Annotated in this window: 39 protein-coding genes and 1 pseudogene; 21 read left to right on the top strand and 19 right to left on the bottom strand. The window is 34.2% G+C overall.

Going from position 1 to position 43,769, the window contains the following annotated elements:
* Positions 1-282 precede the first annotated feature (282 nt).
* The 7 genes from ACFSY7_RS06970 to dndC all read right to left on the bottom strand — a co-directional run bounded on the left by ACFSY7_RS06970 (position 283) and on the right by dndC (position 8,008).
* Positions 283-654 (bottom strand): hypothetical protein, encoded by a 372-nt coding sequence (locus tag ACFSY7_RS06970; protein WP_380147343.1) that lies wholly within the window; start codon positions 652-654, stop codon positions 283-285.
* Positions 654-2,669 carry a DNA sulfur modification protein DndD gene (gene dndD / locus ACFSY7_RS06965; RefSeq protein ID WP_380147342.1) on the bottom strand — a complete coding sequence of 672 codons (2,016 nt, stop codon included), beginning with the start codon at positions 2,667-2,669 and terminating at the stop codon, positions 654-656. Before dndD (ACFSY7_RS06965) ends, ACFSY7_RS06970 begins: the two co-directional genes overlap by 1 nt.
* A gap of 1 nt (position 2,670) precedes the next feature.
* Complete coding sequence (locus ACFSY7_RS06960) at positions 2,671-2,862, bottom strand: hypothetical protein (protein ID WP_380147341.1); 192 nt, start codon at positions 2,860-2,862, stop codon at positions 2,671-2,673.
* Positions 2,863-2,926: 64 nt separating this feature from the next.
* A complete protein-coding gene (locus tag ACFSY7_RS06955; protein ID WP_380147340.1) occupies positions 2,927-4,045 on the bottom strand; it encodes a cysteine desulfurase family protein in 1,119 nt (372 codons plus the stop codon).
* A gap of 16 nt (positions 4,046-4,061) precedes the next feature.
* Positions 4,062-4,427 carry a DndE family protein gene (locus ACFSY7_RS06950; RefSeq protein WP_380147338.1) on the bottom strand — a complete coding sequence of 122 codons (366 nt, stop codon included), beginning with the start codon at positions 4,425-4,427 and terminating at the stop codon, positions 4,062-4,064.
* Between the two features lie 14 nt (positions 4,428-4,441).
* A complete protein-coding gene (gene dndD, locus ACFSY7_RS06945) occupies positions 4,442-6,400 on the bottom strand; it encodes a DNA sulfur modification protein DndD (RefSeq protein WP_380147337.1) in 1,959 nt (652 codons plus the stop codon).
* Between the two features lie 18 nt (positions 6,401-6,418).
* Entirely contained in the window at positions 6,419-8,008 is a 1,590-nt protein-coding gene (gene dndC / locus ACFSY7_RS06940; RefSeq protein WP_380147336.1) for a DNA phosphorothioation system sulfurtransferase DndC, read from the bottom strand.
* A 304-nt stretch (positions 8,009-8,312) separates the two neighbouring features.
* Between dndC and dptF the strand changes: the two genes are divergently transcribed.
* The 3 genes from dptF to dptH are packed head-to-tail and all read left to right on the top strand — an operon-like array spanning position 8,313 to position 17,473.
* Positions 8,313-10,685, top strand: coding sequence for a DNA phosphorothioation-dependent restriction protein DptF (gene dptF, locus ACFSY7_RS06935; RefSeq protein WP_380147335.1), 2,373 nt, complete (start codon positions 8,313-8,315; stop codon positions 10,683-10,685).
* Positions 10,678-12,108, top strand: a complete 1,431-nt coding sequence (dptG, locus tag ACFSY7_RS06930; RefSeq protein WP_380147334.1) for a DNA phosphorothioation-dependent restriction protein DptG — start codon at positions 10,678-10,680, stop codon at positions 12,106-12,108. The genes dptF and dptG overlap by 8 nt, the downstream gene beginning before the upstream one ends.
* A complete protein-coding gene (gene dptH / locus ACFSY7_RS06925) occupies positions 12,089-17,473 on the top strand; it encodes a DNA phosphorothioation-dependent restriction protein DptH (RefSeq protein ID WP_380147333.1) in 5,385 nt (1,794 codons plus the stop codon). The genes dptG and dptH overlap by 20 nt, the downstream gene beginning before the upstream one ends.
* A gap of 68 nt (positions 17,474-17,541) precedes the next feature.
* On the opposite strand, the gene ACFSY7_RS06920 is transcribed toward dptH, so the two are convergent.
* Entirely contained in the window at positions 17,542-17,868 is a 327-nt protein-coding gene (locus ACFSY7_RS06920) for a nucleoside triphosphate pyrophosphohydrolase (protein WP_139994486.1), read from the bottom strand.
* A 165-nt stretch (positions 17,869-18,033) separates the two neighbouring features.
* A complete protein-coding gene (locus ACFSY7_RS06915) occupies positions 18,034-18,429 on the bottom strand; it encodes a helix-turn-helix domain-containing protein (RefSeq protein ID WP_380147332.1) in 396 nt (131 codons plus the stop codon).
* 195 nt (positions 18,430-18,624) lie between these two features.
* On the opposite strand from ACFSY7_RS06915, the gene ACFSY7_RS06910 reads away from it, so the two are divergent.
* Together ACFSY7_RS06910 and ACFSY7_RS06905 are read left to right on the top strand one after the other, a co-directional pair.
* Entirely contained in the window at positions 18,625-19,263 is a 639-nt protein-coding gene (locus ACFSY7_RS06910; protein ID WP_380147331.1) for a helix-turn-helix domain-containing protein, read from the top strand.
* 13 nt (positions 19,264-19,276) lie between these two features.
* Positions 19,277-20,119 carry a DnaA ATPase domain-containing protein gene (locus ACFSY7_RS06905; protein ID WP_380147330.1) on the top strand — a complete coding sequence of 281 codons (843 nt, stop codon included), beginning with the start codon at positions 19,277-19,279 and terminating at the stop codon, positions 20,117-20,119.
* A gap of 42 nt (positions 20,120-20,161) precedes the next feature.
* On the opposite strand, the gene ACFSY7_RS06900 is transcribed toward ACFSY7_RS06905, so the two are convergent.
* On the bottom strand, positions 20,162-20,512 hold the full coding sequence (locus tag ACFSY7_RS06900) for a hypothetical protein (protein ID WP_380147328.1): 351 nt from the start codon (positions 20,510-20,512) through the stop codon (positions 20,162-20,164).
* A gap of 842 nt (positions 20,513-21,354) precedes the next feature.
* Here ACFSY7_RS06900 and ACFSY7_RS06895 point away from each other — a divergent pair.
* From ACFSY7_RS06895 to ACFSY7_RS06860, 8 genes are all read left to right on the top strand, one after another.
* Positions 21,355-22,440 (top strand): hypothetical protein, encoded by a 1,086-nt coding sequence (locus ACFSY7_RS06895; RefSeq protein WP_380147327.1) that lies wholly within the window; start codon positions 21,355-21,357, stop codon positions 22,438-22,440.
* A 245-nt stretch (positions 22,441-22,685) separates the two neighbouring features.
* Positions 22,686-23,294: an RsiV family protein gene (locus tag ACFSY7_RS06890; RefSeq protein ID WP_126989054.1), complete on the top strand. Its 609-nt coding sequence runs from the start codon at positions 22,686-22,688 to the stop codon at positions 23,292-23,294.
* Positions 23,295-23,800: 506 nt separating this feature from the next.
* Positions 23,801-23,980, top strand: a complete 180-nt coding sequence (locus tag ACFSY7_RS06885) for a hypothetical protein (RefSeq protein ID WP_380147326.1) — start codon at positions 23,801-23,803, stop codon at positions 23,978-23,980.
* Positions 23,981-24,120: 140 nt separating this feature from the next.
* Positions 24,121-24,771, top strand: a complete 651-nt coding sequence (locus ACFSY7_RS06880; protein ID WP_380147325.1) for a DUF3298 and DUF4163 domain-containing protein — start codon at positions 24,121-24,123, stop codon at positions 24,769-24,771.
* Between the two features lie 147 nt (positions 24,772-24,918).
* Positions 24,919-25,572: a DUF3298 and DUF4163 domain-containing protein gene (locus tag ACFSY7_RS06875; RefSeq protein WP_380147324.1), complete on the top strand. Its 654-nt coding sequence runs from the start codon at positions 24,919-24,921 to the stop codon at positions 25,570-25,572.
* A 76-nt stretch (positions 25,573-25,648) separates the two neighbouring features.
* Entirely contained in the window at positions 25,649-27,079 is a 1,431-nt protein-coding gene (locus ACFSY7_RS06870; protein WP_380147323.1) for a transglutaminase domain-containing protein, read from the top strand.
* A 108-nt stretch (positions 27,080-27,187) separates the two neighbouring features.
* Positions 27,188-28,807: a DUF2075 domain-containing protein gene (locus ACFSY7_RS06865; RefSeq protein ID WP_380147322.1), complete on the top strand. Its 1,620-nt coding sequence runs from the start codon at positions 27,188-27,190 to the stop codon at positions 28,805-28,807.
* Positions 28,804-29,139, top strand: a complete 336-nt coding sequence (locus ACFSY7_RS06860) for a nucleotide pyrophosphohydrolase (protein ID WP_380147321.1) — start codon at positions 28,804-28,806, stop codon at positions 29,137-29,139. Before ACFSY7_RS06865 ends, ACFSY7_RS06860 begins: the two co-directional genes overlap by 4 nt.
* 47 nt (positions 29,140-29,186) lie before the next feature.
* Here ACFSY7_RS06860 and ACFSY7_RS06855 read toward each other — a convergent pair whose 3' ends face one another.
* A complete protein-coding gene (locus tag ACFSY7_RS06855; protein WP_380147320.1) occupies positions 29,187-30,251 on the bottom strand; it encodes a M24 family metallopeptidase in 1,065 nt (354 codons plus the stop codon).
* Positions 30,252-30,346: 95 nt separating this feature from the next.
* Entirely contained in the window at positions 30,347-30,868 is a 522-nt protein-coding gene (locus tag ACFSY7_RS06850; protein ID WP_380147319.1) for a GNAT family N-acetyltransferase, read from the bottom strand.
* Between the two features lie 112 nt (positions 30,869-30,980).
* Between ACFSY7_RS06850 and ACFSY7_RS06845 the strand changes: the two genes are divergently transcribed.
* Positions 30,981-31,109: a hypothetical protein gene (locus tag ACFSY7_RS06845; protein WP_255411542.1), complete on the top strand. Its 129-nt coding sequence runs from the start codon at positions 30,981-30,983 to the stop codon at positions 31,107-31,109.
* A gap of 243 nt (positions 31,110-31,352) precedes the next feature.
* Here the strand turns inward: ACFSY7_RS06845 and ACFSY7_RS06840 are convergent, their stop codons facing one another.
* From ACFSY7_RS06840 to ACFSY7_RS06825, 4 genes are all read right to left on the bottom strand, one after another.
* The gene (locus ACFSY7_RS06840; RefSeq protein ID WP_380147318.1) at positions 31,353-33,038 is read right to left on the bottom strand and encodes a methyl-accepting chemotaxis protein; all 1,686 of its coding nucleotides are present in this window, start codon (positions 33,036-33,038) and stop codon (positions 31,353-31,355) included.
* A gap of 12 nt (positions 33,039-33,050) precedes the next feature.
* Positions 33,051-33,587 (bottom strand): glutathione peroxidase, encoded by a 537-nt coding sequence (locus ACFSY7_RS06835; RefSeq protein WP_380147344.1) that lies wholly within the window; start codon positions 33,585-33,587, stop codon positions 33,051-33,053.
* A 172-nt stretch (positions 33,588-33,759) separates the two neighbouring features.
* Positions 33,760-34,827, bottom strand: coding sequence for a copper resistance D family protein (locus ACFSY7_RS06830; RefSeq protein WP_380147317.1), 1,068 nt, complete (start codon positions 34,825-34,827; stop codon positions 33,760-33,762).
* A complete protein-coding gene (locus tag ACFSY7_RS06825; RefSeq protein WP_380147316.1) occupies positions 34,827-35,378 on the bottom strand; it encodes a copper resistance CopC family protein in 552 nt (183 codons plus the stop codon). The genes ACFSY7_RS06830 and ACFSY7_RS06825 overlap by 1 nt, the downstream gene beginning before the upstream one ends.
* Before the next feature lie 203 nt (positions 35,379-35,581).
* Between ACFSY7_RS06825 and ACFSY7_RS06820 the strand changes: the two genes are divergently transcribed.
* From ACFSY7_RS06820 to sfnG, 5 genes are all read left to right on the top strand, one after another.
* Complete coding sequence (locus ACFSY7_RS06820) at positions 35,582-36,160, top strand: TetR family transcriptional regulator (RefSeq protein WP_380147315.1); 579 nt, start codon at positions 35,582-35,584, stop codon at positions 36,158-36,160.
* Between the two features lie 69 nt (positions 36,161-36,229).
* Positions 36,230-36,559 (top strand): DMT family transporter, encoded by a 330-nt coding sequence (locus tag ACFSY7_RS06815; protein ID WP_139994444.1) that lies wholly within the window; start codon positions 36,230-36,232, stop codon positions 36,557-36,559.
* 1 nt (position 36,560) lies between these two features.
* Positions 36,561-36,875, top strand: a complete 315-nt coding sequence (locus ACFSY7_RS06810) for a DMT family transporter (protein WP_380147314.1) — start codon at positions 36,561-36,563, stop codon at positions 36,873-36,875.
* A 537-nt stretch (positions 36,876-37,412) separates the two neighbouring features.
* Positions 37,413-37,631 (top strand): hypothetical protein, encoded by a 219-nt coding sequence (locus tag ACFSY7_RS06805; RefSeq protein ID WP_380147313.1) that lies wholly within the window; start codon positions 37,413-37,415, stop codon positions 37,629-37,631.
* Positions 37,632-37,716: 85 nt separating this feature from the next.
* Positions 37,717-38,865 carry a dimethylsulfone monooxygenase SfnG gene (gene sfnG / locus ACFSY7_RS06800; protein ID WP_380147312.1) on the top strand — a complete coding sequence of 383 codons (1,149 nt, stop codon included), beginning with the start codon at positions 37,717-37,719 and terminating at the stop codon, positions 38,863-38,865.
* Positions 38,866-38,936: 71 nt separating this feature from the next.
* Here the strand turns inward: sfnG and ACFSY7_RS06795 are convergent, their stop codons facing one another.
* Positions 38,937-39,083, bottom strand: coding sequence for a hypothetical protein (locus ACFSY7_RS06795; protein ID WP_380147311.1), 147 nt, complete (start codon positions 39,081-39,083; stop codon positions 38,937-38,939).
* A 598-nt stretch (positions 39,084-39,681) separates the two neighbouring features.
* Between ACFSY7_RS06795 and ACFSY7_RS06790 the strand changes: the two genes are divergently transcribed.
* Positions 39,682-40,362 (top strand): hypothetical protein, encoded by a 681-nt coding sequence (locus tag ACFSY7_RS06790; RefSeq protein ID WP_380147310.1) that lies wholly within the window; start codon positions 39,682-39,684, stop codon positions 40,360-40,362.
* Positions 40,363-40,403: 41 nt separating this feature from the next.
* Here the strand turns inward: ACFSY7_RS06790 and ACFSY7_RS06785 are convergent, their stop codons facing one another.
* Positions 40,404-40,820, bottom strand: coding sequence for a hypothetical protein (locus ACFSY7_RS06785; RefSeq protein ID WP_380147308.1), 417 nt, complete (start codon positions 40,818-40,820; stop codon positions 40,404-40,406).
* An 899-nt stretch (positions 40,821-41,719) separates the two neighbouring features.
* Here ACFSY7_RS06785 and ACFSY7_RS06780 point away from each other — a divergent pair.
* Positions 41,720-42,355 carry a peptidylprolyl isomerase gene (locus tag ACFSY7_RS06780; protein WP_380147306.1) on the top strand — a complete coding sequence of 212 codons (636 nt, stop codon included), beginning with the start codon at positions 41,720-41,722 and terminating at the stop codon, positions 42,353-42,355.
* Between the two features lie 12 nt (positions 42,356-42,367).
* Here ACFSY7_RS06780 and ACFSY7_RS06775 read toward each other — a convergent pair.
* Positions 42,368-43,654, bottom strand: a pseudogene (locus ACFSY7_RS06775) (YfhO family protein); the annotation flags it as partial.
* Positions 43,655-43,769 lie beyond the last annotated feature (115 nt).

The following is a 43,769-nucleotide window of genomic DNA, read 5'->3' as shown; positions in this document are numbered from 1 at the left end:
CCGTCATCTCCACACTTCCAATCTATATTGTCTAATATAGATTATCCGTTATTAGTGGGGAATTTTTAAACGGTATTATCGAGGATTTTAACAGCGATTATGACAGATGGATTAAGTATAGCTTTAGGATGGGGAGAGTGGAAGCTTTTGGGAATGGAAATAGAAGTTGTAAGGGTAAGAGAGACAATGTGCTTTGTTTCGAATGAGGTGTAGTGAATTTGTTTTCAATATTATATTTTAGGTAATTAAAAACCCACTTCTTAGCATGGAAGTGGGTTTTCGTTATTTTAATAATGCTAAACGTAAATCTTCAATAGAAGATTTATTAGTCATTAATTCCTTCAATTTACGGCAACCTAATTCAATATAGTTTCCCATATATTTAGAAACTTCTTCTTCAGAAAGACTACGTTGTTGTTCATTAATAATTAAATGTTTATATAAAAGGTACTCTGAACCATCAATAATGCTTTCTCCAAATTCCCATTTAGTACTCAAATCAAATGATTGTATTTCGGTTGGACCATTTGCTATTGAAAGGCCTTTTGATAAAGAGAATTCAACCATTTGAGGTCTTGAAAAATTTAAAAGTACCATTAGTTCATCAATAATTTTTCGAGACTCCCCAGATAAAATAATTTTTTTATTCCCCATTATGATTTTCCTTCCATGTTAAAGTAACCATCACGGATTACAGTGTATTTTTTATCTTCATCATAATCTAATGTGTATTGGCTATAAGTAAATTGAGAAATTTCTTTTAAATAACTAGCATCTACTTCAGTATCTGTAGATAAGATAATTACTTGTGAGCTTAAATCACGATAGTAATTTTCAATTAAATTTTTACGGTGTTTACTATCTAAACGACCTAATGGCGTATCAATAACAATTGGTAAATTTAAATAAGAGACACGAGTCAATGCCCAAATCAATGCTGAAGAAATCATTTGTTGTTCACCGGCTGAGCGAGAATCTATATCAATTTCTTGGTTTTTACTATTGTACAGGCGAATAGATGCAGTTGCTAAATCAAATTCAATTTTACTAAACTCGTCAGTTTTACGAATAAGCTTTCTGAGCATCGAATCAAATTCTTGTTTTACAGAAGTAGCTTTATAAGCCAATAGTTGACGCACATGTTGAGATAAGGCTGTATATGTTTTTTCAACATTCTCTAATTCTTGTGACAAGTTAGAACCATTCGTAGACTTAGCAGCTAATGAATTAAACTGTTTTCTAGCTCTTAATAACTTATCTTGTAATGCGTTTACTTTAACCCGTAAAGGACTAATTATATTTTTTAAAGCGAGTTGTTTTTGATTTAAAAGATCAATACGGGTATTTTCTGAATCTATATTAAGCATCTCAGGAGCATCTGATTGTTTTTGGATAGTTTGAGCAAGTTCTTGTTCAAAGCCATGTAGTTGCTTGATTTTACCTTCTAATGTACTTAGCGCAGCTCCTTGTAAAGAAGTTAAGTATCTTTCATCTTTACCAGATAAATCATGAATGAATTTAGCAGGTGCTTCATCTGTTAGTGAAATATTAAATTGTTTAGCATACCATTTTGTTCCTTTTTCTTGTATTTGTTGTAATTGATCAGATGTAAGTGGCGGATCAATATCTTCTTTAATAGCGATATTTAAAAAATCATTAAATGGTTTTAAAGCTTTTTCATTCATAATTAGATTTTCTTTAGATTTTTTCTCGTTTAAAATAGAGATTTTTAATTTCTCCATTTTGTTCGTTAGTAAGATGGTATTATGTTGGCTTTTAAATAGCTCATTAATATCTTTACTAGTCATTTCAATTGAAGTTTCTAAGCGTCCAATTTTTTTGCCAATTGTTTCTCTAGAATGATTATTTTGAGAAATAATAGCCATTCGGTCTTTTTTTAGTTGTTGTAAAGCTTTTTCATTTTTGTTTGCTTCAAATTGTTTACTTTCTAATAACATTTTTTCTCGTTTAACTTCTTCTTCTAGCTTAGCAAATTCTTTTTCAGCATTCTTAACTTCATTAATATTTGTTGTCTTACTTAATTCTTTATTAATTGATGTAATAGTAGCTTCCAAATCTGTTAATAGAACATCATATGCATTTGCACCTGTAATTGTTTTAATAGCAGAAATCATTTGATTAGTATCTTGTTTTTTTATTAAATCTTTTATTTCTTCTCCATCAAAAATAAAGAATGGAGCAGCATAAGAAGGAATAATAGAATTTGTATATTTAACAAAGTCATACATGTTTTGGAAAGTATGTTTTTTTCGATATGTACCACTTAGAGGACGAATAAAAATAAATCTTTCTTCATGTGTAACTATTTTATTTTCATTAACATAAAATTTAACAGCAATTTCCCATTCTTCGTCACCAGTCTCGATAAAAAGGGATAAAGAAGCTTCTCGACTACCTTCAGCAAAAGCATAATTATTTATAATACTAGCATTCCATTTTTTTTGCGCGTCTGCATTCATTCCTTGTGACCCAAAAAGAGCATACCAAATTGCTTTTAAAATAGTAGTTTTACCAGCACCATTTAGTCCACCAATAAGCGCAATATTCGGGACATATTGACCATCTTTAGCTGGTGGAGGAGTCAAATCAATGTGTTGAGGACCATAAAATGTTTTATAGTTTTTAAACAATAATTTTTTTAATAACATGTTAATTCTCCTTAGTCTTCATATGCTTGTTAATTAAAGCACGATATTCAGATATCCGTTCTTTAGATGTAGTTTCGCTTGTTGAATATGTTTCAGCGCTTTGTAATAATTTTTTCATAAGTATATAAGGTACTTGAGTTTGTTCTTCTAACTTGAATAGCATTTGTTTTTGAATTTTTTCAAGTTCTTTCATTAATAAATTCTCCTTTTTAGCATATTAAAAAGACCACACATATAATGCAAGGTCTTTTTAATTGCTAGAGTGATTTGAAAATCTCTAATTCTTCAGGTTCTGTATAACTGGATAGAGAAAAACGGATAGTTGAACGAATTGTTTCTAAAGATAATCCAATAGAGCTTAAAACATGAGAAGGTTTGCTCGAACTACATGCCGATCCTGTTGAGGCAGCGATATAAGGAGCAAGTTTTTTTAATAAGATTTCATTATTGATGCCAATAAATTGAACACTTAATAATCCAGGAATTTTATTTGTTTTATCATTATTAAATCGAATATTTTGACCAAATTTTTGTTTTAGAATATTTACTAAAGTTTCTTCAGATTTTATAACTCGCTCATAATTTATTGAGAACTCTTCTTTAGCTATTTTAGCAGCCTTACCAAGTCCAACTATATTGTGTAAAGCTAAAGTGCCGCTTCTAATATCTTTCTCTTGGCCGCCACCATGTAAAAGTGGAGTAAATGGTGTTAAAATGCCATATTCATCACTCTTAATATAGGCAGCGCCAATTCCTTTAGGACCATGGAATTTATGACCAGAACAAGATAAGAAAGAAATTCCTTGATATTCTTCTAAATCAATATCAATTTTTCCTACTACCTGTGTAGCATCTGTGTGGAATAAGATTTCATTTTCTATGCACAAATCTGATAATTCTTTAATAGGATTTAAAGAACCTAATTCATTATTTCCCCACATTACAGAAACGAGTATCGTCTCAGGACGAATAGCTTCTTTTAACTGCTGTACAGAGACTCTACCAAATTTATCGGGTTTTAAAAGTGTAATCTCATAACCTTCTGTTTCTAAAAAATTAAAACATTCTAGAACAGAGGGATGTTCAACTTCAGTAGTAATTAAATGTTTGCCTTTATTTTTATAATAATGGGCAACACCTTTAATAAACATATTATTACTTTCAGTAGATCCACTTGTGAAAATAATTTCTTCAGATTTTGCATTTAAAAGATTCGCCATATTATTTCTAGCTTCATCGACAGCGTTTTTAGCAGTTAGAGCCTGATCATAATATTTACTTGAAGCATTCCCGTATTCTTCAAATAAAAATGGAAGCATAGCTTCTTTTACTGAAGGATGTATTTGAGTGGTTGCGCTATTGTCTAGATATAACATTCTTTCATCACCAGCTTTATAATTTGAATAAGTTAGATAAGAAACGATCTGTGTTTCCAGCTAAATCGTATTCTCCATTAAGTAGAGTAATTCCTCTTTCAAGATGTGCATTGAATAAATCTGGGAAGTAATCATCTTCCGAAATAGCATGACCAGCATGCTGAGTAATTAATGATTTATATACATAATCATATTCGCCAGTCATTGTATTACGTGCAATATCAACGCCTGCAGTATCAGTTACTTTTTCAGGCATAGTAGGGATTTGTAGGGATAATGATACAGCAATTCTTGATAATACATTCCAAGTATAACCTGTTGAAGCACTTAGTTTCTTTAAAATTTCTTCTGTTTGTTTAGAAGTTTTCAATCTGAAATTCATTTAATTCATCTCCATTAAAATACAAAATAACCTGTGTTGATAGAAGTCTCTTGTGCATTTGTATTAAATTCTAAGCGATACGCATGTGAAATAAAAGGTTCTAAAAGATCATAATGCAATTGGTCAACCTCACTATCAGTTGATAATACAATTGCTTGCGTACCGCTTTTAGGGATAAATTCTGTCAGTACAGCTGCTTTATGAGTTTTATCTAAACGTCCTAATAAAGTATCGAAAATAAAAGGAACTTTCTTATCGCTAATGCTAAAGATAGCCCAAATAATAGAAATTAATAAAATTTCTTTTTCACCAGCAGATAAAGTACGTTTTTCTATAGCATTTTGATACTGATCTTTCAATGACACTTCATAAGTTTTAGGATCAATATGAATAGAAGAAATATAATTTTCTTTTCTAAAAATACGTTGTAACATTTTAGAAGCTTCATTTTGAACATGAAGTAGCTTTTTACCTACTTGTATCATCCTGAATTTTTTACTTAAATCAATAATTTTTTTAGAGTGTAAAAATGAACTTTCAGATTTATCAAGATTTCTCAGTGATTGATTGATAGCATGTTCTTGTTCTAAAAGTTTTTCAAGTTCAGCTTTTATAGTAGAAATATTTTGTTTTAAGTCACTATTTTGCATCTCTATTTTTTGAATAGAGGTAGACATATTTTCTAAATCCCTCAACATTTCATTGAATTCTGTATTTTTTTCATGAGTTTTTAATTTACTTCTAAGAGCTTTCAATTGTTTAGTAATATCTCTATTTTCTTCTATACAATCCAAATGAATACTTAATTCATCGGAAGAAGCAACCTTAGAAAAAATAGAATTTACTAATGAGCTTTCAGCGAACGAAGCAAAATGAATTGACTCAACAGTGTTTTCATTTTGAATTGTGCCTAAGATGAGTTCTTTTAACATAGTTTTATCTTTATAGTTTAAAGAATTTGCGAGATTCTCCATTTTTTCTGAATCTAATAATTGGTCCATTTTGTTGTAAAGAATTGAATCATTTTCAAGCTGAATTTGTTCATTTGTTTTCTTTAATAAATTAGGAATTAAATAGAATGGAAGTAATGTAGAAACAAATTTTTTAAGCTTTTCATTATTATTCTGTTTTTTTAATTCTAATGTATTAATTTCTGTTAAAAGTTTTTCATATTCAGTTTTAATAAGACCACCAAAATTTTTAAACACTTTTTTCTTGGCATTGTAATCATCTAATAAAGTACGATATTGTTCAGAATTAGAATACAATTGTGCTTGTTTTCTTTGTAAATCATCTCTTTTTTCATTAATAGCATTTTCTAAGTCTAAAAGTTCTTTTTCATTCTTTTTCAAAGATGAGATATCCAAAGTTTGTTTAGAATATTTATCTAAATCTAATTCGAGTGTTTCAAATAAATCTAAATTAAAAGCAACTTTTGAAACTTTTTCGATGTATCCAGACAAACGGTTTTCACTAATAATCTTAGCGATTTCTTCACCATCAAATAAACATAAATCTAAAATTTGAGGTGGCATAGTTTCTTTTAACTTATCCATAAATAAGTCAGTTTGTTCGTTTGTATATAAAATATTATTCCCTTTTAGGTAAACAGCTTCTTTAATATTTCCTTGATCATTAAACTGCCATTTACGTTTCAAATTATAATCTATAGTTTTAAATCCTTCTGTAATTGAAAAATTGATAGCAATAGAAAAATTATTTTCTTGAATTCGGACAGCTTCATGATTTAAAAGGGCTAAAACGTGCTTATAATATTCGGTATTCTCAGTTTTATAGCCGAAGCTGTAAGCTCCAAAAATACCTAATTTTATAGCATTTAAAAATGTTGTTTTACCAGCGCCATTTTCTCCGCCTATTAAAATAACGGGTTTCTCAGTTGTGGTTGAAAGGTCAAAGTCGTTATAACCTCTATAAGCGCCAATATTTACTAAAGTGATGTCTCTCAATATCATAAATAAATCCTCTAATCTCTATAAGTGTAAATAATCTTGTTTTAAAATTTTGGCGATATCATCATTTATTCCGCGACGGAACTTATAGCCAGCATATTTTTGTTCCATGTTAATGAGTTTTTTCATTGTACGAACATCTACATTAAATTCTTTGCATAACATTTCCAAATCTGAAATTTGGTCAGAGCTTACAATAGCTTGATCATCCGTATCGAAGTCAGGATATTCATTATAAACTTTGTAATATGTTTCACTTACTGCATCTTCCCAAATACCCTCATTGAACCAAGTTTCACGAATTGCTTTAAGTTCTTCTAATGAAATTAATTCATAATAAGGATCAGATGGATGTGTAACAGTTGCTTGAACAGCTAGTAATCTTTGTAATATTTCATTTCGAGATTGCATTGTATATGGTCCAAGGCCAAGTTGACCATATTTCAACATTTCTTCTCCATCTAGACCTTTTTCTGTGTATTCAATAAGAAGCATTTGGTCTTCTGGTGCACTTAAATCAACATCATTTTCTTCAAGATATGCTTTTAAGTTTTCTTTTTTGACAACTGTATATAATTCAAAATCGATTTCTTGTTTAGGACGACCAGATTTTTTAGGGATAAACACAAAAGGTCTGTTGTCTTTTGTGATAATTTTCACTTCTTTTAAATACGTTTGACCATTCATACGGAATTTCATTCGTTTTGTACGGTCATCGCGAATACTTGTTAGCCAGTTACGGAAGTTTAGTAGAGGTTTCATCCAATCTTCTCCACTTTGAATGAATCCAGTTAAGGCTTTATCTTCATTAACAACTGTACATACCCAGCAACCAAAACGACTGTTACCACATGAACCAGCACTTTCTTTAATAGATTTATCCACAACTAATGGACACTCACCTGAAGAAGAGTCTTGATAAAGTTTATGCAGCTCAAAATTGTCATCTCCCCAAGGCGAAGGAGAATTAAGCAGGTAGTTCCAAACATCATCTAAAGTAAAACTGCGAATTGGAGCAAAAACAAACGCATTTGATAATGTAGAGTGTCTCATAAACATTTTGCCTTCTACAGTATGAGAGCGAATATTATTACCACGAGAGATACTTTCATCTTCACGTACACCCAATACCATGACTACTTCACCAAATGTAGATACTTTTTCTTTAATAAATTGATTAGATGGGTCAATTTTTAAACGATCTGTACACCAGCGGAAAGTTTGGTTAGGTGATGGATAACCCCTACCAATTAAATTAACCCAAAAAGAATTTTCAGCTAAGGGCTTAACTTTATGTGTTTCAATAGGTAGGTTTTGCTTAATAGCCTCATTCTGAATACGGCTTAATGTTTGGTTAATAGAGTTAATAATTAGCGGTGTTTCAACTAATGTATCAGAAGAAATAACATAAATTGTTTTAGTTAATTCTTCTCTAGGCATTTCCATCATAGCTTCAAAAATTAATTGAACTGCAACTGTTGAATCTTTACCACCACTGTAGCCTACAACCCACGGGCGGGTGTCAGCTTTATAAGCTTTCTTTATTAGTTCTTTCGACTCATCTACGAGTGAAAGTTGATTTTCAAATAAATTTGAAATAATTGAATCCATTTATATGCACTTCCTTCTTTTCTAAAAAAATTTAGAAAAATAACGATCCTAATATTATACCATAAATAATTGATGGTCCAAATTACATCTTATATTATATTAAAAATCTGCTTAAATAGAAATATTTGTGCTCATAATGAAAAAATTTTATTTTAATATAACTTAAAAATCGCCCTTTTTGATGTTTTTGTGTGAAAAAATGCTTATAAAATTATCGATTTTATTACAGATTTATTGTAGAGATCCGCATGAATTAGTGAATATGGTAGTATGTAATAAATATATCGGTTAAGGAGATGAAATAATGGAAGAGAATGAATTATTGTTTGGGTTTATTGAAGAAGTAGATATAGATTTAAGTAATTTACTTACTAAATTGGAAAAAAGACTTTTTGAGGACCATGATAATGCAGCAATTCTTGGCCGACAATTCATTGAAAAAGTGACAGAGAAGGTTTGGAAGTTAGAGCCTGCATTAACTAAAACATTTAACGATGATTACTCATTGAAATTGGTAAATAAAATAGGTAAATTGTTTGATGAAGAGTATATTACGAGAGATATGAAAGGGAACTTTGAACAAGTTCGTATTACAGGAAATAGAGCTGTCCATAACCCAAATACAATAGATATTAGTGAAGCTATTGTTGTACATAGAAAAGTATATGAAATAGCGAAATGGTTTGTAGAAAATTATGGAGACCATAATATTATTGTTCCTGCATATATTTCTCCTATATCTAAAGCCAAAGCTCAAGCGAAGGAATCCGAAGTTAATCAAAAAGAATTAATTGAATCTATTATTGCAGAGAAAATTGAGGCATTAACTGATAAGCAAAAAATTATGGATATTTCTGTAGATTCAAATAAAAATGAGGACCAAGCTAATTATATTCCAATAACTGATTCAAATAGAGATTGGCGAGGGGAATTTGAAAAATTAGATATAAACGGGAGTTATTTAGCATATGAATTGAGCAAACTTCGTGCACAATCTAGTGAAGCAGTGGACCATGCTAATAAATTCGATGCTTTTAAAGAATATATGCATGTTACTAGACCGATTGAAAATGATTTATTAGATATCGTGAGAAATCGTAAAGAAAGTAAAAAGAATTTAATTTTTGTGTGTGGGAATGTAGGTGATGGGAAATCACATTTAGTTGCTTACTTGAATCAACATGAAAAAGAATTAGCTGCTCAATATTATGTTATAAATGATGCGACAGAAAGTTCTGCCCCTGATAAAAATGCGATGCAAACATTAGAAGAATTACTTAGTGGTTTTTCAGACGAAAATATGGATAAAGAAACTGAAAATGATAAAGTGATTTTAGCTATTAATATGGGTATTTTAAATAATTTTATTAGCATGGAACATGAAAATTTTCATTTTACACAACTAAGAGGATTCGTAGAAAAATCAGGCCTTTTCACTTCAAAAGTAGTTGTCAAAGAGTCTGCAAATCAATTTGATTTATTGAGTTTCGGTGATTATCATATGTATGAAATTTCAGCGCATGGTGCAGACTCAAGCTTCTATAAACAATTGTTAGCCAAAATTTGTGATGAAAGTGACGAAAATCCGTTCCACATTGCTTATAAATTAGATGTTGAACGTAATTTGGATAAAACTATTTTACACAAAAACTATAAATTATTATGTGAAAAAGATATTCAACATCAAATCACACAATTACTTATTAAATTAATGGTAACAGAAAAAAATTCTATTTCTGCACGTGATTTTTTAGATTTTATTGCAGATATTGTATTACCAGGAGATTTCAAAAATCTGCTTTATTGGAGCGCAGAAGAAGAATTAAATCAATCGCTTCCAGCTTTGCTCTTTAAGCATCCTACTAAATCTAAGATACTTAAAAAAATTGCAGATTACCATCCGTTCCATATTAGAAGTGAACATATAGATGATATTATTATTCGCTTGAATACAGCAGAAGAAAAAGTTTCGAAAGTATTAAATAATATTGAAAGTGAATCATATAAAGATTTACTGACAGCTGCTTTTGATATGGAAAGAGAAGAAATGCTCGATACAAATGCTTTAATAGAATATTATATTATATTCCAATATCTAAAGGATGAGAAATTTGCTTCAGCCATAGAAGACCAAACATATTTAGATTATCTGTCATATTTATATGATTTTAACTGTAATAACTTTAGAGGACTAAAAATGTTATTTAAAGAAGTTGAAGATGCAATTTTTGCGTGGCAAGGTTCTCCAACAAATTATAAAAAATATATTTATATTGAAAATAATAACAGAGACTACTTGATTGCTGAAAAATTAGATATAGAGCCATTTATTCCAAAAGAAATAACTAGAGAAGTACCTACTAATGGTCAAAATATTGAAGCATTTACAACGCAAATTGTAATTGGTTTTAAATCAAAAGAAAATGATAATTACGCAACTGTAAATATTGATTATGTTTTATATAAATTGATTAAAAAAGTTTTAGACGGTTATAGACCAAATAAATCAGACAAAGAAAAAGCAGTTAACTTTGTTACATTTATCACAAAAATTTTAACTTATGGAAATCAAAAAGAAGAAGTTTTACTTAATTTTGTAAAAGAAAAAAGGTTTTATAAAGTGAGCAGAGATTACTTTGAAGGCATTAAGTTTGAAAAGGAGAATATGCATGGATAGTTTTTTTGTTGAAGATTTAGAAGAGTTACTGTTAAAAGGAAATAAGCATGAAACAGGAAATGCTTTTAAAATTTTCCCTTTCAACACAAGATCGAAATATGGATTAGTTTCTAATAATTTTGAAAGTATTCTTGGGAATTACATTTTAGAAATTACACAAAATAAGTTAAAAAAAACAACTAAAAAAGAAATTGAATATGAAAATCAAAATAATGAAATATATAGTTTGAGTTCTTTTATTGCTGCAGATTTCTTTAATAACAGCGAAGAAAAAACAGATGATGAATTTGAATTTTCAAAAATGATAAATAGTTTCTTATTCAGTAATGAGAAATTCACTCCTATACATCCTTATCTGTTTAATCTAATAAATTTCAATCAATCTACAGTGGATAAAGAATTTAAATCTTATGGTGTATTTCTAGCGAATTGCTTTGGGAATGGTACGAAATTAAAAGAAATATTTAATGAAACAAGTGCAGATAACATTCTTACACAAGCTATTTTGAATAGTGCTTCAAAATTAATTGAACCAAATGAAAAAGAACACTTGCCTGAATATAAATCTGTGTTACCTTTTATGACAGATTTATATAAAGAAGATGTAACCTTCCTTCAGCAAAATAAAGACCGTTTCTTTAAAGATATTGGTTTATTAACTCAATATTATTTATTTATGTATGTAGGACAATTTATTTTCAAAGCAGAATCTTATACAGAAGCAAACCATGAAGTAGCAACACCATTTCATTTTATTTTAGATAATGAAAAGCTATCAAAAAGAAGAAAAGAATCTAAAGCTATTCAATCATTTGAAGAAGTAAATAGACGTGCACAATATCTGTTTTCTCATATCAATACACTATCTCAATTAAGTTATAACGTTCTTCAAAAAGGTGATATGACATTAAATGAGCGAAATACAGTGTTGTTATATAGTCAAATTAAAGAGAATTTTGAATTAGAAAACAATGAAGAATTGATGAGGGACTTTATTCAGAAGGTTCAATTGTGGATTCAAAAATATTGTGAATGGCAAAAAATCGAATGTGAAGATATTCCTTCAGATTTTGATAAACTTATGAGGTTCTATGTTAAAAAAGTTCAAAAAGGATTACATAAGGATGCCTCTAAAAAAGTAGCTTCTGCTTTTAAAAATATTGGGGATAAACAATTTATTAAATCTAGAGGCAGTCTAGGGAATTCTTTCAATCTAAAACATGAAGTATTAATCCTCTTAACAAGTGTCATTGTAAAAGAAGAAAGAATGCCTTTAAAATTAGTTTTTGAAGAATTAGAGCACCGAGGGATTTTATTAGATGCATATTCAAGAGAAGAAGTAATCAATATTTATAACAGTCATAATATTTTAGATAAAAAAAGTGATAGTGGGGATGCTCAATATGTCAAAAGAATTTTATAAATTTACTATTCAACAAATTCAAGATTTCTTTATTGATGGTAATGAAGTAAATAAAGGTGACAGATTTTATATACATTTAGATATGCCAGAAGAAGTCGCTCAATTAATGGAAGCCTTTAAAAATACAGATGGAATAGAAATATTTTCTTATAATTATTCAAATGATAAAACCCCATTTCAAGTACCAATGTTTATGACTAAATCTGGCATAAAAGTTTTAATCGCAGGAACTTCAAAAAATGTTACACCAGATTTTCTTGCGAAAATTCGTAATAATGTTTCATTGCAAGAAGGGGAGTTTGAAGGAACTGCTCTTATTAGCGTCTTAAATGAACAATTAGAAACGATTTCAGGTGGTAGTACGAATTTATTGAAAAATGATATGCCATTGAATATTAAAGTAGTACACGATAAGTTAGTAAGTTTAGTTGCAGAATTATCAATTGATAAAGTTCATGCGATGATTTTTAAAGATACATTGAAAAGAATCTATAGAGAATCAGAAATGTATAATACGAGCTTTTTAGATTTCGCAAAAGTTTATGAAATGATTCAAAAAGGTGAGATTGAAAAGTCTGCGTATAAAGAATTTGGTATGTTTTATGACCCAGACTTAACAAGTTTTAAAGGGAAAGAAGTAGAAAGTCGAATTGCTAACAATAAAGAATTATTTTCTTATGTTAGTGATGTTCATAGTTACGGGGGTGAACAAGAGCAACTGGAAAAGAAATTTACAAATAATATTATTCCAGACCTTAAGAGTAAAGAGTGGAATGAGGTCGAATTTTCTAAAGTATTTAAAGATGCTGAAAAATTTAATGAAGCACAAAAAAGTTCGAAAATTGAATATGATGAAAATAGCATGAAAATTATAGAAGGTCATAATTATTGGGACCGTTCTATAAATGATAAAGCTGCATCTAGACGTAATAGACATATTATTATTTTTAATCCTAATTTTGATTCAAATCTAAGTATAACAATTCCTTTTTCTTTATCAGGTAAATTACAAAGTTTAAATAAAAAAGGATTAAACAAAAGTTATGTTCAGAATCTAACAACGGAAGAAAATATAAAAAAGAAAAATATTGACCTTACTTTTACCATTGAGGATTCACAGAAACCTAGTTATATTCGGTACACATTTAAACAAGGTGACAGTTCAACACTTACTATAAAATTCCAAGTTCTAATTTTACCGTGTGAGCCATTAATATTTGAAAAGTATAAGACGAAATTTGAAGTCGCGCCAAATAAGAAAAAATTTATCTGTGCGTACGAAAATGATCAAGTAACTTTAGGGAAGATGAATTCACCTGTAAAAGAAGAGTTAGTTTTAAATGATGAAAATCCTATCGTGAAAATTGAAGATATTGAAAAAAATTATGTTGTGAATTTTGATACTTCACAATTTAATGATTCAGGAGAGTTACTAATTAAAGTAGAAGTTAATAATATAGTAATACCAATGACATTACACACGGAATCAATTGCATCTTTGCCTATTAAAGCTGATGTTATTTCAAAATTATTGAGAGAAAAGTCTTTAAACTTTTTCTGGAATCGAGAAAGTAATCGTTTAATTCAAGGAACTCATGAATATTATATTGAAAGTACCTATAGTACATTTTTAGAATGGGAAAATACATGGTTAGAAAAATATTATTTTCATGCTGAAGCCGATGGGGACCATTTAAAAGAGTTAGAGCTCGATATTGATGATAGACTTAAAGAAAACTATAGTTATTTTATTCAATATTTTATTAATAAAAAAACCATTTCTACTTTAACTTATGTTGATAATGAATATCGTGAGCGTGCAATCAATTACGTTAAAACTTATCTAACTTTAGTAGATGAATTTGAAGAAGAGAAACCAGTTTTAAATAAAGGTATAGACTTATTTAAATTCGGAACGATTGTTGCAAAAGACGTTGTATATTTAACTCCATATCATCCATTAATGGTCGCGTATAAATTAGAATTATATAATATGCTAAAAAATGAAGATATTAATACAAATATGCTTAATCGATTATCTCCAGATGCGCTATTACCATTAATGTATTTTGATAATCAACTTTATAAACCAGATAATCAAAGTTCATTGAAAGAATGGCAATTCTTTAAACCTATTGATCAAGTATCAGTTGCAGATGCAAACCAATATCTTGCTCAAGTAGTACAAGATAAGTTAAAACAATTTGAAAATCATTTCAGTTATTTATTCTTACCACAATCTAGAGCCCCTCTTCAAATCAATGTAATAAATATTACGAATGATTTAGAAGTTGTAAGAGGTTTAATAAACTGGATGATTGAACGTTTAAGTAAAAAAAATGGTGAGAAGAACTTAAAAATTTTAGAAGTAACCATTTATTCAGATGGATTGAATGAAACTGCGTTTGACTTATTATCACAAGCCCAAACATCAGAAGAATTTGAAGAAATGTTTTCTGTTAAATTAAAAACAAATGAACTAGATTCCGACGATGTGATGAATATTATTCGTAATAACATTTGGTTTTATAAAAAAGAAATGGTAATTAATGATGATTTACGTTATGCGCATATTAGTTTTTATAAATTGGAAACTCAAAAATATTATGGTATTCAAAATAATAGTGATATGTTGACGGGTATTTCATTAGAGGGGATTTATAATTCTGTTCCATCTATGAAATGTGATTCTATGTATAAAAGTGGGTTTGGGACAAAAGGTTATGATATTGAAAGCTCAGAATTACTACTTAATACGGCTGAAAAAGTAAATGAATTAACAGCTAATATTAAAGATAATGGTGGTATGAGTGGATATAGAAAAAAACAATCAACAGTATCAAATATTGGTGCTATGGATTATGAAAAAATTAAGCTTCTTTTTAAACATTCCAATTGGGTGACGTTTATAGACCCAGGTGTAGACTTAGAATTTTTTAAACGTGTAGATGATAATTTAGTGATTATTCATTATAGTGATCAATATTCATCTTCAAGTAGATATGATGCAATAACTGTTACTAATAAGACGAAACAGTATGCAACAGTGATAAAAGAATATTTACTTGAAAAAGAAGTTGAAAGCACGGAGCAACAAATTACGAATGCGATTACTACTTTTAATACATTTAATGGAGAATGGCTATTAAGAATTATTGGTAGTAATGGAGAGTATGGGCGTGAAAAACTTAGCCTGGCATCAGCAATTAAGTATACATTATCTTACTTTGAACATTCAAAAATCATGTGGGTTCCAATTTCATTAGAAGAAATACTCAGAGTCGTGGGAGTGTACCATTTATCAAAGAATGATGGTATATTCACAGCGAAAAATTTAGGTGTATCTGGTGAAACGAGTGACGATTTATTATTAATTGGCTTAGAGCAACATAATGGAAAATGTAAACTTCACTTCTATCCTGTTGAAGTTAAAATAGGTCATAATAATCCGGATGTATTGAAAAAAGCTACAAACCAAATTGAGAAAACATATAAAATATTCCAAGATGTATTAGTAAATAGTGATAAAGAAAGCTTTACTACAAAGTTCTATGAGAATTTCTTTATTCAGTTATTTATAGCAAATGCTAAAAAGCTTCAAAATAGCGGACTATGGCCTGAAAAAAACTACGAAATTAATGATGAACTTCATAGTAAATTATTAAAACGTGATGTAGAATTTTCTAATAGTTTAACAAAATACATTGGTAAGGGTACAATCGTTTCATTTAAAAAAGATGCAGATTGCCGCAGTGCGGTTAGAGATATTGAAACAAATATTATGAGTTTAAATCTAACAATGAATGATGGATACAGTGGAATTATTAAAACATTTGAAGAACTTCGAGTATTTATTCAAGAAGAATCATCTGATTTTAGTAAAGCAGAGTTATTAAATGTAAAATACAATCCTGATTATGTAGAAAAGATAGTTGAACCGACTAAGTATAGTCTTTCAACAGATGGAACCGTATATAAACAAGCACCAATTCAAGAAGAAGCAGATTCTTTAATAACTGTAAATATAGAAGTTGAAAATTCAACTGTATCAACAGAAACTAAAGTAGATTTAACTACTGATGAAGGGCCCGTACAAGAACAAGAGCCCGTACAAGAACCAGTACAAGAGTCAGTACAAGAATCCATAGCCCTAGTAAAAGAGGAAGTAATTAACGAGAATTTTGTTATTGAAGAACAAAAAAACTCGAAAAAACCATTTGATTTAGAAACTGTTCGAGTCGAAATTGGCGAAGTTGAAGACCAGGACCAAAAAGTATTTTGGGAATATGGTAAATATGGTGCTGGTGCAATAACCAATAGACATTTACTAATCTCTGGAGCATCAGGTAATGGGAAAACGTATCTTATGCAATGTTTACTTTTAGAACTATCGAAACAAGGTGTAAGTAGCATTGTTGTCGACTATACAGATAGTTTCTTGAAAAATCAGTTGGATTCAGTGTTTGTTGAAGAATTGGGAGAACGTTTAAAACAACGAAGTGTAATTAAAGATAAATTACCAATTAATCCATTTAAACGTTACCAAGAAGATGTACTAGGTGATGGAGATTATCAAAGTCAATCGGATGTAGATATAGCCGAACGTGTTAAAAGTATTTTTTCAGCTGTTTATAAACTAGGCGCTCAACAAGAAAATCTTATCTATGAACTTGTTTTAAGAGGGTTGAACAGGTACGGGGATGAAATGTCACTATCTTCACTAAGAGTGTTACTGGAAGAAGAAGATTCGTCAACTGCAGGTACTACTTTATCAAAAATAGCACCGTTAATAGATAGAAATCCATTTGTTACAACAGAATCAATTGATTGGAAAGAACATTTGGAAACAGAAGGCGATGTATTTATTATTCAATTAAAAGGATATACAAGACAGGTTCAATTATTAATTGTTGAATTTATTTTATGGGATTTATGGTATTTTGCAACGATTCATGGGAATCAAAATAAACCTTTATCAATTGTAATGGATGAAGCGCAAAATTTAGATCATCGAGAAGGTTCACCATCTGCTTATATGCTTACAGAAGGGCGTAAATTTGGTATTTCAGGATGGTACGCAACACAATCATTAAGCACATTACAAAATGATGAATTAATTCGTTTACAGAATGCTGCAACAAAATTGTACTTCAATCCGCCAGCGAGTGAAATTCCAACAATTACGAAATTTATTTCGAGTGATAAAGCACAACGAGATGAATGGAAAGAACGACTTGTAGCCTTACAAAAAGGACAATGTATTTTCTCAGGTGCGACAATGCAAAATGGTGAGCTATCACCAAATCTAAATGTAAAATTAAATATTTCTAGTCTGGAAAGTAGAATTATTCGTTTTAAAGACTAAAACTAAAATTTAAAACTGTATCCTTGTTGTAATAGACAATAAGGATACAGTTTTTTTATTAACCTCATCTACTTATCCTCGACATCAATCAAATATAAGCCCTCATCAAAGCCACCGCGTTTTTGCTTTTTCTTCACGCGAACAGCCTCGAGCTCATCAAAGTCTGTATCATAGACCTTTAGTGCGGCATGTAGTAGCTCTAACACATCGGCCATTTCTTCAATAGCTTCTTTTTTTGTAGTCGTCTCATCAAATTCTTTGACCTCTTCATAGAGCTTGTTTTTGATTTCTGTCAAATGCTCCTCAGGTTTTAGCACGCGTGAATTATACGCAAGCCCATCTGCTGCGATAATTTCTAAAATACGGTCTCGAATTAATTTATTGTATACTGGCATCTTCCTGTCACCTCAATTAGTTAATATATAGTTATGATAAAGTGAAATTTTGGAAAGTGCAATGGCTGACTGGCTAAGCTAAGTGCATAATAATAACTTTAGAAAACTAGGCCTTTATACGATTTTTAAATCTATCTTAATCAAAAAAAGACCTAGCGATTCTCATCACCAGGTCTTTTTTTGCGCCTTAAATTTCAAAAACTCATAATATGTTTCTAAGTCCTCTAATGCCTTTTGCAAGGTTTCCGCTTCTGTTTCATCAAATGAAAGAGAGGGGCTGTTTTCAAAGAAATCTAAGATGCTTTTTTGTGTAGGTGTTAGATGAACATATGTATCAGATGTGATTTTTTTAACATGAATACGGCCTAATAAATAATCGACTGAGGCATCATAATAGTCTGCCAAAGCATTTAAGAGGTCAGGTGTTGGATTACTTAAGCCATTTTCATAGCGAGACAATTGATAAATTGTAATGCCTAAATCATCACTTACTTTTTTCTGTTTGTAATGGTAATCGTCACGTAATTCTTTTAAACGCTCCCCTAAAATTGATAAGTCCATTACGATCCCCCTTTACTTAGTACCTTCAGTTTAACATTTTTGCATTATCTGCAATTTATATTTGCTAAAAATGCAATTTTATTGACTTTTTATATTAAAATGAATTATATTTGCAATATAAGCAAATTAAGTGTAGTTTTCAGGGGAGTCATTTTGTATCTATACAAATTTACACAAACAAAAGGAGCATCCAATATGAAGTCAATTCTTGCAGAGGGCTATGGCATCATTCCAAAACTGGTGATGCGTGATGAAAGTTTATCTATTGAGGCGAAGGCGATTTATGCGTATTTGGCGGCATTTGCGGGCAATCGATTTGAGGCCTATCCTAGTGTGGAGCTGATTTGTCATGAGCTGAATATTTCAAAGAAGCGGTTTTTGACGCATCGAAAAATGCTGGTGGAGCGTGGCTATATGGAGATAAAAAGGCAGCGTGCGGCGAATGGTTTTTCGAATAATGTTTATGTGCTGACGCAGTCGATTTGTTATGGTAACGATTCGTTGCCACACGAAACGGTAGGGCAACAGGGCGTAACCGAACAATATGTAGCGGAACAGGACGTAGCCGCTATAAGTAACAGGTTTACTAATAACAATCTTATTAATAACAGTTTAAAAATAAAGGAGCTCGCGGCATTTTATACGGAGCTTACGGGTGAAGCGGCTCCTCCTGAATTAGCGGGCTTAGTGGAAACATATAAGGATGTGGCGGTCATTACAGAAGCCTTAAGCCAGGCACATACGAAAGGAAGGCCTGTTCTTTTTTACGCGGATTATTTACTGAAAAATTCATTGTTGTCGACGTCTTTTGGTGGTGTGAAAATTCCATTTTAAAGGAGTGTTTAGCATGAAAAATATACGCGATGTCCTGAGTGCCTTACAGTGGGATAAGTCGAATTATTGTATGCGTCATCAGAGTGACTTTCTATACTTACCACCGACATATGAGGTGTCTCAATGTCCTTTTTGTGGCACAGAGGCACTGCATCAGCAAATAGAGGCTGCTGAGCAAAAGCGCTGTCTCGATATTGAGCGATTGGAGCGCTACCGCACGCTTAGTCGGCATTCGATTATTCAGGATGATACGATTCGGCAGGCAAATTTTGATAATTTTATAGCAGAGACAGAGGAGGAGCAGCTGAATAAAATGCTCGCGGTTCGTGTGGCAGAGCGCTTTATTCAGGGCGAGGTGTTTAATGTATGGATTCAGTCGCCGGAGACGGGATGCGGGAAAAGTCATTTGGCGATGAGTATTTTACAGCAGGTCAATGAGGCTTCACCGCAAAATCGACGTACTTTATTTTTAGATTTTGGTCGGACAATGGAGCTGATGCGTGATAGTGTGGGTAACAGAGAAAGTATGTATACGCAAAATTATTTTGTGACGCTCGCGAGTAAGGCGGATGTGCTCGTACTCGATGATTTAGGTGCGGAAACTGGGGATATTTATAGCGATAAGCGGGCGAGTGAGTATACGAGCAATGTGCTACGAAGTATATTAAATAGTCGCCAGCATAAGCCGACGATTATTACGACAAATTTAAGTGGGCAGCGGCTTTTGACAGGTTACCGAGAAGGCGGCCGCTTCATTCCACCCATGTATGATAAAAAAATGATGTCGCGCGCAATGCGTAAGGTGGAGCATATTCTTTTTAAAGATACACCTGATAAGCGCTTGCTTGGGTTTTAGCAGGCTGTTTCACGTTTATACAAGTTATTTTACAACGACTGATTAGCCTAAAATCGTGGAGAAGCTGATCCATGCAATCGCACCAACTATAAGAAATGTAGTTGTAAATACGATAATACGCACTTTACGATGTGATGGTGCGGATTGTTCTGTAGCATTTCCAGTGTAAAATGCTGAGATATCCTGTGGGGTCTTTAAATGGTTGCTTTTTTTAATGATTTCAATTTTATATGTGGCGATGGCTGCGGCAATGAAAAATAGGGCGGTGCCAATTAAACCGCTTAAACCAAACCAGTGTATAAATGGAATAATAGAAATTGGTGTACAGACGATAAATAGGACAAGTCGTCGTGTCCAGGCTTTTAATTGTTTTATTTCTAATTCTTTGTCCAATGGGTCTCCTCCTTTCTTATAAATGCTGTGCAATGTATGTGTCAAAATCTAATTACACAACAGTTGAAATGCTAAGGTGTGCATAAGAAAATCCCCCATAGTAAGAGGTCGAATTCACTTGCTTTTATTTGCTTTGCGTTTAGATATGAACAGACTAAAGATGACACTAAAAATTACTGAGATTACCATTTTGATAAGATAGTTACTTGTAAGTCCTTCAACCACATATACCTTAAATTTTTATAGTAGAGTTGTTTCTGGAATCCAATCAATAACATACCCAAGTTCTAACATTGTAGGAAAGCTAATTAATAGATAGACAATGATAAAACCGAAAATAAACGTTTTGATATTCAAAAGTATTCAGCCTCCATTTCTATATATTATCATACTCGATTTTAAATAGAAAATTATGGGAAAATAATCTTTTTAATCAATAGTAACAATCTTTTAAAAAAATCTAAAGCTAAATCAATCCATTCCCCGTCTAATCTATGGAGGTGAAGGCAGTGAATCTAGTGAAGCAGGCTCAAAAGGGAATGACCAAGCATTTTTAACGAAGAATTCGCCTCAACAATAGGGAAGCAACCTGTCTATTCAGTAAAGGGCTATGATGAAAATTTTCGTATAATGACTTATGAAAAGGAAAGCGCACAGATTTTTGAGCATATCGATGAGCAGGGAGCCGACGTATTTAACCAGATGAAGCTAAAAGATAATAGTTTGTGAAAGGCCGTAAAAGCGATCTTTTTTGTAAGAAATTCAAAAAAATGCAACTGTTTCATTATTGGAACGTTCTTATAAGAGATAGCAAAAGTAAATTGCGTAGGGAGCAGGTTGTATTGAGGAAAAAAGGGCTAATAGCGGGCATCATCGCCGTTGTTATCGGCATGGCGATTTTTTTAACAGTGGGTGCTAATAAGAAGAGTGAGCGTAGCACAGGCTATACGATGATCAAGGATGAAAAACTGAAGGATGACGTCAAATTACCTTATACGAATTTAACGAGTTACATAGCAACGAATGATTTTATTTACGTGGCCGTATGTGAGCCAGGTTCTGCATCGATTGCTAATCAGATTGTGAAAATTGACCGAACATCTGGTGCGTATAAAAGTATTTTCCATTCTAATTTAGATAAAGCGGCAACACAGGGCTTAAAAAATAGCGGAGACTGGATTATCTGGGTAGACGGAGATGATCTAGGAGGTAGCACAAAATTCTACGCATTTAATGAAAAAACAAACAAGACGCTGTCATTCGGCACAACAAGTGATACAGTGTATACCGATTTTCCAGAGATTTCGGGTGACCTTGTTGTATGGGCAGAGCATGAGCAAGTTACGAAGCAAACAAAGCTGATGACCTATGATTTAACAACACAAAAACGCAAAACCATCCGTACCGTTTCTAAGGATAAATGGAAAGTTTCTGATTACACGATTCGCGATGGTGTGATTGCTTATATTGATAAATCATCAGAAAAAATGATGCTTCATGTACAGGATACGAAGAAAAAAACGAACAAAAAGTACCCTATTACAGCGAAAAATCCAGATTGGCTAACTTTTATTGATGAGCATACAATTGTGTATGTGGATAATTTAAAGCAAGGACAATTTGATAAAAATAAACTGATGACATATAACATGAAAGATAAAAAGGAAAGTGCGTTATTTGCAGACCAAAAAACGGTAGAAGTAGACTCGTTAAGTGGCTTTAAGAATGATGCCATTCTTACAGAGGTAAATAATGCGCTGCATGTATTTGCGGTTGAAAATGGTGTCGTAACCGAACAGCCCTTTACCCAAAAAAACAACTGGCCGCTTGATAGGGTAGATATCTCTTATTGGAATCACGAATTTTATATTTTTGAAAATGATGTAGACGCGCATATTTATAATTTAACCATTGATACAGAGCTTTAAATGGAGAGAGAGTCACACCGATGTGTGACTTTTTTTATTTGGTGGAAAAACCTAGGAACTTTTTGGAATACGTACCGTCCTGTACTATAAGATGGAAATTTACCATTATATGTTGTATTAAAATGCTTAAATATCTAATAAGAAATTGATTTATAAATAGTTTGTTAATTTACCTATCTCCATTTAACTATAAAAAATTGTATTATAATGGAAATAGTAAAAATAAGTTCTAAGGAGTGTTTTATTTGAAAAAATTAGTAGCAACAGCAGCAATGTTAGGTTTTATGGTGGCAGTACCAGTTCAAAGCATTGGGGCTCAAGCAGCATCTGCACCAAAAGTATCTATTAAAGACTATAAAGGCGCAGACGATATTCAATACGCAGTTATTGCTGGGGACAAATACAAAGCAGTAAATGCAAAAATGAAAAAAGAAGCAAAAAAAGCGTATGACTACCAAGCTGCTGAAAAAACTGAAATGGCATTAAAACCTATCGTGAAATTTAAATCAGCGAGCAAAGTAAGTATTCTTTCTGTGATGTCAGAAACAGCAGATGATGCAGCACATGGTAACTTCACTGCAATCAGCTACAACACAATTAACGGCAAAGAAGTATCATTGAAAAGCGTTTTCAAATCAGAAAAAGCGTATTTAAATGCTAAAAAATATGCGAAAGCAAAAGTTTTAGATAATAAAAAGAAATATCCTTTAGCAGATAAGAAAACAACAATTGCAGGTCATTCATTCTACTTCACATCAACAGGCGGCATTAAAGTCGTATTTGATCCATACGAAGTAGCACCATATGCAGATGGTTTCGTAACCGTATCGATTCCAAAATCTCAATTAAAATAATGAACTAATTTAAAAAGCACCTCAGAGCATGGACAGCTTTGAGGTGTTTTTGTATGAGGAAAAAAGCGTATAATAAGCTGTAGTGGGAAATCACGTGTACATAGGAATAGAGGAAAGCATCGTTGAATAGTGAAGTCATTTGTACGTTTATCTTTTTAATTGCAAGTCCAGTTTTTTTAATACTAAGTTTAGAAACACAAAAAAGAGTCTATTTTTACATTAGCATTAGTATAGTAGGCTTATATCTTGTCTATATGATTTATTTGATCAATAAACACGATATAACAGCATTATTTATCATTCACCATCTCTTCGTTTTAATCGCTTTAGGTATATCCTATTTATATGTTGATGAAGAGAATGAAAAAAGAAATCGAAACAAGATTTTAAACAAAGTAGTAGTAGGGTTAGCTTTGTTAATCATATTTACAATACCTAGCTGAGGATTCTTGTTTCATTAAAGAAAGCCTTTAAATCCGATTCAGTCTACGGAAATGGTAAGAAATATGCGAAGCAAAAAATGCTACATAATCCAGCCAGCTATCCATTATGCGGATAATAAATCGACAATTGCCGGTCATGCATTTTACTATACATCAACAAGTGAAGTAAAAGTGGTATTTGATCCATATGAATTAGCTTCATTTGCAGATGGAATGAAAACCGTATCGATAAAAATTAAATAACCAAAAGAGCCTATGCTTTTTTTCGTAGGCTTTTTTTAAAAAAGATTAATTTTTCAGAAAAATAACATATTAAACTAACAATTGGTTACTTTTTCAGACTATAATAAAGGAAGAAGGTAACTGATAAAGGGGTGATTTCAATGAAGAAGTTAGGAACGGTACTCATTATGCTATGCTTTCTCGCAATGTTACCGCTTCAAGGTTTAGGGGCAAGTGCGGCAGCACCGAAGATCTCAGTCAAGCATTATAAGACGGAGCAGATTCAATATGCAGTCATTCACGGGGATAAATATAAAGCGGTCAATGCGAAGATGAAAAAAGAGGCAGAGGAAGCTTATGCTACACAAAAAAAGCTTGATAAGCAGATGAAGAAAGACAAAGAGGCTGGCGTGATTTTACAGGGAACTGATTATGTGATTGGCCTAACACCTGTTATAAAATATAAAACATCAACAAATATCAGTATTTTAACACAAACGTATATTTATGATGGTGGCGCACATGGAAATTCATATTATGAAAGTTACAATGTCTATAAAGGTAAGCTAATATCATTAAAGAAAGCCTTTAAATCGGATTCAGCCTACGTAAATGGTAAGAAATATGCGAAGCAAAAAATGCTACATAATCCAGCCAGCTATCCATTTGCGGATAATAAGTCGACAATTGCCGGTCATGCATTCTACTTCACATCAACTGGCGGCATCAAAGTGGTATTTGATCCGTATGAGGTAGCACCGTATGTAGATGGAATGAAAACCGTATTAATTCCCAAAAAATATATTAAATAACAGAGAAGCCTACGCTTTTTTTCGTAGGCTTTTTTAAAGCTTTAAGAGACTAAATTTTCAGAAAAAATAGTACATTAAACTAACGGTTGATTGCTTTTTCATATTATAATAGAAGGAAGAAGGTAAACTAATAAAGGGGTGATTTCAATGAAGAAGCTATGGACGGTACTCATTATGCTATGCTTTCTCGCAATGTTACCGCTTCAAGGTTTAGGGGCAAGTGCGGCAGCACCTAAGATTTCGGTCAAGACGTATAAGACGGAGCAGATTCAATATGCAGTCATTCACGGGGATAAGTATAAAGCGGTCAATGCGAAGATGCTAAATGAGGCGAAGGAAACGTACGCGCTACAAAAAGAATTGGATCAGCAATTGGCGCGTGATAAGGCAAATGGTAGTGTACCAGATTATATGGAATACTGGGCTGTGCTGACACCCTTTGTGAAATACAAATCATCAACGAAGGTTAGTATTTTAACGCAGCTTTATGTGTATAATGGCGGGGCGCATGGCAACTCTTCATATGAAAGCTACAATGTTTATAAAGGAACACAGCTTTCATTAAAAGGGGCATTCAAGTCAGAAGCGGCATATTTGAAAGCAAAAAAATATGCCAAAGCAAAAATGCTAGGATATCCTGAAAAATATCCATTTGCAGATAGCACAACAACGATTGCAGGTCATCCGTATTACTGGGTAGCATCAGGTGGCATTAAGGTCGTCTTTGCACCATATGAGGTGGCACCATATGCGGCTGGACCGGTGACCGTATCGATTCCTGCAGCGTATATGATGAAATAAAAGAAAGAAGCCTGGCGAAAGCGGGCTTCTTTTTTTGTTATAATAAAGCCATTATGTATAGATTGTAGGGAATTAGATGGCTATTTATTTTGAATCATTACAGACGTTTCAGGCGAACGGCGGCTTGAAGCAGTCAACAATTACAGCGAAACAGCTACTACCGGCGTTAGTGACGCATATGCAACGAGGAGACCGAAAATTTTCGCTGCATATTAATGGGCGCCTGCCGAAGCCACTTAGTGAGCTACTGCAGGATGCTTTTGATATTTCGCATTTACAGCAGCCGTTTCATACACAGCACTGCGCACGCCAGCAAAGCAAATATATAAACGTGTCAAAGAGCCGTATTAAAATTGATTTTTCGATGCATTACCGGATGTCGCGTGACGAGCATAAATGGGTCGTTGATGAAATTGGGCGTATTTTAAAGCAATTGATTAAGGCGGATATGAGTGATGTGCAAAAGGTTGTCGCGGTACATGACTATATCGTGCGCAATCACCAATATGAGATGAATACAACCGGCTCGCCGTTTACGGTATTTACGTTTATGCATGAGAAGCAGGGCGTTTGTATGGCGTATGCCTTACTCTTTGAAAAGATGATGGAGGAGCTTCAAATTCCTTGTTATTACGTGGTCGGCAAGGCGGATGGTGAGAGTGATTTAGGGCATGCGTGGAATATGGTACAGCTTGGCGGCGAGTGGTATCATATCGATGCGACATGGAATGATTTAGGCTCGAAGCTGAAAAATCATGAAATTCGCTATCGTTATTTTTTACGCTCGGATGAATTTATGAAGCGTGATCACCACTGGAATCACAATCATTACCCACAGTGCCTGAGTGAGACGTATAAAGGCATGTCGAATTTTTATGATGTGACCTACTGTGAGGATGCGATTTATTTCCCACATCCAACGTCTGCAAAGCTTATTAAAATGAATGTAGATACACGAAAAACAGCCGTATTAGTCGAGGGACGCGTACAATTTTGCTCGGAGTTTGAAAAGGCAATCTATTTTTGTTCGGTCGATAATGAACGTCATTTATATAAGCTAAATACGACAACAAATGAAGTTAGCTGTGTTGAAAAACGCGAGGTCATCGCCATTAAGCGAACATTATCACAGCTTATTGTGACATTTCGTGAAGGAGATCCACTATGCTTAGAAGAGGCCCTTCAGGAAATAACGGAGACTGTGGAGGCATATGATGTTGAGCTTGCGGGCTTTGGCAATAGCTGGTTCGGTACGTATAAAGGGAAAGCACAGGCCATCCGCTTTACAGACGGCGCAGGGCTCGAGCTACTTATTCAAGATAGCTATAAGCAAGTCGCTGTCAATATTTTATGCCATGACAAGCTACAAATTTCACTTACCGCGAATAAAAAACCACTAAAAGCAACGAAGCCAGTAATTGTGACATTGCCAAAAGAGTTGGCCGAGCGAGTAGGGCAGGAGCGAATTGAGCTAATGGGCGACTGTGAGCTTAGATTAGAGGGGTAAGGTAATGAGCATGCGAATAAAAACGCATGCTTTTTTTATTGTCAAAATAGCCATCAGCTTTAAAAAGTGTTTTTTGATATAATAAGTAAAAAATGGAGGGGTTAGACAATGAGCTCGTTAGAAATCGTATCGATGGATTTTAAAAATGATGCATTAAATCGCATTAGCCAGCAAGAACCTTATTTGAATTATCCTGTTATTTATTTGCTTAATAATGATAAGGAAGCTTACATAGGGGAAACGATTTATTTTAAAAAAAGAATGAAGGCGCATTTGAAAAATAAGGCGCGTAAAAATTTAACACAAATCAATCTCATTCAGCATGAACGATTTAACCGCTCCGCAACATTTCATCTCGAAACGAAATTGATCAATTACTTTTTAGGAGATGAAAAATATTTATTACAAAATAAAAGTAAAACAGTAAGCCATGTGACACATAATTACTACGAAAAATCTTTTTATGATGAAGAAGTCTTTCAAGAGCTATGGCAACAATTGCGACAAAAAAAGCTTGTGCAGCATTCACTGCATGCAATCGAAAATAAAGATATTTTCAAGCTATCGCCATTTAAAGAACTTTCTCGTGAGCAGCTGGATTTAAAAGAAGAGGTACTCGAATTTTGTGAAAATCACATCCAGGATGAAAGCAGTTTGTTAATTATTGAAGGAGAAGCGGGCGTTGGAAAAAGTGTCGTACTGAGCTCGATTTTTAACACCTTACAAGAGTATGCGCTAGAAGAGGGGGCGCTTAAGAAAACAACTAACTATTTGGTCGTCAATCATGAGGAAATGCTCAAGACCTATAAAGGGATTGCTAAAAATGTGAAGCATCTAAAGGCTAAAAATATTGAAAAACCAACACCGCTTATTAACCGTCTTCAAAAAAATGATGAGCGTGCAGATATTATTTTAGTGGATGAGGCGCATTTATTATTGACACGCAAAGATACATACAATAATTTTTATGGAAATAATCAATTAGAAGAATTAATGAAGCTGGCAAAGATTGTGATTATTGTTTATGACCAAAATCAAGTATTGAAGTTGAAGAGCCTATGGGAAGCTGCTAAACTGGAAAACTTAAAGCAGACGGCAAAAACGTGTAAAGTTTACCCGTTAACGAATCAATTTCGTATGCAAGCCAATGATCAAATAATTAAATGGATTGATGCTTTTAAAGATAAGAAGCTACTGCCCATACCTGTAGATGAAAAATATGAGGTGGCCTGTTTTGATAGCTTGCAGCAGCTACATCAAGCAATTGAAGAGAAAAATAAGGACGTAGGATTAAGCCGCGTTGTTGCCACATTTGATTTTCTACATAAGAAAGACAATAAAACCTATTATGTAACGGAATCTAAAGGAGACTATCAAATGCCCTGGAATACAACTGCAAGCTCTACAACATGGGCAGAACGTCAGGAAACGATCCAAGAGGCGGGCTCTATTTATACGATTCAGGGATTTGATTTGAATTATGTCGGGGTTGTGCTTGGGCCATCTATTCAGTATGATGCAGTGAATGATTGTTTGAGAATTGATACAACAAAATATAAAGATACAGGTGCTTATGCAGGGACAGAAGGAATCGAAAATGTTGAGTTTGCGAAGGAACGAATCATTTTAAATTCACTCAATATTTTAATGAAACGCGGCGTTCATGGACTCTATATTTATGCGTATGATGAAGCATTACGCGAGCGTTTAAAGGAGCTGAAAGCATGACAATTGAAGAACTACAAAAACAGGTGATAGCGTTTCGGGATGAGCGAAACTGGAAACAATTCCACAATCCAAAAGATGTTGCGCTATCATTGTCACTAGAGGCAAGTGAATTACTTGAAAATTTCCAATGGAAAACGAGTGAAGACGCATTAGCTGTCAATCGAGATAACATCACAGATGAGCTCGCTGATGTTGTAATTTATGCATTATTATTTGCGGATGAGGCACAGATTGATTTAGCAAAAGCTGTTCAACAAAAAATTAAAAAGAATGCCTTAAAATATCCAGTTGAAAAGGCAAAGGGAAATAAATCGAAATATACGGAGCTATAAAATAAAAAAAGGGCGGTACCCATACAGGTACTGTCCTTTTTTCACTGCTATAGCACAATCAATTCTTTTGGTGAATGAGTAATAACCTCTGCGCCGTCCTTTGTCATAATGACGTCATCCTCGATACGTACGCCACCAAGTCCAGGGATATAAATACCAGGCTCCATTGTAAGCACCATATTTTCTCTCACTGGTGTAGCAACACCTTGTGCTAAGAAAATGTCCTCATGAATATCAAGGCCAATGCCATGGCCTGCACCATGACCGTATTGTGCGCCGTAGCCTTGTGCGGTAATGTAATCGCGTGATAGGCTATCGACCTCTTGTGCGGTCATGCCGATTTTCATTTCCTTCAGTGATAATTCCTGTGCTGCTAAGACAATATCATAAATTTTTCGTAGCTCTGCAGGCGGCTCTCCAACAGCAATCGTGCGCGTCATATCCGAGCGATAGCCCTTATAATAAGCACCGAAATCTAGTGTCAGCATATCACCTGTTTCAATTTTTTTCTCTGTCGGTGCACCGTGTGGTAGGGCAGAGCGCGTACCTGAGGCAACAATCATATCAAATGATGCGCCATCTGCACCATTTTTACGCATATGTGATTCAAGCTCAAAAGCAATTTCACGTTCTGTCACGCCAGGCTTAATAAACGTCAAAATATGCATGAATGCCTCATCTGAAATCCATGCAGCTTTCTTAATTAATTCGATTTCATCAGGTGTTTTCGTTAGGCGTATTGCTTCAACAAGCAGTGACATCGGCTGTAAGGTAGCCTTGATATTTGCTGTTAGCATACGATATGTAGCGAATGAGACATGCTGTTCTTCAAAGGCAAGTGTTGTAATATTTTGCTCTTTCAGCGAGGCATTAATAACATCATATACGTGTCTCGGGTTAATTTCTTGCACTGTAAAATCAGGGCATTGTGCTGTGGCTTGCTCTGTGTAACGGAAGTCCACGAATAATTTGGCCTCAGTTTGTGTGACGAGAACCGCGCCCTCACTTCCTGTAAAATTTGTTAAGTAGCGGCGGTTTTGATCGCTCATTACGATGAAAGCCTCAACATCTTGCTGTTTTAAGATGAGACGTAGCTTTTCTAAAATAGTCATGAAAATTCCTCCCTTTAGCATCACTATAGCGCGAAAAGGTGGCGTCAACAATGGTTTTTTTGAAAATTAAAAAATCGCACCGCAGTACGATCTTTTTAAGCAAAGCAGCCTTTATTAAATAAATACACATCTCCCGGTTCTTCAAAATTATCAAAGCGAGGATTTAATGCTAAGCCAAGGGCCTCCGCCGTTTTTATCGACGGGATATTATTATATTTCGTACGCGCAACAATCTTAGGATTTGTATCAATTGTATCGTGAATATACTGTAGTACAAGCTCATTAGCCTCTTTTGTATAGCCCTTCCGTGTATAAGCTGTATCTAATCGATACGCTAAATTAAAAATACGGCCATTTTGCCAATCACGGTAGCGCACACCGCACATGCCAATCACGTCATTAGAGGCCTTTTCAATTATAATAAAATAGCCAATTTCGTCACGTGTCCAGTCATCCATCCAGTTTAGTAACATCTCGCGGGTTTGTTCTAGTGACTCATGCGGCCCACCTGGGTTGTAGCGATTTGTGGAAGGGTCAGCATGAATACGATGCATTGCTTCTAAATACTGTAAATCAGGTTGTACGAGCTTCAATCGATTATTTTCTAAAATGACCATGTGAAAGCCTCCTATCATTATCCATTCTATTCCCAAAATCAAATAAAATTATGCGATTTTTTTCTGGAATTTATATTCGCTTGCTATAGTCCTGTAGTGAGGAGGAGAACAAATGAAAAAATTATTAAGTTCGATTACAGATTTTGTATCAACAAAAAAAGGCATGTGGCTGACCATCCTTATTTGGCTTGTCGCAATGGTCGCGCTAAGTGGGGGTAGTTCAAGTATTTACAACGTCTAAAGGAACCATTTCTGTAGAAGATGTGTCGACTATTTTAAAAGAAATTAAGGATGAAATGCTAGATAGTTCAAAAATGCTACCACGTTGATAGTATTTAAAAAGAGACTGGGACATACGTGTAAAACAACCTTTCCTATGAGCATATAAAAAACCGGAATCGCGCGGTGGCGCGGTTCCGGTTTTGTGTTGTGAATGCTAAAAAAGGAACATGACGTGTTTTGTCCAAGTCTCTTTTTTATGTGGTTATACTTTAAATGCGCGAATCTCTTCATTTAATTGCTGCGCATGATTACTTAATTCCATCGCGACCTGACTGATTTGCTCCATCGTCGCTTTTTGCTCTTCCATTGAATCAACAATGACATGAATACTTTGAGAAGTCTGTGATGCCCCACCAGAAATGTCTTGAATAGAGGCGGCTACTTGCTCAGCACCTGCAGATAATTCCTCAGATGTTGCAGAAATATCTTCGATTTGTGCGGTCATTGTCGACACAGCCATTGAAATCGTATCAAAGGATGTATGTGCCTCCTCAATTACATCAACACCCTGTTTTACAGAGACAAGGGACGCTGCTACCGCTTTTTCAACATTCGCTGTATCTAGCTGAATCTCGTCCGTTAAGCGTTTAATCGAGTTCGCTGATTTCTTCGATTGCTCCGCAAGTTTTCCAACTTCTGCAGCAACAACTGCAAAGCCCTTCCCATGTTCGCCTGCACGTGCCGCTTCTATTGAGGCATTAAGTGCAAGTAGGTTCGTTTGATCGGTAATGTCAGTAATAATTTTTGTCATCGAAGCAATTTCCACCGTTTGTGCGGAAAGCTTCGTCACTAATTGACTAACTAAATCTGTCGAATTATTAATGTCTGTCATTTGCTTACTTGCATCGCTCACTGTCGCAAGACCTTGTGAGGCTTGAATACTCGTATCTGATGCCGATTCGTTTAATGTTTGAGCAGATTCGGCAATGCGTTGTACGCCTTGAGCGGTTTCGTCCATTGCATAAGCACTTTCATTCGATGCTTCAACAGATGAAGAAGCACGCGCTTCAACCGTTTCGACCTGTGATGTAATTTCGTCGCTCGTCGCACTTACTTCTTCTGTGCTTGCCGACAATTCTTCGGCTGCTGCGGATAATTGCTCTGCATTCATTTGTAAATTTTCCACAAGATGATGAAGGTTATTTTTCATTTTATTGACACTTATCGCAAGCTGACCAATTTCATCTTTTGCGTGTACGGGAATATCTTGCTGTGTTAAATCTCCATCGGCGACAATATTTACGAGCTTGTTTACATTCGTCAGCGGGTTCACAATATGACGACGAATATACACGATAAAGAATAGCGTAATCACGATACTGATAATTAATGAAATACTAGCTGTCCATTTTGTCGACGAAATCACAGAAGTTGTTTCATCTGCAATATCGGTTAATTGCTGATTTTGATACATTCGCATTTCATCCGCAAGCTTTACCAAATGCCCATTTGAGCTTGCAATATCCTCTATAACAATTCGTTTTGCCTCACGCTTATTTTTTTCATCAATTGCGGTCATAAAGGCATTCATTTGGTCATTGAATTCATTATTATATGTATTCAATTCCCTCCATTGCTGTTTGACTGAGGAAGCCATTAAATAATTTTCTAGCTCTGCAATGGAATCATCGACACCCTTTGCGCTAGCAGCTAGTAGGTCACGATTACTTTCTGAGTCCTCGATAATAATGGCACGCGCATATAGACCTTGTTTATACAAATTAATCATAATTTCATCAAGTAATTGTACTTGTACAATCCTATTTTGGAAGGCCTCGTCTGCTTTTTTATCAATGGAGACGACATTAATAATCGCAAACGAAATCGATAAAAACATAATAATTAAAATGGAGATAAAGGACAAATTTAATTTTTTACTAACACTCATTGGGTTTCCTCCTTAAAGTAATGATTCGATTGTTTGTTCAATATCTAAAATAGAATCATCTGGCTCAAAACGATGCACAACATGTCCCTGACGATTTACTAAAAATTTTGTGAAGTTCCAGCGAATATTCGGCGCGAGTAAATAGTCAGGATAATTTTCCTCAATATGAGCGTACAACATTTGTTGTTGCATATTGTCACGAGGCATATCTTTGCAAGATATTTCATGCTTTAAATAGTGAAATGCCTTTTCGCCGTTTACCATCACCTTATCAAAGACTGGATAAGAGACACCATATTGTAATTTGCATTGTGTGGCAGTCGTTTGACTATCTTCTGGATTTTGTTCACCAAATTGATTGCAAGGAAAGGCTAAAATAGTAAAGCCACGTTCTTGATAACGTGTATATAGTTTTTGTAAATCTTCATATTGATATGTAAATTGACACTGGCTTGCTGTATTCACAATAAGCATGACTTGTTGCTGATACGTTTGCATTGATAAAATCTCATTATTGGGCTTTTTTACCAAGTAATTATAAATACTAATAAAAATCTCCTCTTCTCTTCGTTAAATTAGTTCTAATTATATAGGTAATAAAACTAAAAGACTATATGTGTGCTAGAAAAAAGTAAAAGATATTGAAATGATACAAGAATATGTCACAAATAAAAAAGAAGAATCGCCATGAATGGGATTCTTCTTTCAAAACGATTTAATTTTAGAGCAATACAATGCTTTTCATAACGAATACGTACGTCGATACCGCAGCAATAAAGCCGAGAATAAACGTGACATAAGCTGGTATTTGACGAATAAGGAATGACATCAAAAAGATACAAAGACTAATCGTCGCAAGTGATAAAAAGGCGACGGCCACACCAGAAAACGCAAAATTCATAACTGTGTCTCCGTCAATTGCCGCTCCACCATGCAACCACTGGAATACAGGAGATACCATCGATTGTGTTAGCTCATGAACAGGCGGTTGTTGCTGTGTAAAGAAAGCGGTAATGATTAAAATAATCATTAAAAATGAGCTTTCGATACGAACCCATGGAAGCGGGTTAAACGGCATGTCTCGTTTTAACATAAAACGTGCAATAATCATATTGGCAAAAGCTAATAAAACAATTGGCACAACAAACATATGCTTTAAGAATAACCCTTGACCATAATTTGTTAGCCATGATGTAACATAGCTTGGCACAAGGACACCCATTAAAATTAAGCCACTAATGATGATCGTAAATAAGCTAGCTGCTGCGACAATTGAAAACCATTTTAAGAATGCCAGCCAATTAGCTGTATTTTTTGCAAAAAAGCTCACAACAAATAATGTTCCTACCCAAACACTCATCGCAATCGTATGTAAGAAATCGCTGATGATGCCTGTTGTAAAATTCATGGATGTCGCATGACTTCCCCAAGCTAGCGTCATCGTCAAGATGACCATAATCAAAAGGCCAAAGCGGGCAAACATACCGCGTGCGACTAAAATAATCAGCATAATAGAAAAGGCGAGTGTCATCACCCACGCGAGTCCTACCGTTGTAGAAGATAATACAAGCAGGGTAGCATCTAAGTAGCCAATACGTGCGCCAAGATTAATAATAACTTCAATCACTGCAACAAAAGATAGTATAGGAATGGCAACCGCGCTAATAAGTAGCCATTTTTTCGGTACAACGATTTCAGGACGCTTTTGTGCAGGCACGCTATAAAGCACAAATGTTCCTGTTAAAATCGCTAGACAAATATAAAGGAATGCTTGAGAAATTTCGAGCATTATTTTTTACGTAACAAGAAGAATAAACCGCCGCCAATCACGACAACTAATCCACCGAAGACAGCTGCTAGCATGCCAACTGATGGACCAGTGACCTCTTCCTCAGTTGGTGTAGCTGGTTTTTCTTCTTTTTCTTTCGTTTCTACTTTTTCTTCAGTAGTAGTTTCTGCTGCTTTTTCTTCCTTCACTTCTTTTGCATTAACAGAAAATGAATACGTGCCTTCTACTGGATGGCCGTCAGCGCTTAAGACATTCCAATCAACCTGATAGTCGTCATTTGCAAGGGGCTCGTCAAATGAAGCCGTCATTTCAGTATTATGAATTGTTAAATCATTTGATTCGACTTCTTTGCCTTTTGAATCTGTTACGGTAATGTCGCTCCCTTTTTCAATTTTGCCGCTAAAGGTAATGGACACTTCATCAAGTGCCTTTTTTACGACTTGTCCATCTGTTGGATTTGAGGCTGTTAATTCTGAATGTGCAAAAGCAGGTAAGCTCATTGTTGTTGTCACAATGGCTGCTGCTGCAACGGGCATAAAACGTTTCATCATGTTGTTTACCGCTCCTTTTAGTTTAGCTATTATTCATCATCTATTGTACAAGAAAATCATGAACTATTTGTGAAGAAGCACTCACAAATGGAGCTCATGGTGTAAAAAGTATCTCGATTTCACACGGTTGTCACAAAACCTACTGATTGACAGTCATTCACACTATCCGTTACGATAGAGGAAAGTAGAAGGGAGGCGCATACATGGCTGACAAAAAAGAGCGTATAATCGCTGCAGCACAGGAAGTATTTTTAACGCAAGGAATTGATAATACAAAAGTATCCGATATTGTGAAGCTCGCAGGCATTGCACAAGGGACTTTCTATTTGTATTTTCCAACGAAGGCAGCAGTTATGCCTGAGATTGCTAAGCAGGTAGTTGTTGAGATTCTTGCGTATTTGCAACAGCAAACAAAGAAGTCATCATCTGCAGCGCAACAGCTAAATGATATGATTGACGCGATGATGCGCTTTAACCTGGAACAAAAGGATCGATTACAGCTTTTATATGCAGGCCTTGCAAAAAGTGAGTATATTCGTGAATGGGAAGACATTTACTCTCCGTTTTATGATTGGATGGCTCATTTAATTGTGCGAGGTCAACAAGAACAATCAATGAATGCGGATATGGATGCATTTAGTACAGCACGTATTTTAATCGGAACTATTGAATCGACAGCAGAGCAGCTTTATTTATTCGATGATAAAGTAGATGAAGCATTTGCTACACAACAAATTCGTACACTAAAAACGTTTGTCCACCGCGCATTAGGTATTCAATAAGTTGAATACCTATATTTTTAACACAAAAAATGACTACGAGTCACTTTTTTAAAATTTGGAGGAGTTATTATGAAAAAAGACTGGATGTACGTCGCTTTAACCAGTCTCTGTGAAATATTATGGCTTTTAGGATTTTCGTTTGCATCGAGCTGGTGGCATTGGATTTTGATTGTCGGTCTGATTATGCTCGATTTCCACTTTTTAGCGAAAGCCTGTGAAAACTTACCGACAGGCACTGTCTATGCTATCTTTGCTGGTGTCGGGACGTTTGGAACCGTATTAATGGATTTACTTATTTTTGATAAACCATTTGATTTGATGACGAGTGCTTTCATGCTGATTTTAATTGCCGGAATTATTGGCTTGAAATTAAGTGATGGCAAAGGGAAGGAGGCATAATATGGGCTGGATATTTGTATTATTAGCCGCTTCCTGTGAGATTGCCGGTGTTGTCGGTTTACGTTTATTTAGTCAGGCTAAGAGGCTCTGGCAGCTCGCACTCTATATTGGTGGATTTGGCTTATCCTTCTTTTTCCTTTATCAATCATTTCATTATTTACAATTAAGCATTGCCTATGTCATTTGGATTGGCATTGGTACGGTGGGTGCGGTTGTTGTGAATATTTTATTTTTTGGTGAAGCAAAAAATAGAATGCGCTTAATTAGTATGGCGGCAATTATCGTCGGCTTAATCGGCTTAAAAGCAATGGCTTAAACGGAACAACATCTTCAGATTACTGGAGGTGTTTTTTTGTTTGGAAAATATTTTTAACTTTTTTAAATCCAGATATGAAGCGGTTTTTAAGTGATTTCTTATTGAAATTTTTAAAAACATACTTGACTACTAGGAATAGTAATGTTTATACTAGCAACAACAAATTAAACAAACCGACCAGACAACTGGAGGGCTTATCGATTAATAATCGATTTGCTCTCCTTTTGTGTTTTGGTTACAGGTGACTAGACAACTAGAGCCTCTCTAATTTTTGGATTAGAGAGGCTTTTGTGCATTGTAAGGAGAGGATAGCATGGCCAATCTAGATGAGGTATTTCATTTACCAGATTTACGCTTTGTGCAGTTTTGTGAGGAGAAATTTGCTTTAAAGGNTTGCGGATGAGCCAGCCTTATCATGGCTGCGTTTTTGGCTCAAAAATCATATGAATAGCGGCTCTATGTCAAGTTGTAATTATGCAGTAATTTGAATAGTGATAGCCATTATGATCATGATTGTACATACTTAGATGCGCAAAAATGTACCTAACCATGTTGACATTTATAAAAGGCATTTATAATACAATTGATAATTATTTTTTTGAGCTAGGGGTGCACGATATTATTAAACGCCGTCGGTTAATTTTCCAATTTAGCTTACAGCACTGTGCTGTAGGAAAAAAATTTGGACCAGGTGGATTAACTAGAAAACTAGAAGACTTTATGGAGCAAAAGAGTGGACTGCTGCAAGTAAATTAAAATTTTTTACACATAATTCTTAGTTATATGATAGTTATTATTATCATAAAAAATCTGAATTTTCTAATTAAAGGGGGTGTTTTTCATGACATTGAAATTTTCCTATTGGGCGCCAAACGTAAGTGGTGGGCTAGTTATTTCGAAATTGCCACAAAAGACAGGCTGGGACTTTGAGGATAATGTGCGCTACGCACAGATTGCGGAAAACCTTGGATTTGACTATGTTTTATTACAAACACGCTTTTTTGCAAGCTACGGGGCAGAGTTACAGCTAGAGGCGGCGACCTTATCCGCGGCACTTGCGGCAAGGACAGAAAAACTACAAATTATTACCGCTGTGCTACCAGGACTGTGGCATCCAGGAGTAATGGCAAAAATGCTTGCGACCATTGACCATGTGAGTGGCGGGCGTAGTGCAGTGAATATTGTGAGTGGCTGGTTTAAAGGCGAATTTATTGGCTACGGCGAGCCTTGGCTAGATCATGATGAGCGTTATCGTCGTTCCGAGGAATTTATTCGTGTCCTACGGGAGCTTTGGACAGCAGAATATGCGAATTTCAAAGGCGATTTTTATTCTTTAAATGATGCACAGCATAAGCCAAAGCCTATTCGTCCGCCAAAAATTTTCCAAGGTGGCAATTCACATGCAGCGAAAGCGATGGCAGGGCGTGTATCCGATGTATATTTCATGAATGGCAATACGCTTGAAAATATTCAGAAGCAAATTGATGAAGTGCGCGCATTACGTGAAGAAGCAGGCCAAGGACCAATCGAATTTGGTGTCAACGGTTTCGTGATTGTACGCGAAACAGAGGAGGAGGCATGGGCTGCAGCTGAAAAACTGATTGAGCATGTGGATGATGAAACAATCGCAAAAGCACAAGAAGTTTTTAAGCGAATGGATTCAGAGGGACAGCGGCTTATGACGAGCCTACATGAGGGGGACCGTAATCGACTAGAAGTTAGTCCGAATTTATGGGCAGGTGTTGGCTTAGTAAGGACAGGAGCGGGAACAGCGCTTGTTGGAGACCCGGATACAGTGGCAGCACGTATTAAGGAGTATCAGAATTTAGGGATTGATAAATTTATTTTATCTGGCTACCCACACTTAGAGGAAGCGTATACAACGGCAGAGCTATTATTTCCTAAACTGCCGATAGCGAAAAAAGATGATACATTAGGACGAACATTTTTAAGTCCATTTGGTGGTTTAACATCTGCCGGGGCGAAATAAAATAGTTGTTCACAACAAAAATAAGGAATCGTGCCAACGCGCGATTCCTTATTTTCGTATGCTCAGCTTTTTTACGATTTCGTATGTACGCTATAGGCAATGCTAAGTAATGTCCCAAACGCTAAACCTGCAACAATCATCAAGCCAACAGATTCAAAGAAGGTAACGAGAAAGATGGTTAAAATAAGTCCGAATAAAATAAGAAAAATATTTTTCACAAAAATTCACCTTCCCATTTATTAAAATTTTATCATAAAAAGAATTAATTGGTAATTTATTATTGCGATAATACACTATTCACTACAGCCTATCTCTTTCATGTTAATGGCTATAGAGGGAGGTGAGTATATATCTACAATACAGCAGACGAAGGTAAGGCGTACGATGCTTTATACAAAAGAAGTGTTGCATGCAAATTTAGATAGTGTGCTATTTCTTGAATAGATTGCAGAAGAAGTAGATATGTCAAAATTTCAACTGATTCAATATTTTAAAGAGCATGTTGGGGTTATGTTATATCCATGTGCAAGATAATTATTAGAGCAAACAAAGGATGTTTATAAAATAGTTGTGGACTGTAATTTTGCGGATTTAACTCATTTGAATTGTTATTTTAAGCATGTCTATAGAACGACTTCATTTGCCGATGTAAAATAAGTTTATTAAATGAAAATGACTATTAGCAAGGAACGTAGAAGAATAGTTGACCTCCTGCATTATTAATAGTGAACTCACAGAGAACCTTTGACCGAACGACTTTCTTTGCTTTATAATAGGCATCGAAATCATTTAAAAAAGTAGGTCAGAAATATGATAATGAATGTTGTTCTCTTGATTATTGTAACGATTATTAATGTCTTTACGTTATTCTGGGATAAGTATGTGTACAAGATGAAGGCACGTCGTCTTGAAGAAGCCAATCAGACGGCTATCGATCATCTAAGTAAAGGAACAGAAATTCGTGTCGGAAAACCTTTATCAGAAGATGAAAAAGAAACGATTCGTCAAGAGTTAGAAGATGCGAAGCGCGAGCCTTTTTACAAACGAATTAGTGGTACGAGTAAGCTATTATTTTTAATTAATATTTTACTAGCAATTACGGTTGCGTATAGCTATTACCAAAAAACAGATACGGTTCAAATTCAGCAAGAATATGATGTGATGGAATATACACAAAACTATTCATCATATCGTTATTTAGGGAATACCCCAACAATTAATAAAAAAGCAAAAATTGAAACGGTCAAACTGTACCAAACACAAATTAATAATGAATTTTATTTAAAAGGCTACAGTGAATATAGCGGCAACTTTTATTTAAAATTATCTGCAGCGGATCAAAAGGATGCAGATTTAAAAATGAAAGAGACCGGAGAAGCTGTAAGTACAGCTGGGGTCACTGTATATGAAGGTACATTATTAATTAATAAAAAAGAGAAAGAAATTAGTTTTTTGCCGTATGAATATAAGCAAGGCACAGAAAAGAAAGCAAAATAATAAAAAGGCTGCGACTTATATAGGTTGCAGCCTTTTTATCTTTATTTTATAGCAGTTAGCGGTTGCCCAATCAGGTAATCAAATAATTTAGCAGATGTTTGACGGTCTAGCTGCACATGTTTGTTTTCGCCATCAATTATAATTTCTGCCTTATCTTTTGATGGATTTAACCAAATGTTGTAAGTCGCTGATTTGACGGTTGTAGCAGAGTTGGAAAATTGTAAGGTGTAATCCGGCGAATTGACTTTAGCTAAATTTGCCTCTTCCCAGTCAAGCGAGCTTAAAAAATTACGTGTATCACGTGCTGATGTATGTGCGGATACGGTTTTATATGCATGTTCGTCTGAATGATATTGTTTTACCTCGATGTATTGTTGAATTTTAGGTGCGGCAGTTTGACAGCCAGCTAAAATGATTAGACATAAGCTTACGAAAAATAGTGGGATTACTTTTTTCAATCTCTTAGACCTCCTTTTGGAATCAAGGTCTAATGTTACGAAATGCGCTGGAGTAAATCTATAAGGTTGTCGTAATTTCGTGAAAAAATGGAAGCAAGTCGATAAATTAGAACAAATAACAGCAATAAAAAAAGCTGATCACGGCAATGATCAGCTTTTTAAGGATTAGGAGAGAGGGTAATCTCTCCATATGTTTATTCTATTATTGTTCTATTTTTCTTACAAGAATAAATATGACTAATAATTTTATCGTCCTTTTCTATTATTTTTGACAAAATAATATCATTTTATTCGTTAAATATACATATAAAAATAATTTTTTATGCATTTAATTATTTCTTTAGTATTTCATCATATAAATTATATATTCTTTTTAAATAATTTTATTGAAAATATTTACAAATTTAAATGATTTTTTATGAAGCTATAATTGTTAAGAATGTTCAATGGTTTATAATAAAAAAAACTTTTCAGAAAAGCGATTAGTAGGTGTTTAAAATAGGATTCTTTTAATTCATAAAATATATCGATATGTTTAAAAAATAATTAGTTAGCTATTTTTCTTTCTTCTTTCAATTCTTGTAGAATACGCCTACCTCAACGCTCGCAGGTAAGAGATGAATGCAAGGTTAAGTTTCTACTTGACTGAGAAGGCATGTTTTTAGTGAAATATATTCATAAAGCGAGGCAAACAATGCTAAATAAAGGAAATGAATAAAAAAGCTACATGAGTTATTGCAGTATTTTGTTAAGCATTACTTTGAAACAACAAATATAGGATAAGGAGAGATTAATTTAGGCAATTTCTTTTTTATTGAAAATAATTTGCTTTTAATAGTCAGCTATATGCAGGGTTGATATAATTAGGCGAATTGTTTTTTTAGATTGGAGAGAAGAATATGAAAAAATGGTCTATCGTTTTAGTATTTGCTTTTGTGGCGATTCTTGCGGCATGTGGCACATCTGAAACAACGAAGGAACAGGTATCAAATGCAGATTATGCAGAAAAAGTGAAAGAGAACCCAATTGTAACCATTACGATGGCGAATGATGAAAAAGTAGTGCTAGAACTTTATCCAAAAGTGGCACCGAATACAGTCGCAAACTTTGTTTCATTAGCAAAGGAAGGGAAGTATGACGGCTTAATTTTCCATCGTGTAATTCCTGGCTTTATGATTCAAGGAGGCGATCCATCTGGTGATGGTACAGGGGGTCCGGGTTATACAATTGATGGTGAATTTAGTAATAATGATTTCACAAATGATTTAAAACATGAGCGCGGTGTTATTTCAATGGCTCGTTCAGGCGACCCCAATTCAGCGGGCTCACAGTTTTTTATTATGGTAAAGGCATCAGCTAATCTTGATGGTGACTATGCTGCATTTGGTAAAGTAACAAAAGGTATGGATGTTGTTGATACGATTGTGAATGCACCTCGTGATAAAGCAGATAAACCAAATAGTGATCAAGTGATGAAAAAGGTAGAAGTCGATACAAAGGGCTTTGATTACCCAGCACCTGTAACGAATAAATAAAAAAAGTAGCGCTTAATTTGCGCTACTTTTTTTGCGCCATAAAATCAAGGCAACAAGTAATATTAAAGATACAGCAGATATCGGCCAGACGATAGACCAATAGGGTGGTACATAATGCATTGTTATCTGATTTTGACCTTGTTGTAGTGGAATGCCGATAAAGGCATAGTTGATTTTTTTGGCATCCACTTTTTCATTATTTAGTGTAATATGCCAGCCCGGCTCATATGGAATGGGTGTCACTAATAGGTCATCTTTTTTTGCGGTAACTGTGCCAGAAGCATCGGCATTATTCCAAGTGAAATCTGCTTTTTTTGCAGCCTTGTATGCCGCATCTAAGGTCTTATAATCTTCACCGTAAATACGCAGGTTTGTTAAATGGTACTTACCACTCGGTAATTTGATTTTGACTAGGTCACTTGCTGGTATGGCGAAAGTTAGGTCATTGAAGCCTGTCTTGTATTTTGCATAGTTGCTTCGTCGACTTGTTTCGTAATCATTGATTTTTAATGTGAATTTTTTGTAGCGTTTAATTGGAGATAACGTCATTTGAACGTATAATGTCTCTATTTTCTCTATCTTCGGCAGGTGAATGAGTATTTCACCCTCATTCTTCTTGCGAGGAACGATTAATCTATCCTTTTTCCATTTTCCATTATGTAATGTAATGGAAGTAGGTCTAATAGTATTTGTAGTTGGCAAGGGCGTAGTGCCATCATCTGTAATTGCTCCTTGTAAAAGTGCATGCTCTTTTGCAAGTGTTGACTCGAGCTGTAATGCTTCCTCATTATAAAAAGAATCTACTACACGAAATGCGGGTAATAATTTTTGGTTTTCATACAGTGTAAAATTCTTTGATGTATGAACATTTTCATATAAGTAAGGAATGTTTTGGTATGTTGAATGACGCATATAAAATTGGCTTTGGAAGGCCGCCATTAAATTTGTTCGATCACCTAATGAACGATAGCGACTTAGACTTTCACGCCCTGTATCAATTTGCAAATCGCGCATGTACATATCCATAATAGAGCCATTTGAAATGCTAGAATATAAACTAAAACCGTTAATCGGCATAAGGGAGGTCATATTTTCTCGGAATATATTTGACCAATCTGTTCGAACAGTGTCATTTAATTCGTGATTTTTAATATAATCGAATGCAGAAGTGTCTTGTGTCGGCATATATTTGTCGGATGTTAGATACTCTTTTGTAGAAAGTTCTGTATGGGAATATAAGTTGGATTGAAAGAAATTACTATAAACTAAGACCATTATAATAATCGAACTACTAATTAAAAAGGTGCGTTTTTTTGTTGACGAATTGTAATATTAAGTGCACCACTCAAAATAAATAAAAAAAGACCCATTCAATATGAGCCTGTATAATTAAAGTTCCTACACCAAAATCAAC

It is taken from the genome of Kurthia populi (assembly GCF_042686175.1).
GTDB lineage: Bacteria > Bacillota > Bacilli > Bacillales_A > Planococcaceae > Kurthia > Kurthia populi.
Note: the sequence above shows the minus strand (reverse complement) of the source record. Positions and strands in the feature narration are given on the sequence as shown.

Excerpts from the sequence above, each read along its gene's own strand:
- ACFSY7_RS06970 (WP_380147343.1), bottom strand. The coding sequence starts at position 654 with ATGGGGAATAAAAAAATTATTTTATCTGGGGAGTCTCGAAAAATTATT.
- dndD (WP_380147342.1), bottom strand. The coding sequence starts at position 2,669 with ATGTTATTAAAAAAATTATTGTTTAAAAACTATAAAACATTTTATGGT.
- ACFSY7_RS06960 (WP_380147341.1), bottom strand. The coding sequence starts at position 2,862 with ATGAAAGAACTTGAAAAAATTCAAAAACAAATGCTATTCAAGTTAGAA.
- ACFSY7_RS06955 (WP_380147340.1), bottom strand. The coding sequence starts at position 4,045 with ATGTTATATCTAGACAATAGCGCAACCACTCAAATACATCCTTCAGTA.
- ACFSY7_RS06950 (WP_380147338.1), bottom strand. The coding sequence starts at position 4,427 with ATGAATTTCAGATTGAAAACTTCTAAACAAACAGAAGAAATTTTAAAG.
- dndD (WP_380147337.1), bottom strand. The coding sequence starts at position 6,400 with ATGATATTGAGAGACATCACTTTAGTAAATATTGGCGCTTATAGAGGT.
- dndC (WP_380147336.1), bottom strand. The coding sequence starts at position 8,008 with ATGGATTCAATTATTTCAAATTTATTTGAAAATCAACTTTCACTCGTA.
- dptF (WP_380147335.1), top strand. The coding sequence starts at position 8,313 with ATGGAAGAGAATGAATTATTGTTTGGGTTTATTGAAGAAGTAGATATA.
- dptG (WP_380147334.1), top strand. The coding sequence starts at position 10,678 with ATGGATAGTTTTTTTGTTGAAGATTTAGAAGAGTTACTGTTAAAAGGA.
- dptH (WP_380147333.1), top strand. The coding sequence starts at position 12,089 with ATGTCAAAAGAATTTTATAAATTTACTATTCAACAAATTCAAGATTTC.
- ACFSY7_RS06920 (WP_139994486.1), bottom strand. The coding sequence starts at position 17,868 with ATGCCAGTATACAATAAATTAATTCGAGACCGTATTTTAGAAATTATC.
- ACFSY7_RS06915 (WP_380147332.1), bottom strand. The coding sequence starts at position 18,429 with ATGGACTTATCAATTTTAGGGGAGCGTTTAAAAGAATTACGTGACGAT.
- ACFSY7_RS06910 (WP_380147331.1), top strand. The coding sequence starts at position 18,625 with ATGAAGTCAATTCTTGCAGAGGGCTATGGCATCATTCCAAAACTGGTG.
- ACFSY7_RS06905 (WP_380147330.1), top strand. The coding sequence starts at position 19,277 with ATGAAAAATATACGCGATGTCCTGAGTGCCTTACAGTGGGATAAGTCG.
- ACFSY7_RS06885 (WP_380147326.1), top strand. The coding sequence starts at position 23,801 with ATGCGAAGCAAAAAATGCTACATAATCCAGCCAGCTATCCATTATGCG.
- ACFSY7_RS06880 (WP_380147325.1), top strand. The coding sequence starts at position 24,121 with ATGAAGAAGTTAGGAACGGTACTCATTATGCTATGCTTTCTCGCAATG.
- ACFSY7_RS06875 (WP_380147324.1), top strand. The coding sequence starts at position 24,919 with ATGAAGAAGCTATGGACGGTACTCATTATGCTATGCTTTCTCGCAATG.
- ACFSY7_RS06870 (WP_380147323.1), top strand. The coding sequence starts at position 25,649 with ATGGCTATTTATTTTGAATCATTACAGACGTTTCAGGCGAACGGCGGC.
- ACFSY7_RS06865 (WP_380147322.1), top strand. The coding sequence starts at position 27,188 with ATGAGCTCGTTAGAAATCGTATCGATGGATTTTAAAAATGATGCATTA.
- ACFSY7_RS06860 (WP_380147321.1), top strand. The coding sequence starts at position 28,804 with ATGACAATTGAAGAACTACAAAAACAGGTGATAGCGTTTCGGGATGAG.
- ACFSY7_RS06855 (WP_380147320.1), bottom strand. The coding sequence starts at position 30,251 with ATGACTATTTTAGAAAAGCTACGTCTCATCTTAAAACAGCAAGATGTT.
- ACFSY7_RS06850 (WP_380147319.1), bottom strand. The coding sequence starts at position 30,868 with ATGGTCATTTTAGAAAATAATCGATTGAAGCTCGTACAACCTGATTTA.
- ACFSY7_RS06845 (WP_255411542.1), top strand. The coding sequence starts at position 30,981 with ATGAAAAAATTATTAAGTTCGATTACAGATTTTGTATCAACAAAAAAA.
- ACFSY7_RS06840 (WP_380147318.1), bottom strand. The coding sequence starts at position 33,038 with ATGAGTGTTAGTAAAAAATTAAATTTGTCCTTTATCTCCATTTTAATT.
- ACFSY7_RS06830 (WP_380147317.1), bottom strand. The coding sequence starts at position 34,827 with ATGCTCGAAATTTCTCAAGCATTCCTTTATATTTGTCTAGCGATTTTA.
- ACFSY7_RS06825 (WP_380147316.1), bottom strand. The coding sequence starts at position 35,378 with ATGATGAAACGTTTTATGCCCGTTGCAGCAGCAGCCATTGTGACAACA.
- ACFSY7_RS06820 (WP_380147315.1), top strand. The coding sequence starts at position 35,582 with ATGGCTGACAAAAAAGAGCGTATAATCGCTGCAGCACAGGAAGTATTT.
- ACFSY7_RS06815 (WP_139994444.1), top strand. The coding sequence starts at position 36,230 with ATGAAAAAAGACTGGATGTACGTCGCTTTAACCAGTCTCTGTGAAATA.
- ACFSY7_RS06810 (WP_380147314.1), top strand. The coding sequence starts at position 36,561 with ATGGGCTGGATATTTGTATTATTAGCCGCTTCCTGTGAGATTGCCGGT.
- ACFSY7_RS06805 (WP_380147313.1), top strand. The coding sequence starts at position 37,413 with ATGTACCTAACCATGTTGACATTTATAAAAGGCATTTATAATACAATT.
- sfnG (WP_380147312.1), top strand. The coding sequence starts at position 37,717 with ATGACATTGAAATTTTCCTATTGGGCGCCAAACGTAAGTGGTGGGCTA.
- ACFSY7_RS06790 (WP_380147310.1), top strand. The coding sequence starts at position 39,682 with ATGAATGTTGTTCTCTTGATTATTGTAACGATTATTAATGTCTTTACG.
- ACFSY7_RS06780 (WP_380147306.1), top strand. The coding sequence starts at position 41,720 with ATGAAAAAATGGTCTATCGTTTTAGTATTTGCTTTTGTGGCGATTCTT.